53 protein-coding genes and 1 pseudogene (1 of these 54 running past the window's edge) are annotated in these 56,460 nt (G+C 74.3%); 34 read left to right on the top strand and 20 right to left on the bottom strand.

All coding sequences use genetic code 11. The features are described 5' to 3' along the window. Together LN037_RS11625 and LN037_RS11620 are read right to left on the bottom strand one after the other, a co-directional pair. Positions 1-1,077: the 5' portion of a hypothetical protein gene (locus tag LN037_RS11625; protein WP_230752484.1), read on the bottom strand. The gene continues 630 nt to the left of window position 1, outside the view; the window shows 1,077 of its 1,707 coding nt (coding positions 1-1,077); its start codon is at positions 1,075-1,077; its stop codon lies beyond the left edge, outside the window. A gap of 174 nt (positions 1,078-1,251) precedes the next feature. Further along, the gene (locus LN037_RS11620) at positions 1,252-1,842 is read right to left on the bottom strand and encodes a hypothetical protein (RefSeq protein ID WP_230752482.1); all 591 of its coding nucleotides are present in this window, start codon (positions 1,840-1,842) and stop codon (positions 1,252-1,254) included. Between the two features lie 218 nt (positions 1,843-2,060). On the opposite strand from LN037_RS11620, the gene LN037_RS11615 reads away from it, so the two are divergent. Then, positions 2,061-5,186, top strand: coding sequence for an ATP-binding protein (locus LN037_RS11615; RefSeq protein ID WP_230752479.1), 3,126 nt, complete (start codon positions 2,061-2,063; stop codon positions 5,184-5,186). Between the two features lie 55 nt (positions 5,187-5,241). On the opposite strand, the gene LN037_RS11610 is transcribed toward LN037_RS11615, so the two are convergent. Both LN037_RS11610 and LN037_RS11605 read right to left on the bottom strand, forming a co-directional pair. Beyond that, positions 5,242-5,514 (bottom strand): hypothetical protein, encoded by a 273-nt coding sequence (locus LN037_RS11610; RefSeq protein ID WP_230752477.1) that lies wholly within the window; start codon positions 5,512-5,514, stop codon positions 5,242-5,244. 179 nt (positions 5,515-5,693) lie between these two features. Beyond that, positions 5,694-6,248: a DUF4190 domain-containing protein gene (locus tag LN037_RS11605; RefSeq protein WP_230752475.1), complete on the bottom strand. Its 555-nt coding sequence runs from the start codon at positions 6,246-6,248 to the stop codon at positions 5,694-5,696. A gap of 281 nt (positions 6,249-6,529) precedes the next feature. On the opposite strand from LN037_RS11605, the gene LN037_RS11600 reads away from it, so the two are divergent. The 3 genes from LN037_RS11600 (at position 6,530) to LN037_RS11590 (ending at position 9,425) form a co-directional block, all read left to right on the top strand. Next, a complete protein-coding gene (locus LN037_RS11600; RefSeq protein ID WP_230752474.1) occupies positions 6,530-6,946 on the top strand; it encodes a DUF1801 domain-containing protein in 417 nt (138 codons plus the stop codon). Between the two features lie 226 nt (positions 6,947-7,172). After that, positions 7,173-8,522, top strand: a complete 1,350-nt coding sequence (locus tag LN037_RS11595; protein ID WP_230752471.1) for an RNA polymerase sigma factor — start codon at positions 7,173-7,175, stop codon at positions 8,520-8,522. A gap of 267 nt (positions 8,523-8,789) precedes the next feature. Beyond that, positions 8,790-9,425, top strand: a complete 636-nt coding sequence (locus tag LN037_RS11590) for a hypothetical protein (RefSeq protein ID WP_230752469.1) — start codon at positions 8,790-8,792, stop codon at positions 9,423-9,425. Positions 9,426-9,549: 124 nt separating this feature from the next. Here LN037_RS11590 and LN037_RS11585 read toward each other — a convergent pair whose 3' ends face one another. Next, complete coding sequence (locus LN037_RS11585; protein ID WP_230752467.1) at positions 9,550-10,269, bottom strand: hypothetical protein; 720 nt, start codon at positions 10,267-10,269, stop codon at positions 9,550-9,552. Positions 10,270-10,526: 257 nt separating this feature from the next. Between LN037_RS11585 and LN037_RS11580 the strand changes: the two genes are divergently transcribed. The 6 genes from LN037_RS11580 to LN037_RS11555 all read left to right on the top strand — a co-directional run bounded on the left by LN037_RS11580 (position 10,527) and on the right by LN037_RS11555 (position 16,440). Further along, positions 10,527-10,865, top strand: a complete 339-nt coding sequence (locus LN037_RS11580; RefSeq protein WP_230752465.1) for an SAV_915 family protein — start codon at positions 10,527-10,529, stop codon at positions 10,863-10,865. Further along, positions 10,862-11,158: a hypothetical protein gene (locus LN037_RS11575; RefSeq protein ID WP_230752463.1), complete on the top strand. Its 297-nt coding sequence runs from the start codon at positions 10,862-10,864 to the stop codon at positions 11,156-11,158. The genes LN037_RS11580 and LN037_RS11575 overlap by 4 nt, the downstream gene beginning before the upstream one ends. A 20-nt stretch (positions 11,159-11,178) precedes the next feature. Further along, positions 11,179-12,393, top strand: a complete 1,215-nt coding sequence (locus LN037_RS11570) for a hypothetical protein (protein WP_230752462.1) — start codon at positions 11,179-11,181, stop codon at positions 12,391-12,393. Next, positions 12,390-13,658: a hypothetical protein gene (locus LN037_RS11565; protein ID WP_230752460.1), complete on the top strand. Its 1,269-nt coding sequence runs from the start codon at positions 12,390-12,392 to the stop codon at positions 13,656-13,658. The genes LN037_RS11570 and LN037_RS11565 overlap by 4 nt, the downstream gene beginning before the upstream one ends. Positions 13,659-14,084: 426 nt before the next feature. Next, entirely contained in the window at positions 14,085-16,103 is a 2,019-nt protein-coding gene (locus LN037_RS11560; protein ID WP_230752457.1) for a DUF222 domain-containing protein, read from the top strand. 157 nt (positions 16,104-16,260) lie between these two features. After that, positions 16,261-16,440 carry a hypothetical protein gene (locus tag LN037_RS11555; protein ID WP_230752455.1) on the top strand — a complete coding sequence of 60 codons (180 nt, stop codon included), beginning with the start codon at positions 16,261-16,263 and terminating at the stop codon, positions 16,438-16,440. Positions 16,441-16,711: 271 nt separating this feature from the next. On the opposite strand, the gene LN037_RS11550 is transcribed toward LN037_RS11555, so the two are convergent. Continuing rightward, positions 16,712-16,888, bottom strand: coding sequence for a hypothetical protein (locus LN037_RS11550; protein ID WP_230752453.1), 177 nt, complete (start codon positions 16,886-16,888; stop codon positions 16,712-16,714). A gap of 986 nt (positions 16,889-17,874) precedes the next feature. Further along, positions 17,875-18,414, bottom strand: a complete 540-nt coding sequence (locus LN037_RS11545) for a hypothetical protein (RefSeq protein WP_230752451.1) — start codon at positions 18,412-18,414, stop codon at positions 17,875-17,877. A gap of 761 nt (positions 18,415-19,175) precedes the next feature. On the opposite strand from LN037_RS11545, the gene LN037_RS11540 reads away from it, so the two are divergent. From LN037_RS11540 to hchA, 5 genes are all read left to right on the top strand, one after another. Then, on the top strand, positions 19,176-19,910 hold the full coding sequence (locus LN037_RS11540) for a hypothetical protein (RefSeq protein ID WP_230752449.1): 735 nt from the start codon (positions 19,176-19,178) through the stop codon (positions 19,908-19,910). A gap of 109 nt (positions 19,911-20,019) precedes the next feature. Beyond that, entirely contained in the window at positions 20,020-20,673 is a 654-nt protein-coding gene (locus tag LN037_RS11535; protein ID WP_504755745.1) for an Rv1352/Rv1906c domain-containing protein, read from the top strand. Positions 20,674-20,795: 122 nt separating this feature from the next. Further along, a complete protein-coding gene (locus LN037_RS11530; protein ID WP_230752445.1) occupies positions 20,796-22,391 on the top strand; it encodes a hypothetical protein in 1,596 nt (531 codons plus the stop codon). Between the two features lie 115 nt (positions 22,392-22,506). After that, positions 22,507-23,868: a carotenoid oxygenase family protein gene (locus tag LN037_RS11525; protein WP_230752443.1), complete on the top strand. Its 1,362-nt coding sequence runs from the start codon at positions 22,507-22,509 to the stop codon at positions 23,866-23,868. Positions 23,869-23,948: 80 nt separating this feature from the next. Next, entirely contained in the window at positions 23,949-24,827 is an 879-nt protein-coding gene (gene hchA, locus LN037_RS11520) for a glyoxalase III HchA (RefSeq protein WP_230752442.1), read from the top strand. Here the strand turns inward: hchA and LN037_RS11515 are convergent. Further along, positions 24,824-26,710, bottom strand: a complete 1,887-nt coding sequence (locus LN037_RS11515; RefSeq protein WP_230752440.1) for a flavin-containing monooxygenase — start codon at positions 26,708-26,710, stop codon at positions 24,824-24,826. The two genes, hchA and LN037_RS11515, sit on opposite strands and share 4 nt — an antisense overlap. A gap of 130 nt (positions 26,711-26,840) precedes the next feature. Here LN037_RS11515 and LN037_RS11510 point away from each other — a divergent pair, with 130 nt between their 5' ends. Genes LN037_RS11510 through LN037_RS11500 form a run of 3 tightly spaced genes read left to right on the top strand, consistent with a single transcriptional unit; the run spans position 26,841 to position 29,666 of the window. Beyond that, positions 26,841-27,491: a nitroreductase family protein gene (locus LN037_RS11510; protein ID WP_230752438.1), complete on the top strand. Its 651-nt coding sequence runs from the start codon at positions 26,841-26,843 to the stop codon at positions 27,489-27,491. After that, positions 27,488-29,071, top strand: coding sequence for a class I adenylate-forming enzyme family protein (locus tag LN037_RS11505; protein WP_230752436.1), 1,584 nt, complete (start codon positions 27,488-27,490; stop codon positions 29,069-29,071). The genes LN037_RS11510 and LN037_RS11505 overlap by 4 nt, the downstream gene beginning before the upstream one ends. Then, on the top strand, positions 29,064-29,666 hold the full coding sequence (locus tag LN037_RS11500) for a TetR/AcrR family transcriptional regulator (protein ID WP_230752434.1): 603 nt from the start codon (positions 29,064-29,066) through the stop codon (positions 29,664-29,666). The genes LN037_RS11505 and LN037_RS11500 overlap by 8 nt, the downstream gene beginning before the upstream one ends. Positions 29,667-29,687: 21 nt before the next feature. Here the strand turns inward: LN037_RS11500 and LN037_RS11495 are convergent, their stop codons facing one another. From LN037_RS11495 to LN037_RS11480, 4 genes are all read right to left on the bottom strand, one after another. Beyond that, the gene (locus LN037_RS11495; RefSeq protein ID WP_230752432.1) at positions 29,688-29,978 is read right to left on the bottom strand and encodes a putative quinol monooxygenase; all 291 of its coding nucleotides are present in this window, start codon (positions 29,976-29,978) and stop codon (positions 29,688-29,690) included. Between the two features lie 56 nt (positions 29,979-30,034). Beyond that, positions 30,035-32,284 carry a catalase/peroxidase HPI gene (gene katG, locus LN037_RS11490; RefSeq protein WP_230752430.1) on the bottom strand — a complete coding sequence of 750 codons (2,250 nt, stop codon included), beginning with the start codon at positions 32,282-32,284 and terminating at the stop codon, positions 30,035-30,037. Positions 32,285-32,380: 96 nt separating this feature from the next. Beyond that, positions 32,381-32,749 (bottom strand): hypothetical protein, encoded by a 369-nt coding sequence (locus LN037_RS11485; RefSeq protein ID WP_230752427.1) that lies wholly within the window; start codon positions 32,747-32,749, stop codon positions 32,381-32,383. Positions 32,750-32,794: 45 nt separating this feature from the next. Then, positions 32,795-34,090 carry a cation:proton antiporter domain-containing protein gene (locus LN037_RS11480; protein WP_230752425.1) on the bottom strand — a complete coding sequence of 432 codons (1,296 nt, stop codon included), beginning with the start codon at positions 34,088-34,090 and terminating at the stop codon, positions 32,795-32,797. A gap of 180 nt (positions 34,091-34,270) precedes the next feature. Between LN037_RS11480 and LN037_RS11475 the strand changes: the two genes are divergently transcribed. Then, positions 34,271-35,155 (top strand): heparin lyase I family protein, encoded by an 885-nt coding sequence (locus LN037_RS11475; RefSeq protein ID WP_230752423.1) that lies wholly within the window; start codon positions 34,271-34,273, stop codon positions 35,153-35,155. A gap of 95 nt (positions 35,156-35,250) precedes the next feature. On the opposite strand, the gene LN037_RS11470 is transcribed toward LN037_RS11475, so the two are convergent. Both LN037_RS11470 and LN037_RS34125 read right to left on the bottom strand, forming a co-directional pair. After that, complete coding sequence (locus LN037_RS11470; protein ID WP_443611895.1) at positions 35,251-35,889, bottom strand: Rossmann-fold NAD(P)-binding domain-containing protein; 639 nt, start codon at positions 35,887-35,889, stop codon at positions 35,251-35,253. A gap of 39 nt (positions 35,890-35,928) precedes the next feature. Beyond that, entirely contained in the window at positions 35,929-36,174 is a 246-nt protein-coding gene (locus tag LN037_RS34125; protein WP_443611894.1) for an SDR family oxidoreductase, read from the bottom strand. A gap of 141 nt (positions 36,175-36,315) precedes the next feature. Between LN037_RS34125 and LN037_RS11465 the strand changes: the two genes are divergently transcribed. Together LN037_RS11465 and LN037_RS11460 are read left to right on the top strand one after the other, a co-directional pair. After that, positions 36,316-37,044, top strand: coding sequence for a DUF4383 domain-containing protein (locus LN037_RS11465; RefSeq protein ID WP_230752421.1), 729 nt, complete (start codon positions 36,316-36,318; stop codon positions 37,042-37,044). Positions 37,045-37,073: 29 nt separating this feature from the next. Continuing rightward, complete coding sequence (locus LN037_RS11460; RefSeq protein ID WP_230752419.1) at positions 37,074-37,814, top strand: Type 1 glutamine amidotransferase-like domain-containing protein; 741 nt, start codon at positions 37,074-37,076, stop codon at positions 37,812-37,814. Positions 37,815-37,822: 8 nt separating this feature from the next. Here the strand turns inward: LN037_RS11460 and LN037_RS11455 are convergent, their stop codons facing one another. Then, the gene (locus LN037_RS11455) at positions 37,823-38,635 is read right to left on the bottom strand and encodes a FadR/GntR family transcriptional regulator (RefSeq protein WP_230752417.1); all 813 of its coding nucleotides are present in this window, start codon (positions 38,633-38,635) and stop codon (positions 37,823-37,825) included. Positions 38,636-38,711: 76 nt separating this feature from the next. Between LN037_RS11455 and LN037_RS11450 the strand changes: the two genes are divergently transcribed. The 11 genes from LN037_RS11450 (at position 38,712) to LN037_RS11400 (ending at position 50,224) form a co-directional block, all read left to right on the top strand. After that, entirely contained in the window at positions 38,712-39,524 is an 813-nt protein-coding gene (locus LN037_RS11450; protein WP_230752415.1) for an HpcH/HpaI aldolase/citrate lyase family protein, read from the top strand. Between the two features lie 126 nt (positions 39,525-39,650). Further along, positions 39,651-41,066, top strand: a complete 1,416-nt coding sequence (locus LN037_RS11445) for an MFS transporter (RefSeq protein WP_230752413.1) — start codon at positions 39,651-39,653, stop codon at positions 41,064-41,066. Positions 41,067-41,094: 28 nt separating this feature from the next. After that, positions 41,095-41,622, top strand: a complete 528-nt coding sequence (locus LN037_RS11440; RefSeq protein ID WP_230752411.1) for a MaoC family dehydratase — start codon at positions 41,095-41,097, stop codon at positions 41,620-41,622. Continuing rightward, positions 41,619-42,908, top strand: a complete 1,290-nt coding sequence (locus LN037_RS11435) for a CaiB/BaiF CoA transferase family protein (RefSeq protein ID WP_230752409.1) — start codon at positions 41,619-41,621, stop codon at positions 42,906-42,908. The genes LN037_RS11440 and LN037_RS11435 overlap by 4 nt, the downstream gene beginning before the upstream one ends. Positions 42,909-42,918: 10 nt before the next feature. After that, on the top strand, positions 42,919-44,082 hold the full coding sequence (locus LN037_RS11430; protein ID WP_230752408.1) for an acyl-CoA dehydrogenase family protein: 1,164 nt from the start codon (positions 42,919-42,921) through the stop codon (positions 44,080-44,082). Next, positions 44,079-45,728: an amidase gene (locus tag LN037_RS11425; protein ID WP_230752406.1), complete on the top strand. Its 1,650-nt coding sequence runs from the start codon at positions 44,079-44,081 to the stop codon at positions 45,726-45,728. Before LN037_RS11430 ends, LN037_RS11425 begins: the two co-directional genes overlap by 4 nt. 63 nt (positions 45,729-45,791) lie before the next feature. Beyond that, entirely contained in the window at positions 45,792-46,844 is a 1,053-nt protein-coding gene (rutA, locus tag LN037_RS11420; RefSeq protein ID WP_230752404.1) for a pyrimidine utilization protein A, read from the top strand. A 77-nt stretch (positions 46,845-46,921) separates the two neighbouring features. After that, complete coding sequence (locus LN037_RS11415) at positions 46,922-48,313, top strand: MmgE/PrpD family protein (RefSeq protein WP_230752402.1); 1,392 nt, start codon at positions 46,922-46,924, stop codon at positions 48,311-48,313. After that, on the top strand, positions 48,306-49,334 hold the full coding sequence (locus LN037_RS11410; protein ID WP_230752400.1) for an LLM class flavin-dependent oxidoreductase: 1,029 nt from the start codon (positions 48,306-48,308) through the stop codon (positions 49,332-49,334). The genes LN037_RS11415 and LN037_RS11410 overlap by 8 nt, the downstream gene beginning before the upstream one ends. Before the next feature lie 11 nt (positions 49,335-49,345). Beyond that, entirely contained in the window at positions 49,346-50,023 is a 678-nt protein-coding gene (locus LN037_RS11405; RefSeq protein ID WP_230752398.1) for an alpha/beta fold hydrolase, read from the top strand. A gap of 9 nt (positions 50,024-50,032) precedes the next feature. Beyond that, positions 50,033-50,224: a hypothetical protein gene (locus LN037_RS11400; RefSeq protein ID WP_230752396.1), complete on the top strand. Its 192-nt coding sequence runs from the start codon at positions 50,033-50,035 to the stop codon at positions 50,222-50,224. A 313-nt stretch (positions 50,225-50,537) separates the two neighbouring features. Here LN037_RS11400 and mscL read toward each other — a convergent pair. Next, positions 50,538-50,924 (bottom strand): annotated as a pseudogene (mscL, locus tag LN037_RS11395) (large conductance mechanosensitive channel protein MscL); the annotation flags it as partial. Positions 50,925-51,097: 173 nt separating this feature from the next. Next, the gene (locus tag LN037_RS11390; RefSeq protein WP_230752393.1) at positions 51,098-51,574 is read right to left on the bottom strand and encodes a hypothetical protein; all 477 of its coding nucleotides are present in this window, start codon (positions 51,572-51,574) and stop codon (positions 51,098-51,100) included. A 178-nt stretch (positions 51,575-51,752) separates the two neighbouring features. Between LN037_RS11390 and LN037_RS11385 the strand changes: the two genes are divergently transcribed. Further along, the gene (locus LN037_RS11385) at positions 51,753-52,649 is read left to right on the top strand and encodes an Rv1352/Rv1906c domain-containing protein (protein WP_230752391.1); all 897 of its coding nucleotides are present in this window, start codon (positions 51,753-51,755) and stop codon (positions 52,647-52,649) included. 47 nt (positions 52,650-52,696) lie between these two features. Here LN037_RS11385 and LN037_RS11380 read toward each other — a convergent pair whose 3' ends face one another. Then, the gene (locus tag LN037_RS11380; protein WP_230752389.1) at positions 52,697-54,040 is read right to left on the bottom strand and encodes a dipeptidase; all 1,344 of its coding nucleotides are present in this window, start codon (positions 54,038-54,040) and stop codon (positions 52,697-52,699) included. 216 nt (positions 54,041-54,256) lie between these two features. Here LN037_RS11380 and LN037_RS11375 point away from each other — a divergent pair, with 216 nt between their 5' ends. Further along, positions 54,257-55,135: an MOSC domain-containing protein gene (locus LN037_RS11375; RefSeq protein ID WP_230752387.1), complete on the top strand. Its 879-nt coding sequence runs from the start codon at positions 54,257-54,259 to the stop codon at positions 55,133-55,135. A 9-nt stretch (positions 55,136-55,144) separates the two neighbouring features. Here the strand turns inward: LN037_RS11375 and LN037_RS11370 are convergent, their stop codons facing one another. Together LN037_RS11370 and LN037_RS11365 are read right to left on the bottom strand one after the other, a co-directional pair. Continuing rightward, a complete protein-coding gene (locus tag LN037_RS11370; RefSeq protein WP_230752385.1) occupies positions 55,145-55,867 on the bottom strand; it encodes a Clp protease N-terminal domain-containing protein in 723 nt (240 codons plus the stop codon). 38 nt (positions 55,868-55,905) lie between these two features. Then, the gene (locus LN037_RS11365; RefSeq protein WP_230752383.1) at positions 55,906-56,388 is read right to left on the bottom strand and encodes a nuclear transport factor 2 family protein; all 483 of its coding nucleotides are present in this window, start codon (positions 56,386-56,388) and stop codon (positions 55,906-55,908) included. Positions 56,389-56,460 lie beyond the last annotated feature (72 nt).

Genomic DNA, 56,460 nt, shown 5'->3' with positions numbered 1-56,460 from the left:
CGCCGCCCGCGCCGCGTCGGCGGCCTCGGCGTCGCCGTCGTGCTCGACGATGGCGGCGAGGCGCTCGGCACGACGTCGCAGCGGCGCCTCGTCCCGGTCGAAGTCCCGGGTCAGTCGCTCGAGCAGTGCGTCGACCCGCTTCGTCAGGGACCGGTCGGGTGGGCTCTGAGCGGCGAGCACGTCGTCGAGGAAGCGCAGTCCGCCCGCGAACACGGTCGCCTGTCGGGCCAGGTCGGCCATCCGCTCCCACCCGACGGCGTGCGCCTCGAGCGCGGGCAGGTCGGGGGCCGGGGAGTCCAGACCCCGGAGCATCACGCCCCACCGCCGGACCTGGGCCTCGGCGAGGTGCGGGCGGGTCCCCAACTGCTCGACCCACCGCCCGACCGTGTCGGCCACCGACACCTGCGGCGCCGCTCCGAGCAGACCGGTCGTCGCCGCGTCGAGCACGATGCGGAACTCGGGCGCGAGCGCCATCGGGTCCCGCTGCGCGACGTAGCGCGCGACCCACTGCGCCACCGCCGCCTCCCGCCGATGGCGCTGCAGGACGAGGATGAAGAACAGCGCCGCCTTGTCCGGGTCCCGGTCGGCGGCCTCCACCACCGCGCGCCCGACGAGCCCCCGGTCCTCGCCCAACCAGCCCCCGAGCGCCACCAGCGCGGGCGCGAGCCAGTAGCCCGGCGTGGTCAGCATCAGCTCCTCGGAGAGGTCGTGGACGGCGGCGTCGGAGACCAGCCCGGCGTCCATGGCCTGGAGCATGCCGATCGCGCTGCGCCGCACGCGGTCGTAGTGGCCGTACCCGGTGTCCAGCTCCTGCCGGACGCCGATGAGAGCGGTCTGGGCGTCCTGCTTCGCCCGCGCGAGCTCGGTCCGCCGCCGGTACTCGAGGAAGTCGGCGTGCAGGCTGCGGACCTCGTCGAGCGTCTTCTCCTGGTGCCCCTCGAGCGTCGAGAGCGCGCCGCTCACCCCGGCGACGGCCGTGTCGACCGCGCCGAGCTTCAAGCTCAGGTGGGCCACCGACGACTGCACGTCCCCGACGCCCCGCGCCACCGTGCCGACGGCGCCGTCGAGCCTCTTCACCCGCCCCTCGATGCTGTCGACCTTCCGCGCCACCGGCCTGAGATCGCCCTCGCTCACCCGTACCCCCTCGCTGCGACGGCAAGGATCCTTTCCTGACGACGGGTCACACCGGTTGGGCCGAGAGGGCGGCTCTGCTGGGCCGGAGGAGTGACGGCAGTCCCGACGGGGCCACGGTCACGTGTTCCCGGGCGGTTGTGATCCGCTGTCCTGGGCGTCTCGTCGGAACAGTGCGTCCACCCCGGCCCGCAGCCGTGCCGCCTCCTCCGACCGGTCACCGCGCAGCGCCCGTTCCACCACCTGCGGCAACGCCGTCGGGAACGGCCGCCCGCTCTCCACCACGGCGACGACCGCGTCGAACCCGCGACGCCGACGGTCCGGCTCGGCGCTGCGCAGCAACCCCGACCAGTGCACCAGCGCCCCGTGCACCAACGCGTGGTCCTCCCCGAACACCTGGTGCTCGACGCAGGCGTGCAGGCCCTCCACGAGGTCGCGGGCGGTCGCGCCGCCCTCGTCGTCGGGATGACCGTCGAAGCGCCCCTCCTCGATCCAGCGCAGCCAGGCCCGCTCGAGCACCGGGGTGGGGCCGAGGACGCGGAGGACCTCGACGAGCGCGCGGGTGCCGCCCGGTCCGGGGCCCCGGTGCGGGGAGGCGAGCCAGGCGATCACGTCCGCGCGGCGCGCGGCGAGGAGCGGCGCGGCGCGGTCGGCCAGGAGGCGGTCGAGCACGTCGAACTCGACGGCCGACCTCGGCTCCTCCACGGTCACGGCGCCCAGCCCACTCCGGGTGGCTTTCGGGTCGCTTACATCCGGAGCCGGACTGATCACACACAGTCGATCGAGGTCGCGAACCTGCTGCCCCATTCACGTGATCTGTCGCCTGTGACGTGCCTGTGAACTACTGTCGGCCAGACGGTGGGGGGCCGTTGAGCAGTTCAGGGGGGCGTATGGGTGACCTGTGGGTGCATCTCCTCGGCCGTGTAGCCGTGGACGACGGCACCGGTGAGCGGAGCCCGACGAGTGCGGCGATGCAGGCGCTGCTCGTCCTGCTCGCGTCCTCGCCCCGCACGCCGGTCATGCTCGACACCCTCGCGGCCGACCTGTGGGCCGACGGGAAGGCCCCGCGGAACCCCGGCCCGACCCTCCACACGCGCACCACCCGGCTCCGCGACTGGCTCGGCATACCGCGCGAGCAGCTCTCCTCCGCGACCGGCGCGTACACGCTGCACCTCGACCCCGAGCGCGTCGACCACTGCCGCTTCCACCGCCTCGCCGGCGTCGCCCTCGCCGCCGAGGACCCCGCGACCATGCTCGCCGCCGCCGACGGCGCCCTCGCCGAGTGGACCGGGCCGCCGTGGCCCGGCGTCTCGACCCCGCGCCTCGACCTCCTCCGCGAGCACACCCTCGCCCGCCACCAGCACGTCCTCGAGGTCCGCGTCCGCGCCCTGCTCGGCCTCGGACGAGCGCTCGAGGCCGTCGACGCCGTCGCGCCCCTCGCCCTCGAGGCCCCCGACCGCGAGGCCTGGCACGCCCTGCTCGTCACCGCTCTCCACGCCGCGGGCCGGCCCCGCGACGCCGTCGAGGCCTTCCTCGCCGCGCGCCGGCACCTGGCCGAGGAGCTCGGCGTCGGGCCGGGGGAGGAGCTGCGCGAGGCCTACCGCCGGGTGCTCCTCGACCGCGCCGCCGCCGTCCCGACGTCGGGTCGTCCCCGACGGCGGATCGTCGGGCGCGAGGCCCAGCTCGCCGCCATCGCGGCGGCCACGGGCGACGAGGACACCCAGGGGCGGCTCGTCGTCGTCGAGGGCGAGGCGGGCATCGGGAAGTCCACCCTGCTCGCCGCGGTCCGCGAGGCCGCATCCGGCCGGGTCCTGCGCGGCGCGTGGGACGAGGGCGCGACCCCGCTGACGGCGTGGGTCGAGGCCCTCGGCCCGCCGCCGGACGGTCCCGCGGGAGCACCCGTGCCGTGGGTGCGCCGCCGGCTCGCCGAGCTCGCCGCCGACGGGCCGGTGCTGGTCACCCTCGACGACGCCCACCGCGCCGACTCCGCCTCGCTCGGCGCCCTGACCGGGCTCGTGCGCCAGGGGCTGCCGCCCGAGGTCGTCGTCCTCGTCGCGGCCCGCGTGCCCGACGTCGTCGTCCGCCCCGACTGGAGCGCCTGCCGCGCCGACCTGGTGCGCGACGCGGCCGCGATCTTCCTCCCGCTCACCGAGCTCGACCCCGAGGCGGTCGTCGCGTTGGCACGGGCCCGCCTCACCGGCCTTCCCGACGGGGCCGTGGTGCGGGTGGCCGAGCTGGTCGCGAGTCGGGCCGGCGGGCACCCGCTGCACGTCGCCGCCCTGCTCGACGTCCTCGCCGGCGCCCCCGACGAGACCGCGGCGCTGGAGGCGGTCGGTCGGGTGCCTGACCGGCTGCGCGCCGTGTTCGACCACCAGCTGAACGCCCTCGCGCCCGAGGCGCGGCGCGCGATCGAGGCGCTGGCGGTCCTGCGTCCGGTCCCGACCCCGGCCCTGGCCGCCGTGCTCGGCCGGCGCGGGCTCGACGTCGTGGAGGACCTGCGGGCGGCCGCGCCCGGACTGACCGCCGTCGACGGCGAGCGGGTCGACCTGCGCCACGACCTCGTCGCGACCGCGGTCCGCGAGTCCGTGCCCACCACGCTGGCGCGCGAGCTGCACCGCGCGCGGCTCGACCACCCGCAGCCCGAGGACGACGCCTACGTCCGCCTGCGCCACGTCCTCGGCGCCGGGCTGCCGGCCGAGCAGGTCGGGCTCGCGCGCCGCGACGCGGGGGTGCTCGCCTACGAGCGCCGCGCCCTCGCCGAGGCGCTGGAGCTGTTGGACGCGTGCGGGCGCGAGGACGACCCCGTCGTCGACGTCCACCGGGGCCTCGTGCTGGCCGGACTCGGGCGGTCCGAGGAGGCGGACGACCTCCTCGACGCCGCTCTCGCGCGCGCCGACGGCGACCCGGGCCTCGTCGTGAAGGCCGCGGTGGGGGACGAGGCCCTGGGCCGGACCGTCTCCGGGGACCGGCGGCGGCTCGCCCGGCTGCACCGTGCGGAGGCGGTGGCGCTGCCGCCGCGGGAGCGGTTCGAGCTGCTCGTCGCGCTGGTCCGCGAGGAGTCGCTGGCCGGGGTCGCGCGACCCGACCTGGTCGCCGAGCTGCGCGACCGGGCCGCGACCCCCGGGGCGACGGTGGCGGTGCGGGCCCGCGCCCGCGCGCTGGAGGTCCGCCAGCTCGTCGAGGGTCCCGAGCCCGCAGCACGACGGCTGGCCCTCGCGGGCGACGCCCTCGACCTCGCGCTGCGCACCGGCGACCCCACGATCGTCCTCGACGCCACCGAGCTCCTGCTCACCGCGGCGCTGGGTGCCGGCGACGTCGCACGGGCCCTCGGCCTGCGCGAGACGCTCGCCGTCGAGGCCCGCCGCTGGCACCGGCCGCGGCTGATCTGGGCGGCGCAGGTGCTCGAGTCGGCGTTGCTGCTCGCCCGCGGGTCCTACGACGAGGCCCGCGCCGCGGCCCAGGCGTCGCTCGAACTCGGGCAGGAGCTCGGCGTCGGCGACGCGCTCCCGGCCTTCGGCGTGCACCTCATGATCTCGGCCTGGATGACCGGCACCGCCGACACCCTGGGCGACCTCGCCGTCGGCGCCGCCGCGCAGAACCCGACCATCCCGGCGTGGGCGGCGGCCGCCGCGGTCGCGCGGGCCCGCTCCGGGCATCGTCGGGAAGCCTGTGAACTGCTGGCGGCCTTCCGTGAGCGACGGGCCGCCACCGCGAGCCGACTGTTCGACCGACCCGCGCTGTGCATGGCCGCGAGCGCCGCCGTCAGCCTGCACGACCGCGAGACCGCGGCGCTGGTCCGCGCCGAGCTCCCGGCCGACCCGGACGCCGTCGTGATCCTCGGCTACGGCGCAGTGGTCACCGGTCCGGCGGCGCTCTTCGCCGGGCTCGCGGCGATGGTGCTCGGCGACCACGCCACGGCGCGGACCGACGTCGCGGCCGCGGAGAAGCTGGCCACCGGGCTGGGCTGGACGCCGTGGGCGGAGGCCGCGGCTCGGGTCGGGGCCGTGCTCGACGGGGAGGACGTCGAGCTGCCACTGGGGATGGGGCAGTGGTGAGCCCCGGACGTCGGCCACGATCCGCGCCGTGGCGACGCCGGACCGGCGCCGTCGGTCAGCTGCCGCTCTCGCGGCGCGCCAACTGGCGGCCCTCCGGCGTGATCCCGGTGGGCAGGGGGAACCGGTCCTGGTGGGTGATCTGGATGTATCCGGCGTCGTTCGCCTCGGTGATCACGCGGAAGCGCTGCTCGGGGTCGACCTCGGTGCCGTTGACGGTCCAGCCCGGCGGCGGGACGTCGGCGCCGCTCTCGACCTGGGAGTCGCCGAGGTGCTCGTCGAGGTGGCGCAGCAGGCTGATCATCACGTCGGCGTCGGGCGCAGCGTCCATCGGTGGACCTCCGGGATCGTCGGGAGCCCGGCTACGCACGAAGATCGCGCCGGGCGGATGCCTCGGGGTGGACGGCATCCGCGCTCGGCAAACGGCCGCCGGGTTCCGGTGCCCACCGAGTGCGGCGATGTGCGCCGGACCTGACGCAGATCGCCGCACTCGTCCCGGGCCGGTCGACCTCAGCTGATCTTGACGATCTGGAAGCCGACCTGGGAGCCGTCCACGGCGTTGACGGTGACGCCGAACTGGGCGGGCTCGCCGTCGACGGTGCCGGTGCACGTGGTGGTGGCGCCGACCTGACCGGGCAGCGGCTCGGGGCAGGTCACGTCCTGCGCGGCGGTCTGGGCGGCGACCTCGGGGGCGAGCTGGTCGGGGGTCACGACCGGCGTGGCCGGGGCCGACTGGGAGGCGGAGGGGGCCTGGGGCAGCTGCGAGACCTGGCTGGCCACGGAGGCGGCCATGACGCCGACGAGGACGGCGGTGGCGATGCCGATCAGCACGAACGCGATCGAGAGCCACATGCCCACGGTCGCGAGGCCGCGGCCGTTCTCGTGACGCTCCACCGCCTGCTTGCGGCCGATGATGCCGAAGACGATGCCGAGCGGGGAGAACACGAACGCGAAGACGATCGACAGGATCGCCATCGTGTTGGTCCGGATAGGCGCCGGCGGGGCGGGCGCGTAGCCCGGCGCGGGCTGCTCGGGGGAGGCGTACGGGGGGACCTGCTGCGTCATGGAACGTGTCCTCACCAGGAGCCGCCGCGCGGACGGAGCTGCCCGGGCGGTCGGTAGAGCGGTGATCGAGTGGATCTGACGAACCGTCACGCTTGACCAGGATCCCACCTCGATCTTCACACGAACAGCCCAGCCTGAAGCGCTTACCTGTGCACGAGCAGCATCCGACGATCCCTGGTCGGCTCGCCCGGGACTGACGGGAGCGCACCGGACGGGGCAGGGGTCCGGCCGGAGCAGGCAGTCGCGGTGCCACGTCGAGGCGTCGGTCCTAGGGTCGCGCCATGACGGACGAGGCGGACGGATCGGACCTCGCGTCGTTCCTGGCCGACCTGCGCGACGAGCAGGCGACCATCGCGCGGGAGGTCCACGCGACCGTCGCGGACGTCGCGCCGGAGCTCCTCCCGCCGACCCGGCGAGTCGCCCTGCTCGGGTACGGCGCCTTCCACTACCGCTACGCCTCGGGGCGGGAGGGCGACGCCGACCTGGTCTCCCTGCGCGGCGGCAGCAAGCACCTGAGCGTCTTCGTGAGCGCGGTCGACGACGGGTGGTACCTGCCCGAGATTCATGCGGCGGCGCTCGGGGCGGTCTCGGTGGGTCGGAGCTGCATCCGTGTCCGCCGCGCCGGGGACCTCGACCTGTCGGCGTTCGCCGACGTGGTGCGACGGGCCGTCGCCGTGGGCGGTGAGGGGCAGGTCTGAGTCGTGCGACCGAGTCGGTCGCGTCGGTCGTCTCGGAAAGTGTGACGACGGGTCCCCGGTCCGCCTCCGGTTCCTGACGAGCCGCGTGGCCGGCCGGGGGGACCGGCTCGCCTCGTCCGGCACCGGCTCCGTCGTCGTCCGCGGCGACGGAGCCGGTCGTCCGACGAAACAGTCACTGCGCCGTCATCGATGAGCGGCCGGGGACGCGGCGGAGAGCGGGGGTGTGGTGAGCGCGGAGACCGATTCGCAGTCGTTGCCGCTGGGCTGGATCGAGCCGCTGGTGACGGTGCCGGTCGGCATCCCGGCGCCGCGGGCGCACCGGGACGACGCCGAGCTCGTGCGGACGGCCGACCTCGCCGCCGTGTACGACCGGTACGGCGATGCGCTCTTCCGCTTCGCCCTCGGGCTGCTCCGCGACCGGGAGGCCGCGGCCGACTGCGTCCAGGAGGTGTTCCACACGGCGGCCACGCGCCTGCACCAGCTGCGCGACCCGTCGGCGTTGCGCGCCTGGCTCTACGCGATCGCCCGGCACGACGTCTCCCGACGACGCCGCGCCGACCGTCGTGAACTGGTCACCGACGACCTGCCCGACCGCCCCGGCCCCGCGCCCGACCCGTCCACCCACGCCTCGCGGCGGGAGCTCGCCGAGCTCGTGGGGGACGCGTCGCGCGGGCTGCCCGACCGCGACCGCGCCGCCCTCGCCCTGCACTACCACCAGGAGCTCGACGGCCCGGAGGTCGCGGCCGCCCTCGGCCTGTCCCTGACGAACACGACGACCCTGCTCAACCGCGCCCGCGCCACCTTCGAGCGCAGCCTCGCCGCGCTCCTGCTCGCCCGACGGGCCCGCGCCGGCCGGTCGCGCTGCCCGGAGCTCACCGCGCTCGTCGCGCGGTGGGACGGCGAGGTCACCGTCCTGTGGCGCAAGCGCACCGCCCGCCACATCGACCTCTGCCCGACCTGCACCGCCGACCGCGCCGACGCCGTGAACCCGCGGACCCTGCTGGGCGCGACGCCGGTCCTCCTCCCGACCCCGCGCTGGCTCAGGGCCGCCAGCCTCCAGCACGTCGCGGCCGCCGTGCCCGCCCGCTCGACCCGGGCCTGGTGGCCGCCGGCCGCCCGGGCCGGGGTGTTCGCCGGTCTGTCCTCGGGCAGCGCCGCTCTCGCCTTCGCCGCGGCCGTGCCGGTCGCCGGGCTGCTCGCGGCGGGAGGCGCGCCGCTGGTCACCGAGGTCGGGGGAGGGCCGGTGACCGAGCAGCCGTCCGCCCCGCGCCCCGGCGGCGGGGGAGCGGCGCCGAGCCAGCCGCCACCCCGCTTCGGCTTCGACATGCCGACCTTCGCGGTCCCGCCCCCACCCGGAGCGGCCCCGGTCCCGGCTCCGGCCCCGCTGTCCGTCGCACCCCCGGCGGCCTCGAACGGGCGGGTCTTCCCGACGACGGGTGCGCCTCCGCCACCGCGCCCCTCGTTCGTCCCGTACCCGACGATCACCCTTGCTCCGGACCCCGGCGAAGACCCACGCAGCGCCGAGCCAACGCAACCATCGATGGCACCGACGCTCGCGCCGTCCCCTGAGAACTAAGGAGCGGGTCAGGGGAATAACGGTCTGTAAGTCTCCAATCACGCTGAGAAGAACGCTTGCAGCTAGGAGAGTTCGTACGAGGAGGTTGCCACCCGCCCGGAGGAGCGCTCTACATCCATAGGGACCTGTATCTCACCGGCAGAAGGCGGTTCGCTGTAGGGGATGTAGGTGAGGTTGCAGGGTCACTTGGAATCCCAGGAAAGGGGATCCTGTCATGCGCTATCGTCGTTCCGGGCAATACGCCGTTCGTCGATGTTTTTCTGCGCGATGAGCGACGCCATCTATGCTGCTGTCGGTCTCGTCGGCGGTCTAGTTCTATCTGTGTTCTTCTGGTACTTCACTACGCACATCATGACCCCCAGTTTACGTTTTTCCGAAGCCGACGTGCGAACAGACGCAGTGGGAACCAAGGTTGCGCGCATCAAAGTGGAGAATCTTGGAAGGCGGCGGGGGGTTCTCGACCTCGCGATTGACGTCCGCATCCGCTACGAGGGCGTCAGCCTTTATGCTGACTCGGGACGGGCGAGCAGCCTGCTCCTTGAGGTGCCGCACGACACTCCGCCAATAATGCGTCTCGCGCCACGTCGTCATCGGATTGTCCGACTCCGCCTCGACCGGGAAGAGCTGATCCGTCTCAACCCCGTGATGTCGAGAAGATTCGACTTCTTCTCGCAACCAGAGATCATCGACTTAAATTGGCTCATCTCGCAGGGTGGAGGAAGTAGTAGGCCTTCGCTAACGGTTCGAGTCCTGTGCTACGACGAATGGAGTGGAAGTCGCAAGTTCTTCGAGTCCCGACAGCTCTTCCAGGACGGCCTGTCGAACGGGTCCGAAGGTGATGTCACTCCGCCTCGGAACAGGATCGCGTCGGAACGAACGATTCTCGAGTCCTCCGAGGTCTGAGCGGACCGTCTCCTACGTGGAGCCCTTCTAGGGTGCAGTTGCCCGGCCTGGAGAAACTGATCGACACGTACGAATGGGCCGTTTCTCACGATCGCTCGTGAGAAACGGCCCGTCCCGGGAAAAGTCAGCGGCGAGTCATCACCTCGGTCCGCGGCTCCTCCTCCCGGACCTGCTCGACGGCGCGGTCACCACGGCGGCCGCGGCCAATCGCGTAGGCGCCGCCGCCGATCAGCACGATCGCGCCGGCCCCGCCGAGGATCCACGGCAGCACGTCCGAGCCGGCCGGGTCGGTGACGGCGACGACGTCGGTGGTGTCGGTCGAGTCGGTGTTGTCGGTCGTCTCGGTGCCCGTCGTGGCGTGGTGCTGGGCGTGGGTCGCGGTGCCGGTGGTGCCGCCGGTGGTGTGGTGCGCGGGCGTCGGAGCCGGCGGCGGGACGGCGCCGGTGACGGTGATCCGGCTGGACACCGTGCCGGCCGAGGAGGACGCGGTGACCGTGTACGTACCGGCCTGGGCGCCGGACGCGATCGTGGCCGAGCCGGAGAACGCCTCGGGGTTCGTGCGGCTCATGGAGGCGGGGCCGGCGAAGGCCGGGGAGGTGACGGTGATCGGGCCGGTCGCGGTGGAGGCGGCGGGCTTGGCGAAGGTGCCGGAGAAGGTGATCTGCGCGCCGGGCTTGGCCGAGGACGCCGACAGGGTGAGGACGCCCGGTTCGGCGGCGGAGGCGGCGGAGCTCGACGACGAGGCAGTGACCGGGGTGACGGTGTCGGCGAGGGCGATGCCGGTGCCGGCGAAGGTGAGCGAGCCGGCGATCAGGGTGGCGGCGGCGATCCGGGTGAGGCGCATGACGTGCTCCCGTAGGTGAGGGATGCGGTGCGGGGAGGAGTCCTGGTGGGCGCTCTCCGTGCTGACACCGAGAACTCTGCCGCCGGGAGGACCTCGGTCCCGTCCCCCGAGGAGCCGGTCCCGGGGACGACACCGCTGTCCTCCGACGAGGGGACACCCACCGCCTGGCAGGCCGGGCGGGGGACATCGGCGGAACGGCCCCACCGGACGAGCGGATCTGGTTACCGTCGCGCTGTCCGGATCGGGAGGAGCGTGCCGTGGAGATCGTCGTGGCGGCGGACGACGCGCCCGCGCTGGGCCCGGAGCCGACCGTGCCCGAGCCCGCCGACCTCCTCGGCGGGCGCCACGTGTTCGTCCCGGTGCACGCGCTGCCCACCGGCGCCGAGGCCCTCGTCGAACTGCGCACGCTCGCCGACGGGCGGCTCGCGTTGCCCATCTACTCGTCGGCCACGTCGCTGGTGCGCTGCTGCGGCCCGGGGCAGCCGTACGGCGTGTTCGCGGCTGACGACGTGGAGCACCTGCTGACGGCCAGCGGCGCGCAGGTGGTCGGCGCCGACCTCCCGCTCCCGCCCGACCTGCGGCGGGAGGCGCCGTGACGGCACCGGGCTTCGACGTCGACCCGGGCCGGGTGCAGGCGGTCGGCACGTGGATGGCGAACGCGGCGGCGTCGCTGGGGGAGGCTGCGGGCGGCGGGGCCGGGGCACCCGTGGCGGGGACGGCGACCGGCGCGGTGCTGGCGTACCTCGAGGCGGTCACGCAGGTCGCGGCCCGGTTCGCGGAGGCGGCGCAGCTTGGGGGCGAGACGGTCGGGCGGGCGGCCGAGGTCTACCGGCGCTCGGACGCATCAGCCGCCGGGTCGATCGGCTCGATCCCCGGCTTCGGCGACTGAGGCGATCGGGAGGCCGGACCGTGCCGATCGACACGCACGTGGACGCCGATCCCGCGTCGTGCCGCACCACCGCGCAGTGGCTCGACGGTGTCGCACGGGCGGGCGCGACCTCGGCGGACGAGGTGGTCGGTGCCCGCAACGACTCCGCCGGCTGCTGGAGCGGCCCGGCCGGCGACGCGTTCCGCGACCAGGCGGGTCGGATCGGCGCCGCGGGTGACACCACCTCGGCGCAGGCCCGGATCGGCGCGCAGGCCCTCGACGAGTTCGCCGGCTCCGTGCAGGGCGTGCTCGACACGATGAGCCGCGCCCGGGCCGACGCCGCGGCCGCGGGCCTGCCCGTCACCGGCGAGACGATCGGCGACCCCGTCGCGCCTCCCGGCCCACTGCCGACGCCGCCGGTCGGGCAGTTCCTGCCGCCCGAGCAGGTCGCCGCCCACGAGCAGGCGACCACCGTGGCGACCACGCAGCAGGCGGCGTTCGACCGGGCCCGCCAGGTCACCGACGAGGCGCGCACCCGCTACACCGAGGCCCAGACCGACCTCGTCGCCCGGATGCGGGCGCCGACCGACGAGGCCGTGCAGGCGGTCAAGGACGTCGCGCTCGTCGTCTCGAGCGTCACCTCCACGCTCGGCGGTCTGCACGGTGCGGCGCGGACGTGGGAGGACGTCGCCGCGAAGGCGGCACTGCAGCGGCAGATCCTCACCGGACTCATGCTCGCGCCCGGCGTACCACTGGACGTCGCGGCGAGGCAGGCCGCCCGGAGCGCGGCCGAGGAGGTCCGCGCGGGCGGCGCGCGCACGGCCAACGCGAACGCGCTGCGCACGCTCACCGGTGGGGCCAGCGAGACCTCCATCGGCGGCCGGATTCTCGACGGCCTGACGTGGGCCCCCGGGCAGCGGGCCGAGACCGGCCTGCTCGCCGCCGCGAAGCCCGTGCTCGCCCGGCTGCCCGTCACCAGCCTCGTGTCCTCCGGCGTCGGGTTCACCACCGATGTGGCCGCCGGCCGGTCCGCGACCTCGGCCGCCGCGAAGCAGGGGACCGCGCTCGCCGTCGGGGCCGGGGTCTCGTGGGCGGCGACGGCGGCGGGGACCGCGGCGGTCACCGCGCTCGGCGTCGCGAGCGTCGCGGCCCTGCCGGTCACCCTCGTCGCGATCGCGGCCGGCGCGGGCGCGGCGTACCTCGTGGGCTACCACTGGGACGACATCGAGGCGGGCGTCGAGGACCTCGTGTCGTGACCGACGACCTCCCACCCCGCCCCGACCCCTGGACGGGCCTGCCGTTGCCGCCTCCCGCCCCGGGACCGCGCGCGGCGCCACCCGCGCGCCGGATGCCGCGCCGACCGAAACCGCCGCCGGCGGGACGCGGCCCGGTCCTGGTGGGGCGGTCGGGCTCGGCGAGGGTCGGGACCGGGCTGTTCGTCGGCGGGCTCGTCGTGGTCGGGGCGGTGCTGGGGGCGGCCGGACTGTTCGAGCGGCCGGCGTCGGTCCCCGTCTCCGCGTGGGTCGCGCTCGGCCTCGTCGTCGTCCTGCTCGCGGTGTGGGGCCGCGGGACGAGCCGGGACTACCTCGCCGTGGGCGCGGACTGGCTCTCCGACGGGACGCGTTGGGTCGATCTCTACGACCTGGTGGAGGTCCGCGGCTCGATCGTCGCCGCCGGCCAGGCCTCCCTGCGGTTCGTCGACGGGTCCGGACGACGGGTCGAACGCCAGGCCCGCCAGCTGCGGGAGGACCCGCTGATGTGGGACCTCGTGCACCTCGGCGTGCGCTGGTCGCGGGCGGTGCACGACGTGCGGATCAACCCGCTCGCGGCGCAGTTCGTCGGTGACGACCCCGTCGCCGGCGGCGCCTACCTGGTCGCGCGGCCCCGGCTCGACGTCGAGCGACAGCCGCGCGCCGACGCCGACACCGACGACCTCCCGCCCCGCCCCGACCCGGCGACCGGCCGGCCCCTCCCGCCGCCCGCCCCCTGGACCTCACCCGACGCGACGCCGCGGGTTCCGCGACGACCGCAGACCCCGCCGCCCGGACGGGGTCCGCTCCTGTCGGGGACCTCGGGGTTCAGCCCGGTCGGCCTCCTCGTGGTGGGTCTGGTGGTGGCTGCGGTCGCGGGGCTCGTCGGCGTGACCGTCGGCGTCGGGTGGCTGCTCGACAGTGCGACGAGCACGGTGTTCCTCGGGGCGTGCCTCGTCGCGATCGTCGGGGGGATCGGTTGGCTCGCCACCGTCACCTACGTCGGGGCCGGCGCCGACTGGGCCGCCGACGAGCGCAGCTGGGTCGACCTCTACGACCTCGTCGCCGTCCGTCGTGCCCCCGGCCGCTGGTGGACACCGGGCCTCGCGCTTGTCGACGGCGACGGCCGCCGGGTCGTGCTGCCACTGCGGGAGCTCCGCCGCGACGTCGTGGTGGGGCGCTACGTGCACCTCGGCGTCCGGTGGTCCGAGGCGACGCACCACGTCGACGTCGATCCTGGTGCGCGCTCGTTGATCGACGACAGAGAGTGACGGTCGGTGCTGCGACGGTCTAGCCACCGACGCCGGCCTGTGGGCGGACCGGACCTGTCGCAGGGGTCGGTGCTGGCGATGGGGGCTTCGGCCGGGTCGTTCGCCGCGTCATCCCGTGGTGCAGCTCGAGGGCCTACTCGGGTCCCCGGAGTAGCTGGCGTCTCTGTCTGACGGAGACGGTGTGGCCTGTCTGCGCTCGGGGTGCGGTACGACGCGCGGTTGCTGCACCCCGGGGAGGCGCTGTCGTGCCGCCCGGCGGAGCCGTGATTCGGCAACGGTCCGAAGCTCGATCTCGACCTCTGTTGCCCCGTCGCCTAACGCGGCGACGTGCGCAGGGCGATCGACCTGGTGGTACGGGACCTCGGTTGAGCAAGTTGGGCTGAATGGCCTCTAGATCTTGTCGAACTGGTGTTCGATCATAGGTGCATGGCGATCGAGGCGGACTGGGACCCCGAGGTGGGGTTGTCCGCGCTCGTCCCGCCGCCGTGGGAGCCCGAGGAGCCGCCGTGGGTGCCGCCTTCGGAGGAGGTGGTCGCAGCGTGGGCGGCTGAGGATGCCGAGGCCCTGCGCCGCGCGGTGTACCCGTGGCTGGAGTACGAGCTCGAGGACCCGCTGCCTGAACCGGCTGGGCCCGCCGAGCCCTTCGAGTCGGCTGAGTCGGCTGAGTCGGTCGAGCCCGCCGAGCCCTTCGAGTCGGCTGAGCCTGGGTGGGCGGTGCCGGGTGTCTCCGACGCTGAGCCCTCTTCTGAGGAAGGGGTGTCGGCGGAGTCGTTGGCGTTGTTGGCCGAGGGCGCGGCCGCGGTCCGGGCCCGACGGCTGGCGGGGGCCCGGTTGTACCGGGCGATCAACGCGATCCGTGACAGCGATGTGCTCGATGAGACCGGCTACCGGCGGATGTCGCGGCTGCTGGAGGACCATCTGCGCCTGGACCCCACGACGGTCCGTCTGCTGGAGCGGCAGGCGGACGCGTTGCGGGAGACCGTCACCCCCACCGGGGCGAGGACACCGGCGGATCTGCCGGCGACGGCGGCGGTGGTCGACGACGGGCTGGTCGACGAGCACCACGTCGAGGTGATCCGCAAGACGATGCAGCGCCTCGGCGCGGTCCCTGGCTTGGAGCCGGCGGTGCTGGCGACGGCGGAGGAGCAGCTCGCCGCGCTGGCCACCACCCACAGCCCGAAAGCACTGTTCTCGGCCGCCAAGGTGATCGCGGACCGGCTCGACCCCGACGGGGCGGCGCCGAAGGACGACGACGCGTCGGGCAACGAGTTGCGTTACACCAAGCGCCGCAACGGGGACCTGCACGCCAAACTCGTACTCCGCGAACGGACCGCCGCAGCCCTGTTCGACGACGCCATCCGCGCCGCCACGCCTGCTCCGGCGTCGTCGGTGGTCGCCGATCCCGACACCGGGGAAGCCCCGACCTCGCAGGACGGCAACCGCGGACACGACCCCCGCGACGAGGCCGACCGCTCCCTCCCCTCCCGGCAGGCCTCCGGGCTGCTGGACCTGATCTCCGCCAGCCACCACGCCGGCCTCAACGAACCCGACCCCGGCACTGACGAGGCTGCACCCGGGAACGACGCGGGAGCCGATGCCACCGGCAGCGGGTCCGACGCGAACCGCGCACCGGAGCCCGCCACCGGCGAGCTTGAGGCCGAGGAGCCGCCGATGTTCGGCCCCGGCGCCTCCGGGCACGACCACGGAACCGATGCGGCCGGCGCCGGTTCCGATGCGGCACCCGAGCCCGAGCCCGCCACCGACGAGCCCGCGCCCGAAGAGAACGCCGGGACCGGTGCCGCTGGCAGCGGTTTCGACGCCACCCCCGAGCCCGAGTCCGAGTCCGAGTCCCGGTCCGAGGCTGAGGCCGATCCGGGCGAGCCGCCACCACAGCGGCCGTGGACCCCACCGGACGTCGACACCATGGCGCTACCCGGCCGGGAACGCGTCACCCTGACCGTGACGCTGGACTACGAGACGCTGCGCCAACAACTGTCCGACACCAGCACCGCACTCGCGCTGCTCGGCGACTCCACCTGGATCCGCCCCGACACCGCCCGGCGGTTGGCCTGCGACGCCGACATCATCCCCATGCTGCTGGGCTCGAAGGGCGAAGTCCTCGACGTCGGCCGCAAGACCCGCTCGATCCCCACCGCCACCGCCCGCGCCGTCACCCGCCGCGACCGACACTGCGCCTTCCCCGGCTGCCGCCGACGCGCCCGGCACTCCGAAATCCACCACATCATCCACTGGGCCCACGGCGGACACACCGAACCCGACAACCTCGTCTGCCTCTGCCGGTATCACCACGACCTCGTCCACCACAGCGGCTGGGACGTCCACATGACCGACCACATGCCCTGGTTCCGACCCCCCACATGGCTCGACCCCACCCGACAACCCCGACACAACCGGCCCTGGCAGAACGCGAACCTCGCCGGGTGATCGAGGTTTCGCAGGTGCCCGTGGCTCCGGGGCGGGCCGCTTCAGGAATCGTCGTCAACGAAGCGACTGCCACGCCGATATCGAGACATGGGTCGGAGGAGAACTGCAAGGCTTCGATCTCGCAGCGCGACCTCGCCGTGCGTCGACCGTGGACGAGGTGCCCCAGAGCGTGCGGATCACGCTGGACGTCCCGCGAGAGTCCGGCCTCCTTCGGGTGCGGCACGGCGCGCTCGTCCCGACGAAGGCCGCGGTAATCGACGTCGAGATCCTGCGGCGGCTCCGGTCCTGGTTCGCTGCAGAGGACGGGTTCACGGTGATCCTCACGTCGCCGATCTGACGACGTTCGAGCAGGACGGCCCGCTCGACGGGAACGGCCTCGCGGGGCGTGTGCACCACTAGCTCAGGCCACGGTGGCAGGTCGAGGACCGGCCGATGATCGCAAGTCTTCTCAAGTGGCGTTCGCCGACCTCTCCGCCGCCCTACTGGGCCTCGATCTGATCGAGACCGACGAAAACCACGTCCGCTACGCCACTGGTCCGACGCAGCCGCGCTACCGGAGCTGGTGACCGCACACTCGCCGTCGGGAAGGGATCAACACGGGTTGGCGCCTAGCCACCGTGGGACGGGTTCTTCAGGTTGCCGGGAACGACCGCCCTGGCTGGGTCCGGCTTGCCGTTCTCGTCGAGGACGTCCGTGTCGGGGCTGCAGTACCCGTCCAGGTTGTGCTCGTAGGGACCGCACCCGTCGCCGAAGCGGCCCGTCGGGCCGTTCCCGTAGGGAAACACGGAAGGTGCTGGGGGCGGCCGTGGTCGGTCGGGAAGGGCTCGTTGTCGTAGTCGTCGCGTCCTCGGTCCATGGGCCGGTGATCGCGCCCAGGCCGGCGCCCAGCGAACCGTCGGCCTGCTGGAACTCGAGGCCGTAGCCGCCGATGCGGTAGCGGTAGGTGTGGCCCCGGTGCACGGGACGCGTTCGGAGTGCGTCCAGGAGGCGGTTCCGCGTCGTGGCGCCGGTGAGGTGCGGGAAGCTGGTGAGGCCGTCGTCGGACCCGGCCGCGCCCTCGGACCGCTCGAGCGCCTCGATGTCGTTCTGCTGCAGAGCGACGTAGACGAGACGGACCTGTGCGGCCACCGCGTCCTCCACTGGACGCCCGGCGGTATCGAGGAGCTGCGGGCCCGAGGTGACCGCCGCGCGGACCGCGGGTGTGACGACAGTGGCCGGGACAGTCGACGGGGGTGCGGCGGCAACGACCGGTGTCGGCGTCGCGTCGCGCTGGCCGAGGGCATAGGCCCCGGCTCCGACGCCCAGAAGGAGCGTTGCGGCGAGCGCACCGGCACCGATCCGACGGGCGGTCGTGAGCCGGGGCGCCGGACGCTGTTCGTCGTGCGTCAGTGCCGGGAGCGCGATCGGCATGGTGGGGGCATCCCAGAGCCACGGGGTGGACTCCGTGGTCCCACGAGCAGGGCGTGGCCTGATGATCGTGCTGGTCATGACGTTCCCCCGAAGCGCGGCTGTGACGGCGGGGAGTTCGCCGTGTCGCAGCGTTGCGTTATCGCACTGGGGCTACCAGGGCAGGCGTTCACCCCATCGAGCGACTATCTCGGTCCATCGAACGGTCGACCAGCACGTCATGGTTAGACCAGCGGCATGTGCGCAGTCTGGACGCTCACCCGTGCGAGGACCTCGAACACGCAGGCCAGGCTGGTCTGGGGGCGGATGTCGACCGCCTCGCGTGCGCGACGGGATTCGTCGACGTAGTCGTCCGTCGACATGATCAGCCCGGGCACTCCGACTTCGGGATGTAGCCCTTCTCGCAGCCGTACTCGGTCTGCAGGTCGCCGCTCGAAGGCTGCCGGCCCGCGGCACGTCCCGGGTCGAGATAGCCCTGGTACTCGGCGCAGGCCGGGTTGAACACGCCCCGTGCGACGGCTCGGCCGCCGCAGCCCGGCGCCGTGTCGGCCTTGGTCGTCGCCCTGGTCGTGGTCGGCTTCGTGACCGGCTTGGAGATCGTCCGCGACGCGCGGGCGGTCGTCGTGGTCGGCGGGGGAGTGATGGTCGTAGTCGACGGTGGGGCGGAACTCGGCGGGGCCACCGCGACGGGAGCCGGCGCGCCGACCGCGAGCCGGTCGATCACCAACCCGGCGGTGACGGCGAGACCCAGTGCGACCACCGCCAGGACGGTGACCAGCACGAACCGCCACCGCTGTGACCGCCCCGGAACGACGTGGTGAACACCGATCAGGTCGGTCGTGGCCGGGTCGTCGTCGGGAACTCCGTGGCGACCGGCTGGCGGCCGCGGGTCGTTCTCGGTCATCGCTGCTCCCCCCGAGCGAGCTGCCGCGTCCACTGTCATCCCGTTCAACGCGACGGCTCAATGGGCGTCAATCGTCGGGGGAGCCCGACGAAGCCGGCGGCAGCGAGCCGTCTCGGGTTCCGCACCCGAGGACCGGCGTGGTGCGCTCGCTGTCGGATCGGACCGGTGCTGGTGGCCGGCGGGACGGTGGGCGGAGGCGGACTGGAGCCACCCCGAGGAGTTCGTGCGCCGGATCGCCGCGGTACTCGACGGGGCGGGTGCCCGAACTGGTCGTGCTTTGCTGCCACCGACCGCACCGACCGCACCGACCGCACCGACCGCACCGACCGCACCGACCGCACCGACCGCACCGAGCGCCCGTGGCGGCGGGACGGGCGCGGGCTGATGGGGCCACGGAAAGGGCGGTCGAGGTCGTCGGCACAGCGTCCTGGGCGCACGCGTGAGCGCGGCGGTACCTCGAGGGGTCGACGCTCGTCGCGCTCGGCCCGGCGACCGACGGCGCCGCATGGCTCACCGACACGGAGATCGCCGACAGCGTCCTGACGGCCCGCGACGCCGTCGAGGCGGGATGGGCGGCCGTCCACGTCGTCGGTTTCCTGCCCGACGAGGCGCGCCGCGCTCCGGCGGCCGCGAGCGACGCATGACCAGCACCGACGTGGGCCACCGCTCTCGAGCTAATCTCGGCCGTCGCGGTGAGTCCCGGTCACACCCGTCGTCGGGAAGGGGTGTGCGCGGGCACCGATTCCGGTGGAATCGGTCCCGTGGTGCTGTCCCCGGTCTCCCTCGTGGCGCTGGTCCTCGGGGTCGCGTGCCTCGGGGTGGGCGCGGTGGCGTGGAGCGGGGCGTGGCGCGGGTGGGCGTCGCCGGAGCCGACCCGCTCGGCGCCGATCACGCTCGTGCCGGGGGTGGGGCTGTTCCTGGTCACGCTGGGCGCGTTACCGCTGATCGTCCCGCCGCTCGGGGGGTTCGTGACGTTGGCCGGGCTGCTCGCGGCGGTCGGGTCCTGGCTGGTGCTGCTCTCGGAACCGCCCTGGTGGGGGCCGCGGTGGTGGCGGGAGCGGGGTCGCGGTGGCGGGCCGTCCGACGTCCAGGACGTCCTCTGGGTCGGCCGCGTCCCGCCCGAGCGCGACAGCGAGTACCTCGTGCTCAGCGAACGGGCGCCGGAGACGCCGCGGTGGCGGCGCGAGGTCGTGCTCCTCGACCCCGAGCTGGGTCGCCCCACCCTCGTCCACGACGACGGGGCCTGCCGCGGCTCCCTGCTGGCGTTCCACGACGACCTCGTGTTCGCCGCGGACCGGCGCGACGACGCGACCCGTCCGGGACCGACGATCCGTGTGCTGCCGGCCGACGGTCTCGCGGTGCGCCGGGGGAGGAGTCCGCGGAATGCGCGGATGCCGGTCGTGATCGTCTCGTCGGCCGACGGGACGTGGTGGCAGTTCGAGGTGGCGCGGCCCGGATCGGCGGTCGCGGCGGTGCGGCGGTTGTACCCGTCGTGACGTGTTAGCCCGGATGGGCGATGTTCGACGCCCGTCGATAACGGGTTCTCGACGTCACCCGACACGTGCCGTGTCAGCACTGGTTCGGTCGGGGGAGTCCATCGTGACGATGCAGCAGGGCGGTCCGCAGCAGGGGCAGTACGGCCACCCGTCGCAGTACGGGTGGGTCCAGATGCCCGCAGGGGGCGTGCCCGTGCCGCCGCCCGAGCCACGCAACGGGGTCGCGACGGCCGGCTTCGTCGTCGCCCTGATCGGCGCCGTGCTCGCGCTGATCCCGATCATCGGGATCGTGTCCTGGGTGCTCTCGCCCGTCGGCCTGGTCCTCTCGATCGCCGGTCTCGTCGCCGCCACGAGGCACGGCGTCGGACGCGGCCTCGCGATCGCCGGCGCCGTGCTCGGGGCGGTCGGCCTGCTGATCTGCCTGATCTGGGTCGCCGCGATCGGCTCGGCCGCCTCGACGGCGCCGAGCTACAGCTCCGGGACCTACTCGGCGTCGTCGGGCTCGTCGGGGTCGTCCTCCGCCGCGAGCCTGCCCGCCGGCACCTACGGCGCGGGCACCTACGCCGTCGGCTCGGAGATCCAGGCCGGCACCTACCGGACCTCGGGCGCGAACTGGTGCTACTGGGCGCGCCTCTCCAGCGCCGACGGCGAGCTCAGCTCGATCAACGCGAACGACAACGTCGACGGCAGCTCGACGATGGTCGTCAAGGCGTCGGACAAGTACATCGAGTTCAGCGGCGACTGCACCTGGACCAAGAAGTAGCACCAGCGCGACCCCGGTCGGCCACCCGATCGCTGGGCCGACCGGGCTAACCATACGGCTCGGACGAGTGAGCAGCTGCCGTTCGGTGCAACACCCGGCGACGTCCGGCGGACATACCGAGCATGACGCGGAACGATGACGACGCGGTCACGCAGCTGGAGATCGACGAGGCGCTCGCCGAGCACGGTCTGGTGCTCGTGACCGGCCCGTCGGTGGTCGCGGTGCGGGCAGTGCTGGTGGCGGCGGGGGAGCGGTACGGCGAGGAGCTCGCGGTCGTCCTCGACGCCACGCCCGCCGAGCTCGAGCGGCTCCCGGCCCGTGGACTGGTCGGGGCACGTCCCGCGGTCCTCGACGCGGTCCTCGGCCCGGTGCCCGACCTCCCCTTCGTCCTCGTCGACGGGCTTCCCGACGACGGGTGCGAGGTCCCGGACGCGGTGCGTGCGGTGGTGACCGCCGTGACCGACCGGCACCGGCTCGCCGTCGGGAACGCCCTCGACGAGACCGAGCTGGCGCGGCTGACCGGGCACGCCGACGGGCTCGACGCGGCGCTCGAGGCCGGGCTGGTGCACCGGGTGCAGCGCGACGGGGAGCCCCACCTCGCGCCGGACCCCGCGGTCGTCGACCTCGCCGAGAGCCACGCCGGGTGGCCGGTGAGCACCGCCTTCGCGCGGCGGCTGCGCGACGCCGGCGACCCCGCCCGGCTGCTCATCCCCGGCCGGGTGGCCGTGGCGCGGGGCGACGCGGGGGTCGGGGCGGTGCTGCTGGGGCGGCTCGATCCCGACGAGGTGCCGGTCGAGACCGCGTGGGCCGTCGCGGCGGCCGCCGAACAGCACGGGCACGACGAGGTCGCGGCCCGCTGGCACCGCTCGGTCGCGGAGCGCGGCGACGCCGAGGACGCGCGGGCGTCCCGTCGCGCGGCGGGACTGGCGGAACTGCGGTGCGGCCGCCGCCGCGCCGCCCACGACCTGCTCGCCGGGATCGACGGCGCCGACCGCGCCACGCAGGACGTGCTCGCGCGCCTCGCCCTGGTCGACGCCGACACCCACGCCGACGGACGGATCGAGGCGCGGCGTCGGTTCGAGCTCGCCGCCGACGGCGACGACGAGCTCGCCGCCGGGGCCGCGCTCGCCCTGGCCACGATGGCGCGGGAGGACGGTGACGACGAGGCGGCCGTCCGGTGGCTGCGCACGGCCGCCGAGCTGACCGCCGACCGCGAGCGCGGGACCCGGGCCCGCATCGTCGTGATCCCGGTGCTCGCCCGCCTCGGGCGGCTGCAGGAGGCGCAGGCCGCCGCCGACGACCTCGACGACCACCTCGTCGACTCCGACCCCCGCCCCTGGCGCGAGGCCCTCGTGCTGGCGCGCGCCGCGCTGGCGCGGTCGTCGGGCGACCTCGGCCTCACCCGGATCGTCCTCGACGGCGCGGCCCGCGACCTCCGGGGCGCCGCGTGGGCCGCGGCCTCGGTGGAGCTCGACGTCGAGCGCGGGCTCGTCGACGAGGTGCTCGACGCCGGGCGGCCGGAGTGGGTGCACCTGCGAGCGGTCCGGTCGGACCGACCGGGGCAGTCGTGGGCGCTCGACCCGCAGCGTCGGCTCCGCGCCGCACGCCAGGCGGCCCTGCGGACCCGCGACGCGCAGTGGGCGGCCGTGCCGACGCCGCGCCGGGCGGGGGAGTCCGCGGTCGCCACCCCGGCGACACCCGTGCCGGCGCCCCGCTAGGCAACACCGCGCGGCCGCGACGGTGCCGGATTCCCCGGCACCGGGTGCATGCCGTGACGCACTGCCGGCATCCGGAACCGGCGCCCGTCGTCGGGAAGCCGCACACTCGGAGGTGATGACCGCCCAAGCGCCCCCGACGCGCGACCGCTACACCCCGGTCCCCGACGAGATCGACGCCGTCGACCTCCCGGTCGAGGGGGCGATCCCGCCGGAGCTCGACGGGCGGTACATCCGCAACGGCCCCAACCCGCTGCCCGGCGACGACCCCGGGCACTGGTTCCGTGGTCACGGGATGCTGCACGGGCTGCGGCTGCGGGGCGGGCGCGCCGAGTGGTACCGCAACCGGTGGGTCCGCACCCGGGCGCTGGAGGGGAAACCGTTCCTCGGGCTCCGCGGGCCCGACCTCACCGCCGTCCCCGCCAACACCCACATCGTGCCGCAGGCCGGGAAGTTGCTCGCGCTCGTCGAGCAGGGGTTCCCGTACGAGATCGACGAGGACCTGGACACGGTCGGCCCGCAGGACTTCGGCGGTCGCCTGACGACCGCCATGTGCGCGCACCCGAAGACCGACCCGGTCACCGGCGAGATGCACTTCCACGGCTACTCGCCGTTCCCGCCGTACCTGACCTACCACCGGCTCTCGGCGACGGGCGAGCTCGTCGAGAGTCGTCCGGTCCGCGTCGACCGGCCGACGATGATGCACGACCTCGCGATCACCGACCGGCACGCGATCTTCCTCGACCTGCCCATGACCTTCGCCTGGCGCCGCATGGTCGTCTCCGGCATGCCGTTCGGCTGGGAGGAGCGCTACGGCGCCCGCCTCGGCGTCATGTCGCTGACCGACCCGGACGCGCCGGTCCGCTGGTTCGAGATCGACCCCTGCTACGTCTTCCACGTCGGCACGGCCCGCTTCGTTCCCGACGACGGGTCGGGGCGGATCGAGCTCGACGCCGCCCGCTACTCGGCCGCGGACGCCGCCGCCCTGTTCCCCGCGAAGCGCCGAAAGCGGCCGCGGCGCGACCCGGCGTCGGAGGCCGTCGCGCTCGGCGTCGCCCGCTACCACCGCTGGACGCTCGACCTGACCACCGGCGCCGTCACCGAGACCCCGCTCGACGACCGCCCGCTCGAGATGCCCACCCTCGACGACGACCGCGTGGGCCGGACCGCGCGCTACCGCTACGCCGTCGCCTCGGGACGACGCAGCGACTCCGTGGTCAAGCTCGACCTCGACACCGGCGTCACCACCACCCACGACCCGGGCGACGACGTCTCCGCCGGCGAGGCCGTCTTCGTCCCCTCCGCCGCCCCCGACCGGGCCGAGGACGACGGCTGGCTCCTCACGATCACGACGCGCCGCGACGGCTCGGCGTCCCGCCTGCTCGTCCTCGACGCCGGAGACGTCACCCGCACCGTCGCCGCGGTCACCCTGCCCCGCGGTGTCCCGGCCGGGTTCCACGGGAGCTGGATCCCGGCCTGACCGCACCGGACCGCCGGATTGCGTGCCGACCCGAGCGGGCACGGTCCGGGGGAACGCACCCGGACGACAGGAGCGACCGCATGAGCGACCTCACCGTGCCCCGGGGAGGCGACTCGACGCAGCCGACCCCCGACCCCGCCGAACGCGACGCCTACTTCCCGTCCCCGTACTCCCTCGGCCAGTACGTCCCGCCGCGCACCGACTTCGACGGCGTGCAGCACGAGGGCGCGTACACGGGTGGACGCTGGCGCATCCTCGTGATCGGCACCGACGAGCGGTACCTGCCGATGGCGAACGGTCGGCTGTTCTCCACCGGCAACCACCCCGTGGAGACGCTGCTCCCGCTGATGCACCTGCAGGCGGCCGGCTTCGCCGTCGACGTCGCCACGGTGTCGGGCAACCCGGTCAAGCTCGAGCACTGGGCGACACCGTCCGACGACGAGGCGGTCCACCGGGCCCTCGACGCCCTCCTGCCGCAGTTCCGGGCGCCGCGCCGACTCGCGGACGTCATCGCCGAGGGGCTCGACGACCACCTCGCCGTCTTCATCCCCGGGGGCCACGGCGCCATGCAGGGGCTGCACGACGCCCCCGACGTGCGGGCCGTCCTCGACCACGCCCTGGCCCACGACAGATTCGTCGTCACCCTGTGCCACGGGCCGGCGGCGCTCGTCGCCGCGGGGCTGCAGCGAGACCCGTCACCGCTGGCGGGCTACGAGGTCTGCGCGTTCCCCGACGCCCTGGACACCGGGGCGAACGTCGACATCGGCTACATCCCCGGCGAGATGCCCTGGCTGCTCGCGGAGGGACTCCGGGCGCAGGGCCTCGTCGTGGTGAACGACGACATGGCGGGCCACGTCCACCACGACCGCCACCTCATCACCGGCGACAGCCCGCTCGCGGCGGACGCGCTCGGCCGGCTCGCGGCCGACGTGCTCGTCGAGCGGGTCGCGACGGGCTAGCGGACCTCGAAGTCACCCGGCCCCGACGCCTCGAGCCGCGCCCGGTAGTCCACGATCCGCCACGGCAACGTGTTCACCACGCGGCCCGCGGCGTTGCGGTACCAGTTCGTCATGCCGGGATGGGTCCAGATCATCCCGGCGTGCGCGGCGTCGACCTCGGCGTCGTAGGCCGCGGCGACGTCCGCGCGCACCTCCAGCGCCGAGGACCCGCCGTCGAGCATGCCCGCGACCAGCCGCGCGACATAGCGCATCTGCAGCTCGATGATCGTGATCTGCGAGCCGCCGTGCCCGAGCGCCGTGTTCGGGCCCGACAGCAGGAAGAGGTTCGGGAAGCCCGGGACGGTGACGCCGAGGTGGGCGCGCGCGTCGTCGGAGCCCCACACCTCGGCCAGGGAACCGGCCCGCCCCTGCACGTCGACGCCCGCCAGGAACTCGTGCGCCGCGAACCCGGTCGCCATGATGACGACGTCCGCGTCGTGCTCGGCGCCCGAGGTCGTCCGCAGCCCGTGCGGCAGCACCTCGGCCACGGCCTCCGTCACGAGCTCGACGTCGTCGCGGCGCAGCGCGGCGAACCAGCCGTTGTCGAGCAGCATCCGCTTCCCGAACGGCGGGTAGTGGGGGAGGGCCTTCGCGACGAGGTCGGGCCGGCCCTCGAGCTCGGCCTCCAGGTAGCGGGTGAAGTGCCGGCGGTGCCCGTCGTTGGCGGCGTTGACCGAGCGCTCGGGGTGCTCCCAGTCGGGGTCGACGACGAGGGCCGGGTGCACCTTGTCGTTGAACGTCCACGCGAGGCGCGTGCGGTACCAGCCGGCGTAGAACGGCACCTCGGCGAGCACCTGCTGCCGTTCCGCGCCGATCTCGTCGAAGTAGCCCGCGTGCGGGGCGATCCACTGCGGGGAACGCTGGAAGATCGTCACGGCGTCCGCGACCCCGGCGATGCGCGGCACGATCTGCATGGCGCTCGCGCCCGTGCCGACCACCGCCACCCGGCGTCCCGCGAGGTCGAGGTCGTCGGGCCAGCGGGCGGAGTGGAAGAGCGGACCGGCGAACGCGTCGAGGCCCGGCAGGTCCGGCATCGTCGGGCGGTTGAGCTGGCCGACCGCCGAGATCAGCAGGGACGCCGTCCGGGTCTCCCGGGTCCCGTCCCGACGACGGATCACCAGCTCCCAGCGTGAGGTCGCCTCGTCCCACGTCGCCGCCTCGACCTCGACGCCGAACTCGATCGACCGGCGCAGGTCGGCCTCGTCGGCGTAGTCGCGCAGGTAGTCGAACACCTCGTCGCGGCGGCCGAACGCGGTCGACCACGGGTGCGGGCGGAACGAGTACGAGTACAGGTGGCTCGGGGTGTCGACGCCCGCGCCGGGGTAGCGGTTCTCCCGCCACGTGCCCGCGACCTCGGTGTTCCGCTCGAGGGCGGTCACCGGGATGCCCATCCCGCGCAGGGTCGCGACGGCGAGCAGCCCACCGACGCCCGCGCCGATCACCAGGGCATCGGTGCCGGGTGGGACCGTGGGCCGCGGGGTCGGCTCCGGCGCGGCCGCCCCGAGCGTCTCGGCCATCATCGGCTCGAACTCGTCGCCGACCGGCTCGCCCGTGAACGTCCGCAGCATCCGCAGCAGCAGGTCGCCCCGCGGGGTCGGGACGGCCGCCGGCGTCCCCGCGCGGAACGCCTCCACCGCCGCGGCGGCCGCGTCCCGGATCTCGTCCTGCACGGCGTCGGGCAGGCCGCCGGTGTCGTGGTCGTCCAGGCCGCGGGCCCGGGTCGGCGCGTACGGCTCCTCCAGCCACCGGAGGTCGCCGGTCAGCTGCACCAGGCACATCGTCAGGCAGGGCACGTTCGCCGCCTCGAGCGCGCGGCGCAGGTCGGTGGGCGCGGCGGTGGTCACGGGTCGACCTTACGGCGGGTAGGGCGCCGGCACGCAAGTCCGAGGTCCGGCCAGGTCAGTGCTTGACGTGTGCCCGGCGCCACAGCACAGTGACGGTCCTCTGGCCTACCCGCTGATAGGAGAACCGGCGATGGAGCTGGACGAGGCGATGCGCACCACCGGGACGTGCCGGTACTTCCGCGAGGACCCCGTGCCCGACGACGTGCTGCACGCGGCGATCGACGCCGCCCGCTTCGGGCCGCAGGGCGGCAACCGCCAGCCGGTGAAGTGGATCGTCGTGCGCGACGCCGCCCGCAAGCAGGCCCTCGCCGACCTCTACCTGCCCATGTGGGAGGCGTACTTCGCGGGCATCGGGGAGGGCACCGTCCAGGCGAACGCGCTGCCGAAGACCGTCCGCGACGCCGACCACTTCGCCCGCCACCTCGCGCAGGTCCCGGCGATCCTCGTGCTCTGCGCCGAGACCTCCGGCCTGCACCCGACCGACACCGAGCTCGGGCGCCTCTCCGTCGTCGGCGGTGCGTCGATCTACCCGACGATGCAGAACCTCTGCCTCGCGCTGCGCGGCCGGGGCGTCGCCACCGCGGTCACCACGCTGCTCTGCGCGGTCGAACCGCAGGTCCGCGAGCTGCTCGCGGTCCCCGACGACCACATCACCGCCGCGCACGTCGCCGTCGGCTACCCGGCGCGGTCCTTCCCGACGAAGCTCTCCCGCACCCCGGTCGAGCAGATCACCTTCGACGGGACCTTCGGCCGCCCGCTGTTCGCCGGGGCGCCGGCGTGAGCGCAGCGGCCGACGTCCGCGCGCTCCCGGACGTCCACCGCCGGCCGGTCGGCCGGGCCACGATCGGCGACCAGCTCCGCCGCCACGCCCGCACCCGGGGCGCCCGGGTCGCGCTCGTCTCGTACGACGGCGGGTCGCGGCGCGAGACCACCTACGGCGAGCTCGACCGGCGCGCGAACGCCGTCGCGCAGCACCTGCTGGCGCTCGGCGTGCGGCGCGGCGACCGGGTCGCGGTCATGGCGCGCAACGGCGCCGACGTCGTCGCGGTGTACTACGGCGCCCTCAAGGCGGGCGCGGCGTTCACCGGGATCAACGTGCTGCACGGCCGCGACGAGGTCGCGGCGCAGCTCGACCACGCCGCACCCGCCGTCGTGGTCGCGGGCGCGGAGTACGTCGACCTGCTCACGCCCCTCACGGCCGCCCTGCCGGGGCGGGTCACCCTCGGGGAGGCGACCGCGGGCTGGACCCCGCTCGCCGAGATCCTGGCCGGCCCGGACCACGAGCCGGACGTCGACGTCGACGAGCACGACCTCGCGATGCTCGTCTACACCTCGGGCACCGAGTCCACGCCGAAGGGCGTGATGATCCCGCACCGCAACTACCTCATCTCCACCGCGCCGGCGTGGAGCTGGGGCCTGCGCACCGGCCCGGACGACACGTGGCTGTTCGCCATGCCGTTCTTCACGATCGCGGGGCTCGGGTCGATGACCACCCTGACGATGATGGGCGCGACGCTCGTGCTGCCCGACTCGCTCGACCCGGCGCGGGCGCTGGAGCTCATCGCGTCCGAGCGGGTCACCGTCGTCGCGCAGACCCCGACGTTCTACCTCGCGCTGGCCCGCCACGCCGACTTCGGGCCGGCGACCGTCGGCACGGTGCGCCGCGCGATGACCTACGGCGGGCAGGTCTCGCCGGCCGCAGTCGATGCGTGGGCCGACGCCGCCGACGGCGTGGTCTGGGGGACCTACTGGGGCCAGTCGGAGCTCTCGCAGCTCGGCTCCGTGGGTTGGTTCTCCCGGCTCGAGGACATCCCCGACACCGACCCGTCCTGGATCGGCACGCCCGTCACGCACCTGGAGACCCGCATCGTCCGGCCCGACGGCGCCGACGCCGCGCCGGGGGAGACCGGCGAGCTCTGGTGCCGGTCGCCGTCGGTGATGCTGGGCTACTTCCGCGAGCCGGAGCGGACCGCCGAGGTGTTCACCGACGACGGGTGGCTGCGCACCGGCGACATCGTGCGCGGCGACGCCGCCGGCAACCTGTTCTTCGCCGACCGCGCCCGCGACATGATCAAGTCGGGCGGCTTCAACGTGTCGTCGCAGGAGGTCGAACGGGTGCTGCACTCCCACCCCGAGGTGCTGCGCGCCGCGGTCGTGGGGCGGCCCGACGACTACTGGTCGGAGGCCGTGACCGCCTTCGTCATCGTGCGGTCGCCCGTCGAACCGGCGGACCTCGTCGCGTACTGCCGGGAGCGCCTGGCGTCGTACAAGACGCCGAAGGCGGTGCACCTCGTCGAGGAGTTCCCGGTCGACGGCCAGGGCAAGGTGCTCAAGCGCGAGCTCCGGCACGTGCATGTCTGAGCCGGTCCCGTTGGCGGGGCGCCGCCGCGTCACCCCCGAGCAGATCGTCGACGCGGCCGCGGCCCTGTTCGCCCGCGAGGGCTACCACGCCGTCGGCACCCGGCACATCGCCGACGAGCTGGGCATCCGGGGCGCGAGCCTCTACCACCACTACCGGTCCAAGGAGGAGATCCTGGCGGCGATCTGCCGCCGGGTCACCGCCGAGCCGGTGGCCGAGACGCTGCCCCTGCTCGACGACGCCGGCACGCCCGGCACCCGCCTCGCGGCGCTCGTCCGCGCGCACCTGCACCACCTGGTGCGACGGCGGGTGGAGTTCCTCGTCGGGCTCCAGGAGCTGGCGGCGCTCACGCCCGAGCACCGCGCCGAGGTCGAGGGGCACCGCCGGCACTACCAGCGGCGGGTCCGGGACACCGTCGCCGCGGGCGTGCGCTCGGGGGAGTTCACGGTCGACGACCCGGGCCTGGCCGCCCTGGCCCTGCTCGACGCGCTCAACGGGACGGCGCGGTGGCTGGACCGGACCGGCCCGCGCTCGCCGGACGCGATCGCCGAGCTGTACGTGGCGATGCTGGTAGACGGGCTCCTCGGCCGACGCTAGGTCGACGTCAGGTCCGTCGACCTACGCGACCGGCACCAGCGGGTGGATCGCCGGCGGCGCCGCCAGGTGCTCACCCGCCGTCGCGAACGCCTGCGCGACGTGCGGGGTCTGCATGTGCGCGTCGAGGTCGGCCTGGTCGCGCCACTGCTCGACGGTGACGAACACCGTCGGTTCGGCCGCGGAACGGGTCAGCTCGTAGGACAGGCAGCCCTCCTCGCCGCGGGTCGCGGTGACGAGCTCGGCGAGGGCCCGCCCGACGAGCTCCTCGGAGCCCGGCTTGGCGGTGATCAGGGCGACGACCTGCAGCGACATGGCGTCACCGTAGCGGTGGCGCGCAATTCTCGTGCGCGCCACCGCCGGTCACCGGCTCAGCCGGCCACGACGTCGTACCGGTCGGACATCATCACCTTGTCCCACACGGCCACGAAGTCGCGCACGAACCGCTCCTGCCCGTCGCTGCCGGCGTAGACCTCCGCCACGGCCCGCAGCTGGGAGTTGGAGCCGAACACGAGGTCGTTGCGCCCGGCCTCGTACACCGGCCGCCCGCTGCCGCGCTCGTCGACGGTGAACGACCAGCCGGCCTCGTCGGTCCTCGTCCACGCGTAGTCCATGCTCGTCACGACGTCGAAGAAGTCCGTGGTGAGCACCCCGACGCGGTCGGTGAAGATCCCGCGGCCCGACCCGTCGTGGTTGCAGCCCAGCGCCCGCAGGCCACCGGTGAGCACGACCCACTCGGGGGCGGACAGGCCCAGCTGCGCCGCCTTGTCGAGGAACACCTGCTCCGGGGCGATCGTCGCGACCTGCGTGTAGGCCTCGAGCTGGTAGTTGCGGAACCCGTCGACCACCGGGGCCAGCCACGCGAACTGCGACACGTCGGTCTGCTCCTGGGTCGCGTCGACCCGGCCCGGCGTGAACGGCACCGAGGTCTCCACCCCGGCCGCCCGCGCCGCCTGCTCCACCGCGACGCAGCCGCCCAGCACGATGACGTCGGCGAGGCTCGCCCCGTGCGCCGTCGCGAGCTCCCGGAGCTTCTCGACGACGGGGACGGTGCGGGCGTTGACCGCCCAGTCCTTCTGCGGGGCCAGGGCGATCCGCGCGCCGTTGGCGCCGCCGCGCTTGTCGGTGTCGCGGTAGGTCACGGCCGCGGAGAACGCGGTGTAGGCGAGGTCGGAGACCGCGAGCCCGGAGTCGAGCACCGCCTGCTTCAGCGTCGCCACGTCCGCGTCGGACAGCGGCGCGCCCTCGGCGGCGGGCAGCGGGTCCTGCCAGATGAAGTCCTCGGCGGCGACCTCGGGGCCCAGGTAGCGCGACTTCGGCCCCATGTCGCGGTGGGTCAGCTTGTACCAGGCCTTCGAGAACTCGCGGGTGAAGTAGTCGAAGTCGGCGAGGAAGCTCTGGCAGATCTCCCGGTAGACCGGGTCGACCTTCAGCGCGATGTCGCTGGTCATCATCATCAGCGGGTGCTCGACGCCGTCGAGGTGGGCGTCCGGGGTCGTCGGCGCGTTCGCGTCGACCGGCTTCCACTGCGACGCGCCCGCGGGACTCTGCGTCTGCTCCCACTCGAGGCCGAACAGGTTCTCGAGGTAGGAGTTGTCCCACTGCGTGGGGTTCTGGGTCCAGGAGCCCTCGATGCCGTTGGTCATCGTGTACTCGGCGTTGCCGGTGCCCTCGGGGTTGTCCCAGCCGAGGCCCATCTGCTCCATCGGCGAGATCTCGGGCGGGGCGCCGATCCGGTCCGCCGCGACGGCGCCGTGGCTCTTGCCGAAGGCGTGGCCCCCGGCGATGAGCGCCACCGTCTCGACGTCGTTCATCGCCATCCGGCCGAACGTGATGCGGATGTCGACCGCGGAGGCGGCGGGGTCGCCGTTGGCCTCCGGGCCCTCCGGGTTGACGTAGATCAGGGACTGGTGCGACGCGGCGAGCGGCTGCTCGAGCTCGTAGCCGTCGTCCCCGGGCCGCCCGGTCCAGCGGCCGCCGCGGATGACCATGTCGTCGTAGGACGCCACGTCGGTCATGTCGATGTACTCGGGGCCCCAGTAGGTGCCGTCGTCGGCCTCCCACGCGTCGCGGCGCCCGCCGCCGAAACCCGTCGTCGGGAAGCCCATGACCTCGAGGGCGACGTTCCCGGTGAGGATCATCAGGTCGGCCCAGGACAGGGCCGAGCCGTACTTCTTCTTGATCGGCCAGAGCAGGCGGCGGGACTTGTCGGTGTTGCCGTTGTCCCACCAGCTCGAGATCGGCGCGAAGCGCTGCATGGCCTGGCCGGCGCCGCCGCGGCCGTCGGCGATGCGGTAGGTGCCCGCGGCGTGCCACGCCATGCGGATCATCTGCGGCGCGTAGTTGCCGTAGTCCGAGGGCCACCAGTCCACCGACGTCGTCATGAAGTGGCGGATGTCGGCCTTGAGCTCGGCCAGGTCGATCGTCGCGAAGGCGGCGGAGTAGTCCTCGTCGGACAGCGGGTTCGCGGCGGCGCCGTTGCGGTGGAGCTGCTCCACCCGCAGGCGGTCCGGGTACCAGTCGGCGAGCGTGGGCGCGGAGGTGTAGACACCCCCGATCCGGTTGCCCCCGAAGGGACAGGCGCCCTCGAGGACGTCGGAGTACTCGGCGTAGTCGGTCATGACGCGGGCCCCTTCGCTGGAGGACGGTCGGGCCCCGGGAGGGCCCGAGATCGTTTACCCGCGCCCGCCGCGCCGAACCGGAGCCCGCGCCCGCCCTCAGCGCCCCGCGGGCGCGACCACCGTCCGTCCCGCCCAGCGCCGCGTCGGCGGCAGCAGCAGGACGACGATCGTCACCACGGAGAGGGCGGCCTCGACGAGGCCGAGGGTCCGGACCAGCGGCACCGGCTCGGTGGCCGTCAGCACCGCCTGCACGCCGGCGAGCACGAGCACCACGATCGCGATGTCCGCCGTGCCCCGCAGGCCGCGGAAGAGCGCCACGGCGATCATGATCGACACGACCAGCGCCACCAGGCCCATGATCGGCAGCAGGCCGAGCCCGCCGAGGGCGAACAGGCCGACCACGCGCAGCACGGCGGTCACCGCGACGAGCACGACGGCGACCCACACCGTGAGGGGACGGGACACGGGTCCTCCGGAGGTGATCACGAACGCCGACCGCCGGAGTCTAGGTCACCCGTCCGGAGCACCCCGGCGGAGCCGACGGGTGCGGACGGCGAGCGCCCGCGCCAGGAGCGGTGCCCCGGTGCCGTGGACGAGCGCACTGACGAGGACCACCAGCACCGTGACGGTGAGGGCGAGGTCGGCCACGGGACCCGTCGGCAACGTGTTGAACGCGAGCAGCCCGAACACGATCGACGTGGTCCCACGCGGACCGAGCAGCCCGACGAGGAGGCGTTCGCGGCGGTCGAACCGCGAGCCGGTGAAGGCGAGGAGCACCGGCCCGAGGCGCAGGACGGTCAGGGCGAGCAGCGTGTAGACCACGGCCTGCCAGGTCACGCCCTCGGACAGCGTGGCCACGGCCGCGAGCCCGACGACGAACCACATCAGCATCGTCGCGAGCGAGGTGACCTCGGTGAGCAGGTGGTAGTCGGCGCCCGCGAGCCGGTAGGCGGTGGTCGGCGCCGCGTCCGGCTGCTCGCGCGCCCGTCGGGCCCGGCGCGCGGCGAGCACCCCGTGCAGGTAGCAGAACGCGACCCCCGCGACGAACGACGCGACGAAGCCGGTGCCGCCGAGCGCCACCGCCACCGCGTAGGTCACCACCGGGGTGCACAGCACGAACACCCGCCGCGACGCCTCGGTGGTCGCGTGGAGGCGGCTCGCGCGGTCGAGCAGCCAGCCGAGGAGCAGGCCCGTCACGAGGCCGACGCCGACGCCGATCAGCGCGAACGGGACCGCGGTGGTCAGCGCCTCGGTGGGGGAGTCCTGCCGCGTCCGGTCGGACGCGAGGATCAGCGCGAACAGGAAGATCGGCGAGACGATGCCGTCGTTGTAGCCGCTCTCCACGTTGAGGGCCGTGCGCACGCGGTGGGGGAGGGCGCGGTCGCGCACCACGCCCTCGGCCGGCGCGAAGTCGATCGGCACCACCACGCAGGCGAGCACCAGCAGTGCCGCCCACCCCAGCTCGGGCAGGAGCACCAGGCCCGTGCCCACGGCGGCCGCGAGGCTCAGCGGCATCGCGAGGAACAGCAGGCGCAGCACCGGCCCCGGCGCGGGCCCCCACAGCCGGCCGCCCCGCACCGCCGTCGCGCCGACGAACAGCAGCACCGCGAGCAGGAGCTCCGCCACACGCTGCGCGACCTGCGTGTTCAGCGTCAGCGCGAGGGCGTCGCCGGGCAGCGCGAACGCCGCCGCCACGCCCGCGAGCACCATGACCACCGGCGCGCCCAGCAGCACGCGGTCGAACCACCCCGCGAGCAGCGACCGCAGCGCGACCGCCACCCCCGCGAGGATCAGCGCCGGGATCATGGGGGAGTCTGCCAAGCGGGCCGCGCGCCCGGTTCGGGGTCGTCCGTCCCCCGTGTCCGGAACATAGCGCCGGTCATCACCTCTTCGGCGTACGACGCGGTCGGTCGGTCTCCCTACGGTGACTCCTCGTCATCGACAGGGCGAGTGCGGGGACTGCCCACGATCCTCTGGGGAGAGTCCGTGCACAGACAGTGGCGTCTGCGGTGCCTGGTCGCCGTGATCGCGGTGCTGACGCTGGGAACCGGTCAGGCGTGGGCCGCGGCCGGGACGCTGTGGCAGTCCGACTTCACGAACGCCGGGTTCGCGACCTTCAGGTCCACGCCGTGGAACAACGTGGGGGCCTCTGCGCCCGTGCTCGTCACGAGCACGGTGGCCGCGCCGGAGAAGGCCGCCCGCTTCACGGTGCCGGGCGGCGGGACGCGCTCGGAGATCGAGCCGGACGTCGCGAACTTCGTCGAGGGCGACGAGTTCTGGTTCGCCAGCACGTTCACGCTGCCCGCGTCGTTCCCGGCCGCCGAGACCAGCTGGCAGGTGCTCGGCCAGTGGAAGAACGCGGACACCGGGTCGCCGCCGCTGGAGATCAAGGTCGGCCGTGGCAGCGTCATCCTCGACGGCGGGTACGGCTACCCCGGCGGGCCCGCGGGCAGCAAGTACTGGACCACGACGCTCGGCCCGGCGGTCACCACCACCGCGACGACCCTGGTGCTGCACGTGAAGTTCTCGAGCAACCCCTCGGTCGGGTACGTCGACGCGTGGCTGAACGGCACGCCGGTGCTCACCGGCTACCACCCGGTCGCGGGCACGCTCTACCCGTCGTCGAAGAAGACGAAGGCCAGCGCCTCGCAGGCCAAGGCCCAGAAGGAGGCCCTGGACCGGACGCCGCAGCCGAAGGACACGCCGAAGGAACCGGCCGCGTCGACGGACACGCTGGTCAAGCCGTCCACGACGAGTTCGCAGTACAGCTACTGGAAGATGGGGATGTACCGCGACCCGGCGATCACCTCGACGGCGGTCTACGACCTCGAGAGCGCCCGGATGGGCACGTCCTACGCCGCGGTGCAGTGACCCCGGTGGTGTGAGGGGAGGAGGCCCGCGCTGCTGGAGCCTCCACCCGGCGCGGGACCATAACCGGTCTTACCCGGTTGTGTAAAACCTTTCCCTCACGCGGCCGCCGCGCGGTCCCCGGACACGGGGGCCGTGTCGGCGGCGCGGTCGTCGAGGGCGCGGCGTACCGCGTCGTCGTAGGGCATCGGCTCGAAGGGGACGAGGCGGCGGATCGCGTCGTCGCGCACCACCACCTCGTTGGACATCGAGTCGATCAGCGACCGCCCCGTGGCGGTGTCGACGTCGGTGACCAGCGAGAGCCACCGCGACGACAGCGACGGGGTGAGCAGGGGGACGGGCACGATCACGAGGCGCCGCCGGCCCATCACGGCCGCGGCCCGCTGCATCATGTCGGCGTAGACGAGGACGTCGGGGCCGCCGACGTCGAAGGCCCGCCCCGTCGTCGCGTCGGTGTCGAGCACCGCCGTGAGGTAGCGGACGACGTCGTCGATCGCGATCGGCTGGGTGCGCGTGTAGACCCACTGCGGACAGACCATGGCGGGCAGGTGCGACACCAGCTGGCGCGTCATCTCCCACGAGATTCCGCCGTGCCCGACGATGATCCCGGCCCGGATCGTGGTGACCGGGACGCCGCCCTCCGCGAGGTGGGTCTCCACCTCGCGACGGCTGCGCAGGTGGTCGGAGAGGTCGTCGCGGTCGTCGCCCAGACCGCCGAGGTAGACGATGCGGCGCACGCCTGCCGTGGCGGCGGCCCGCCCGAAGGCCCGCGCGCCCTAGGCGTCGGCGCGCACGAAGTCGGCCCGGTCGAGCGAGTGCACCAGGTAGTAGGCCACGTCGTGGCCGGCGAGCGCACCGGGCAGGGACGCCGGGTCGTGCACGTCGCCGCGCACCGGCTCGCCGCACCCCACGAAGCGCTCCGGGCGACGGGTCATGGCGGACACGGCGTGGCCGGCGTCGGTGAGGGCCTCGCACAGGCGTTGCCCGACGAACCCCGACGCGCCCGCGATCAACAGTCGCATGGGGGTGGGCTACCCGGTGGTCAAACCTGGCGGTACGGATCACGGGATCGGGGAGGGGTGAGGCCCGTGGATCGCGGTCATGCCCGGACGTCCGTTCCTGTTGCCCACGACTGCACGACGCGCTTCACCGAGGAGGCCGTCATGACCCTCGCCCGTTCGCACCCCACCACCCCCGAGACCGCGGACGCCCCCGGCCCGTCCGCCCGCCGCGTCCTGGTCGTGCACCGGGTCGGCGCCCTGTTCGTCGCCGCGGTGATCGCGGTGTTCGGGATCCTCGGGTACGTCGGAGGCCTGACCGCCTTCGAGACCCGCGGCATGCCGCTGCTGGGCCTGTCCACCAACGGTCTGCTCTCGACGGTCTCGGTGGTCACCGCCGCTGTCCTCGTCCTCGCGGCGCTCCGGGGCGGACGCCCCGCCTCGACGGTGATGATCGTCGTCGGCGCCGCCTTCCTCGTCGCGGCCTTCGTCGGGCTCGCCGTCCTCGCGACCCCGTACAACCTGCTCGCGTTCCGGCTGCCCAACGTCTTCTTCTCGATCGGCGCCGGCCTGGTGCTGCTCGTCGTCGGCAGCTACGGCCGCGTGACGACGCACCTGCCGCCGGACAACCCGTACCTCGCCGGGTCCGACCGGCTGGCCCGCGGCGTCGTCGAGCGCTTCGCCAGCGAGTCGACGCTCTCGACGCTGCCGGACGACCACCAGCCGCGCCCGCTCACGGTCGCGGAGGCCCGCGCCGACCGCGAGCTCGCCGAGGCCTACCGGGCGCAGGCGGCGGGGTCGCTCGACGCCGTCACCGCCGAACGCCTCGTGGGTCTCGAGGGCGTCGCCACGCACGAGGAGCGCCGCGCCGCCTGGATGGCCTCCGCACGCTGACCCCTCGGCCCGGGACTACCGTCCGGCCCATGCCCGCCGACGGCCCGACCATCCTCGCGACCTCGGGCGGCCTGCGCCGCGCCGACCGGATCGACTGGCGGCCCGCCCCGCTGACCCACCACGCCGTGGAGCTGGCCGGCGTGACGGGCCGCGCCCCGCGGGTGTGCCTGGTGCCGACCGCGGTGGGCGACGACCCGCGCCTGGTCATGACCTTCTACGACAACGCTTGGCGGCTGGGCTGGGACGCGAGCCACGTCGCCCTGCTGCCGATGCCCAACGTCGACGACCTGCGCGCGCACCTGCTCGCCCAGGACGTCGTCTGGGTCTGGGGCGGCAGTGTCGCGGGCCTGCTCGCGCTGTGGCGGCTGCACGGGCTCGACACGGTCCTGCGCGAGGCGTGGGAGGCCGGTGTGGTGCTGACCGGCGTCTCCGCGGGCTCGATCTGCTGGCACACGGGCGGCACCACCGACTCGTTCGGCCCGACGCTGCAGCCGGTGATCAACGGGCTCGGCCTGCTGCCCTACGCCAACGGCGTCCACCACGACTCCGAGCCCGAGCGGCGCCCGACCCTGCGCCGGCTCGTCGCCGAGGGCATCCTGCCCACCGCGCACGCCACCGACGACGGCGCCGGCCTGCTCTACCGCGGCACCGAGCTCGCCGAGGTGCTCACCGAACGCGACGGCGCCCGGGCCTACCGCGTCGAGGCCGACGGCGACGGCGGGGCCACGGAGACCGAGCTGCCGTTCCGGCGGCTTCCCGACCGGAGCTGACCGGCCCGTCAGTGGCAGGCGGGCTCGTCGGTCCAGAGACCGTCGCGCTCGTAGAGCGATCGCAGGGCGACGAGGTGGTCGCGCATCGCCTCCTCGGCGGCGGCACCGTCGCCCGCGGCGATGTGGTCGGCGATGACGCGGTGCCACTCGTCGACGCGGTCCCACTCGGCGGTCTCCACGCCGACGCGCCGCAGGCGGGTGCGCAGCACGTCGTTCACCGGCTGGCCCATCATCGTGATCATCAGGTTGCCGGTGGCCATGAGCACGGTGGTGTGGAAGTCGAGGTGACCGACGAAGCCGCTGGGGTCGCGCCCGTCCCGGGGCGCCCCGGCCGCGGTACGGATGGCCTCGACCGTGTCGGCGTCGGCCCGCTGCGCCGCGAGCCGGGCGGCCGACGGCTCGAGCAGGAGCCGGGCCTCCAGCAGGTCGTGCAGGCGCAGCTGCGGCGTCATCACCAGCACGCCGAGCGCGCCGCCGACGTCCTCCACCACCCGCGCCGGGTCGGGCGCCGCGACGAACGAGCCGCCCTGCACGCCCCGGGTGGTCTCGATGAGGTGCTGGCTCGCGAGCACCCGCAGGGCCTCGCGCACCGTGCTGCGGCTGACCCCGAACGCCTGGCCCAGCTCCGCCTCGCTCGGCAGCCGCTCGCCCGACCCGAGCGTCCCGCCGACGATCTGCGCGCGCAGCTCGTCGGCGACCTGGCGGTACGCGGGCCGGACGCGCTGCACCCGCAGCCGGGCCGGGGGCACCGCCCGGGAGGTCCCGCCGTCGCCCGCAGCGCCGGCGGCGCGGGAGGTCGAGGACGGGCGCGTCGGTGGCACGGACGAGAGCCTACGCGCCGCCCGATCGGTCAGGACCGGCTTGACACTCAAATGTCCGACGATCGAGCCTGCCGCCATGTCGGTCGCCGCTGCCACCACGTTCCTCTTCGTCCCGGGCTCGCGCCCCGACCGGTTCGACAAGGCCGCGGCCGCGGGCGCCGACGCCGTGGTGCTGGACCTCGAGGACGCGGTCGCCCCCGACGGCAAGGACGAGGCGCGCCGGGCGGTGGCGCAGTGGCTGGACGGCGGGTCCGCCACCGGCACCGTGGTGGTGCGGATCAACGGGGCGGACACCCCGTGGTTCGCCGACGACGTCGCCATGGTGACCGGCCGGGACGTCGTCGTGATGCTCCCCAAGGCGAGCGTGCCGTGGCCGGCGGCGCTGGCCGACGCGGGGGTCGAGGTCCTCGCGCTCGTGGAGACCGCGGCCGGACTGCTGGCCGCCGCCGAGGTCGCGAGCAGCCCGGACGTGGTGCGCCTGGCCTTCGGCAGCGTCGACCTCGCGAGCGAGCTCGGCACCGACCACGCCGATCGCGACGCGATGGCCCACGCGCGGGCGGTGCTGACGCTCGCCTCGCGGGCGGCCGGCCTGCCCGGCCCGGTCGACGGCGTCACCACGGCGGTGCGCGACGAGGAGCTGCTCCTCGCCGACTGCCGCCACGCCCTCTCCCGCGGATTCACCGGCAAGCTCTGCATCCACCCCGCGCAGGTCGCCCCGGCCGACCGGGCGCTGCGTCCCGACGCGGACACGGTGCGGTGGGCCCGGTCCGTGGTCGAGGCCGCCGCGGGCGGCGCGGTGGCGGTGGTCGACGGCGCGATGGTCGACAGGCCGGTGGTGGACCGCGCCCGGGCGATCCTGGCCCGGGCCGGCGAGCCCGACCCGCACTGAGCCTTGTGCGCCCATACATCGGACATTTACGGTCGGTGTGACCCGGGCGACAGTCGGTGACCGTGGGCCGCCGCTGCCGGGTCGGGACGGGCCGCCGTCGGGGAGGCCCGCCAGAGGGGAGCGCCGATGACCGCCACCGACCCGCCGGACACCCGCTCGGCCGGGACCCGCACCGGCCCGGGGCCGGACCTCGCCGCCCGGATCGACCGCCTGCCCGTCGTCACCCGCACCCACCGTCGGTGGGTGGTGGTGCTCGGCGCGCTGTTCGTCTTCGACCTCGTCGACCTCAACTCCTTCGCCTACGCCGCGCCGGCGCTGCGCGCCGAGTGGGGCCTGTCGATCGGCACGGTCGGGCTGGTGACCTCGGCGGGCTTCGTCGGGATGTTCGTCGGCGCGATCGTCGGCGGCCGGCTCTCCGACCGGTTCGGGCGGCGGCCGGTGCTCATCGGCTCGGTCTTCTTCTACTCCACGTTCTCGCTGCTCTCGGCAGCCGCGTGGGACGCGACGAGCCTCGGGGTGCTGCGCGTGCTCACCGGCTTCGGGCTGCAGGCGATGACCGGCGTGCTGCTGGTCTACGTCAGCGAGATGTTCCCTCGCGCGCTGCGCGGGCGGTACCAGGCGATCCTGCTCGCCGTCGGGCTGGCGGGGGTGCCGATCGCGGCCTGGCTGGCGCGCCTCGTCGTCCCGCTCGGGCCGGACGCGTGGCGCTGGATCTTCGTGTTCGGCGCGCTCGGCGCGGTGTTCGGCGTCGTCGCCCTCCGCGTGCTGCCCGAGTCCGCGCGGTGGCAGGCGGCGCACGGGCGCACCACGCCGGACACCGAGACGCTGATCGCGCGCATGGAGGACGAGGCGCGCGCCGCGACCGGCCGGGAGCTGCCGACGCCGACGCCCGTCCCGCCGGTGCCCGCGGCGACCGTCGGGGACCTGCTGCGCGGGGCGCGCCGCCGGGTGGTGGTCGCCGCCGCGGCCTGCGTGTTCCTCATCCTGAGCTTCTACGGGTTCACCGCCTGGGTGCCGACCCTGCTCGTGGAGCGCGGCTACACCACGGCGCAGTCGCTCACCTTCGCCTCGATCCTCGCCATCGCCGCCGTGCCCGGCGCCCTGCTCGCCTTCCCGGTCATCGACCGGGTGGAGCGCAAGACGCTCGTGTTCGGGCTGCAGTGCGTCGTGGCGGTGCTGCTGCTCGTCTTCGGCCTCGTCACCGACCCGGTGTGGATCGTCGTCAGCGGGTTCGCGGCCTCGATGCTCATGCAGACCGGCGTCGCCGTGCTCTACACCTACATCGCCGAGGTCTTCCCGCTCGAGCTGCGCGGCCTCGGCTCCGGGATCGCCAACGGCTCCGGCCGCCTCGCGGGCGTGGTCGGCGGGGTGCTCGTGGCGGCGATCTACACCGGCGCGGGCACGGTCGCGGTGTACGTCTACCTCGCCGTCGCCGCCCTGCTCATGGGCGTGGTCCTGCTGGTGTTCGGCGAGCGCACGAGCAACCGTGCGCTGGAGGACATCAGCGCGGACGCTCTTGCCCGCAAAACATCAGACGTTTAGCGTCAACGGGGTCGACGGAAGGGGCAGGATGACGGTCAAGGACGGCTGGCGCGGGCGGTTCCTCGAGGACTTCGAGGTCGGGGACGTCTACCAGCACCCGCTGGGGCGCACGATCAACGAGACCGACAACACCTGGTTCACGCTCCTGACGATGAACACCAACCAGGCGCACTTCAACGCGCAGGTGGGGGAGTCCTCGGAGTTCGGCCGCATGCTCGTCGCCTCGCCGCTGACCATCGCCATCGCCATGGGCCAGTCGGTCACCGACACGACGCAGAACGCCTTCGCCAACCTCGGCCTCGACGACCTCAGGCTCACCGCGCCGGTGTTCGTCGGCGACACCATCTGGTCGGAGTCGATCGTCCTGGAGAAGCGGGAGTCGAAGAGCCGGCCGCACGCCGGCATCGTCACGATCCGCACCCGCACGCTGAACCAGGACGCCGTCGAGGTGCTCTCCTTCCGGCGCACCTTCTACGTGCACCGCCGTGACTCCGCGGGCTCGGCCTCGCTCTTCCCGCAGGCGGCCACCCCGCTCACGGTGGAGGGCAGGTCGTGAGGCCGCTCGAGGACATCCGGATCGTCTCACTCGAGCAGTACGGGGCCGGGCCGTTCGGCTCGATGCACCTGGCCGACCTCGGCGCCGAGATCATCAAGATCGAGGACCCGAGCTCGGGCGGGGACATCGGCCGCTACGTCCCGCCCTACGCCGGCGGCGAGGACTCGCTGTTCTTCGAGTCGTTCAACAAGAACAAGTCCTCGATGCTGCTCGACATCCGCAACGACGCCGGGCGCGAGGTCTTCCACGACCTGGTCCGCTCCGCCGACGCGGTGTACTCGAACCTGCGGGGGGACGTCCCGGCCAAGCTCGGGATCCGCTACGAGGACCTCAAGCACGTCAACCCGCGGATCGTCTGCTGCTCCCTGACCGGGTTCGGGATGACCGGTCCGCGCGCCGAGGAGCCCGGCTACGACTACGTGCTGCAGGCCCTCGCCGGGTGGATGTCGGTGACCGGCGAGCCCGGCGGCGCCCCGCAGAAGACCGGCCTGTCGCTGGTGGACTACTCGGGCGGGTTCGTGGCCGCGATCGGCCTGCTCGCGGGCATCCACGCCGCCCGCCGCGACGGCGTGGGCACCGACTGCGACCTCTCGCTCTACGACACCGCGGTCAGCCTCCTGACCTATCCCGCCACCTGGCACCTGACCGAGGGCTTCACCCCGGCCCGCACCCACCACTCCGCGCACCCCTCGCTCGTGCCGTTCCAGGCGTTCGAGGCCGCGGACGGCTGGCTCGTCGTCGGGTGCGCGAAGGAGAAGTTCTGGGTGCGGCTCACCGAGGTGATGGGCCGCCCGGAGCTGGCCTCCGACCCGCGGTTCGCCACGTTCGCCGACCGCGACCGGAACCGCGACCTCATCGTCCCGATCCTCGAGGACGCCTTCCGGGAGCGGACCGTGGCCGAGTGGCTCGAGCCGCTGCACGCCGCGCGCATCCCGTCCGCGCCGATCCAGGAGGTCGCGGGCGCGCTCGACGACCCGCACACCCTGGCCCGCGCGCTCGTCGTCGAGACCGAGCACCCGCGGTTCGGCACCGTGCGCTCGCTGCGCTCGCCGGTGCGCGTCGGCCCGCCCGGGGACGACGTCGTCCCCGCCCGCGGCGGACCCGCGATGGGCCAGGACACCGACGCCGTGCTCGCCGGGCTCGGCTACGACGCCGAGCGCATCGCCGCGCTGCGCGCCGCCGCCGCCTTCGGCCCGCCGCCCGACCCGGAGACCGCGGCCGTGCCGCTCTCCGAGGTGGCCACCGCGCACCCCGTTCCCGAGGCGCCCTCGGCGCCCGCCCGCTGAAGGAGGCACCGTGGACTTCACCCTGTCCGACGAGCAGCGGCTCTACCGCGAGACACTGCGGGACTTCGTCGACCGCGAGATCGTGCCGGTCGCCCGCGACTGGGAACACTCCGGCCGGTACCCCACCGAGATCGTCGAGAGCATGAAGAAGCTGGGCCTGTTCGGCCTGTCGATCCCCGAGGAGTACGGCGGGATCGCCGCCGACACCGTCTCCTTCGCGCTGACCTTCGAGGAGATCGCCCGGGGCTGGATGGGCATCGCCGGCATCCTCGGCAGCCACTCGGTGTCGAGCTGGATGATCGCCCGCCACGGCACGCAGGAGCAGCGGGACGCCTACCTGCCCGAGCTCGCGACCGGCGAGCGCCGCACCGGGATCGCGCTCACCGAGCCCGGTGCGGGCACCGACCTGCAGGGCATCACCACCACGGCCCGCCGCGACGGGGACGACTACGTCATCACCGGCACGAAGACGTGGATCACCAACGCCCGCCACGCCGACCCGTTGCCGGTGCTGGTCAAGACCGACCCGAGGGCGGAGCCGGCGCACAAGGGCATGAGCATCCTGCTCGTCCCCGCCGACGCCGAGGGCTTCACGGTCTCCAAGGACATCGGCAAGCTCGGCTACAAGGGCACCGAGTCCTGCGAGGTCGTCCTCGACGAGGTCCGGGTCCCGTCGTCGCAGCTGCTCGGCGGCGTCGAGGGCAAGGGCCTGCAGCAGGCGCTGTCCTCGCTGGAGACCGGCCGGATCAACATCGCGGCCCGCTCGGTCGGCATCGCGCAGCGCGCCTACGACGAGGCCCTCGCCTACGCCCGCGACCGCACCGCGTTCAAGCAGCCGATCGGCGACTTCCAGGCCGTCCAGCTGCGGCTCGCCGAGATCGCCGTGCAGCTGCAGGCCGCGCGGCTGATGACCTACTGGGCCGCCTCGCGGATGGACGACGGCGTGCGGATGGACACCGAGTCCGGCATGGCCAAGGTCTTCGCGTCGGAGACCGCGCTGCAGTGCGCCACCGACGCCATGCGCATCCACGGCGGCTACGGCTACTCCACCGAGTTCGAGATCGAGCGGCTCTACCGCGACGCCCCGCTCATGTCGATCGGCGAGGGCACCAACGACGTGCTGCGCACCGGGATCGCGAAGTCGCTGCTGGCGGGCAAGGCGACGGTGGGATGAGCGGCCCGACGCCCGGCGCGCTGCGCGACCAGGCGGCCCGGCTCGGCTTCACCCTCGACGACGACCTCGTCGAGGCCATGCACACCGCCGTCGCCGCCGCCGAGCCCGCGATCACGGCGCTGCGCGACCGTCCCCGCGCGATGGACCTCGAGGCGGACCCGGCCGACGGGGACCGGTGGGTCCGGCGCGACCGGGCCGCACCCGGCGTCGGGACCGTTCCCGACGACGGCCCGGACGGCCCGGACGGCCCGGACGGCATCGCCGGCCTGCTCGCCGCCTACGCGGCGGGGGAGCGGACGCCGGAGGACGAGATCGCGCGGGCGCTGCGCGACCTGCGGGCCGCACACGAGGAGCTGAACTGCACGATCCGGTTCCTCGACGAGCGGGCCGCCGCGGCCGCCGCGGAGTCCGCCCGGCGCTGGCGCGACGGCACGGCGCGCGCCCTGGAGGGCGTGCCGTTCGGGGTCAAGGACGTCATCGACGTCGCCGGGGTCCCGACGACGGCGGGGTCCTGGTGCCACGGCAACGCGCCGGCGGCGACGTCCGCGGAGGTCGTCGCGCGGCTCGAGGCGGCCGGGGCGATCCCGGTGAGCAAGGACGCGACGACCGAGTTCGCCGTCGGCGGGCCGAACCCGCCGCGCTTCGGGCCGACGCGCAACCCGTGGGACCGCGAGCGCTGGGCCGGTGGGTCGTCGACCGGGTCGGCGGCCGCGGTCGCGGCGGGCGCGGTGCCGTTCGCGCTCGGGACCGACGTCGGCGGGTCGGTGCGCCTTCCCTCGGCCTGGACCGGGCTGACCGGCCTCAAGCCGACGGCCGGGGCGATCTCGCGGGTCGGGGTGGTGCCGCTGTCGTGGACCGCGGAGACCGTCGGACCGATCGCGCACAGCGCCGCCGACGTCGCGCGCGTGTTCGACGTGCTGGCCGGCACCGACGACCGCGACCCGCGCTCCTGGCGCCCGGGACCCGCCGTCGGGACCGTGCCCGACGACGTCCGCGGGCTCCGGATCGCGGTGCCCGGGGGAGCGCTGACCGAGCTGTGCGACGCCGAGGTGCGGGCCGGGGTGGACGCGCTGGTCGCCGAGCTGGTCGAGGCGGGCGCGGAGGTGGTGCCGGGGGAGATCCCGGGGGCCGCCGCGGCGCTCGCGATCGGCTACCTCATCGTGTTCACCGAGGCCGCGACGCTGCACCGCGTCGACCGGGACCGCTGGGGCGACTACGACCCGGTGGTGGTCCGGCGGATCAGCCAGGGCATCACCACGCCCGCGCAGGACTACCTGCGGGCGCAGCAGTTCCGGGTCGAGCTCCAGCGCGAGCTGGACGCGGTCCTCGCGGACGCGGACCTGATCGTGGTGCCGACCTGCCCGTCCACGGCGCCGCGTCTGGACGGCACCGTGGTCGTCGACGGCGTCGAGTACCCGCTCTACGCCGCGCAGTCGCGCTCGACGATGCTCGGCAACCTCACCGGCGTGCCCGGGCTCGCCGTGCCCACCGGGCTCGCCTCCGACGGGTGCCCGACCTCCGCGCAGCTGATCGCGGCGCCGCACGCCGAGGGGACCGCGCTGCGGGCCGCCCGCGTCTTCCAGTCACGGACCGCACACCATCGGCGACGACCCGCGGTCGTCACACGGAAGACTTCCTCGCGATAAACGTCTGATGTATTTTCGTGGTCCGGCTCACAGTAGGACGCTCCCACGGAAGGTGTGGTCACGATGGACTTCGGGGTCTTCATCCCGATCGGCAACAACGGCTGGCTGATCTCGGAGAACGCTCCGCAGTACCAGCCCTCCTTCGACCTGAACCGGCGCGTCGTGCAGGAGGCCGAGGCGCAGGGCTTCGCGTTCGCGCTCTCGATGATCAAGCTGCGGGGGTTCGGCGGCAAGACCGAGTTCTGGGACCACAACCTCGAGTCGTTCACGCTCATGGCGGGCCTCGCCGCCGTCACCGAGCGGATCAAGCTCTACGCCTCCACCGCCGTGCTCACGCTGCCCCCGGCGCTCGTGGCCCGCATGGCCTCGACGATCGACTCGATCGCCCCCGGCCGCTTCGGCGTCAACATCGTCTCCGGCTGGGCCAAGGGCGAGTACGAGCAGATGGGGCTCTGGCCCGGGGACGACTACTTCGGCTACCGCTACGACTACTCGACCGAGTACGTGAAGGTGCTGCGCGACCTCTGGGAGACCGGGCGCTGCGACCTCGACGGCCAGTACTTCCAGATGAAGGACTGCGTGCTGTCCCCGCGGCCCACCGGCAAGGTCGACATCGTGTGCGCCGGGCAGTCCGACCGCGGCATGCAGTTCTGCGCCGAGTACGGCGACTACAACTTCATCCTCGCGCCCGGCGTCAACGACCCGCAGGTCTACCGCGAGCCCACCGAGCGCCTCGCCAAGGCCGCCTCGGCGAGCGGGCGCGACGTCCGGTCCCTGCCGCTGTTCATGGCCATCATGGCCGAGACCGACGAGGAGGCCCGCGCGAAGTGGGACTCCTACCAGGCCGGCGCCGACCTGGCCGCGCTCGGCTACATGTCCGACGAGGGCAGCAACGACACGACCGCCGACTCCTCCGGCACCGCGCGCACGATCAACCTCCCCGAGGGCGCGGTCAACTTCAACATGGCGACGCTCGTGGGCTCCTACGAGACCGTCGCCCGCCAGATCGACCAGGTCGCGGACATGCCCGGGGTCGAGGGGATGATGTTCACCTTCGACGACTTCGAGCAGGGCGTCCACGACTTCGGGACCAAGGTCAAGCCCCTGCTGGGGTGACTTCGTCCTGTGAGTACTTGTCACGGCGATAGCCGTGACTAGTACTCACAGGCCTCGGCACCAAAGGAGAGTCATCGATGACGATCGACAGCCCGCCGCGGACCTCGCTCGCCGCCGCCGTCGGGGACTTCGCGGCCGGCCTCCGGCCCGCCGACGTCCCCGCCGAGGTCCTCGAGCGCGCCCGGTACCTCGTGCTCGACGCGGTCGGGCTGGCGTTCGCCTCCACCGTCTACGACTTCCCGACGAGGGCCCGCGACGCGCTCGGGCGGCTCGGCGCCGGGGAGCACCCCGTGCTCGGGATGCCCGACCGGCTCGCCCCGCGCGACGCGGCCACCCTCAACGGGGTGCTCGTGCACGGCATGGACTTCGACGACACGCACATCCCGGCGGTCACCCACGTCTCCGCCGCCGCCCTGCCCGCGGCGATCTCGGCCGCGACGACGGCGGGGGCGACCACCCGGGACCTCCTGCTCGCCTACGTGCTCGGCGTCGAGGTGTCGGCGCGGGTCGGGCTCGGCGGCGCGGGCGGCTTCCACGACGTCGGGTTCCACCCGACCGCCGTCGCCGGGGCGTTCGGCGCCGCGGTGACCGCGGCGAAGCTGTGGGGTCTCGACGCCGCGGGCATCACGGCGGCCCAGGGCATCGTCGGGTCGATGTCGGCGGGCCTGCTCGAGTTCCTCGAGGACGGGTCGTGGACCAAGCGGCTGCACCCGGGGTGGGCCGCGAGCTCCGGCATGACGGCGGCCGCGTTCGCCGAGCAGGACTGGCGCGGTCCGGCCGCGGTGTACGAGGGCCGCTTCGGGCTCTACGCCACCCACCTGCAGGGCCGCGAGTCCGACCCGTCGGCGGTCGCGGACGGGCTGGGGGAGCGGTGGGAGCTGATGCGCACCGCCGTGAAGCCGTATCCGATCTGCCACTTCATCCACGCCTTCGCCGACGCGACGCTCGCGCTGCGCGCCGAGCACGGCGTGCGCCCGGAGGACGTGCGCTCGATCCGGTGCGCGATCCACCCGGTGCCGGGGAAGGTGGTCTGCGAGCCGCCGGCCAACAAGTGGGCGCCCCGCGACGAGTACGACGCCAAGTTCTCCCTCCCGTACGTGGTGGCCACGGCCCTCCGCCGCGGCCGGTTCGGTCTCGCCGAGCTCGACGACGACGCGCTGGCCGACCCGGCGACCCTCGAGCTCACCCGCCGCGTCGAGGTCGTCGAGGACCGCGAGGGCGCCTTCCCGCGGGCCTACTCCGGGTACGTCGAGCTCGAGCTCGCCGACGGCACGCGGCTGACCCGTCGGGAGCAGGTCAACCGCGGGCACGACGAGCGCCCGCTCACCAACGCCGACATCGACGCCAAGTTCGCCGAGACCATCGGGACGGCGGCCGACCGCGCCACCGCCGACCGGGTCCGGGCCGCCGTGCTCGGCCTGGGCGACGACACCCCGGCGATCGACTTCGCCGAGGCCTGCCGTGGGTGAGGCCCGGGTCGGCGTCTTCCTCACCCACCAGCGGCGTCCCGAGCAGGACCCGCGGGTCACCCTCGCCGAGCAGCTGGAGCTCGTCCGGACCGCCCGCGACGAGGGCCTCGACTCGGTGTTCGCGGGGCAGCACCACCTCGCTGCGTCCTTCGCGCACATCCAGCCGCTGCCGTGGCTCGCGCGGGTCGCGGCCGAGGCGGGGGAGATGACGGTCGGCACCGGTATCCACCTGCTCGCGCTGCACCACCCGGTGGACACCGCCGAGGCGTACGCGAGCCTCGACGTCGTCACCGGCGGGCGCTCGGTGTTCGGCGTCGGCCTCGGCTACCGGGCCGAGGAGTACGCCGCGTTCGGGGTGCCGCCGGAGGAGAAGGTCCGGCGGTTCACTGAGAACCTGGAGATCGTCCGGGCCCTGTGGCGCGGCGAGTCGGTGACCCGCGACCTGCCGTGGACCCGCCTCGACGGGGCGCAGGCGCTGATGCGGCCGGTCGGGGAGCCGCCGGTGTGGATGGCCGCGAACTCCGACAACGCCGTCCGCAGGGCGGCCCGCCTCGCCGACGCGTGGATGGTCAACCCGCACGCGACGGCGGCGACGGTGCGCCGACAGCTCGAGCTGTACGACGCCGAGCGCGCGGCGCACGGCCGCGGGCCCGGCTCGTCGCGGCCGCTGATGCGCGAGGTGTTCTGCGCCGACACCCGCGCGGAGGCGCTGGAGCGGGCCCGCCCGTTCCTCGAGGGCAAGTACCAGGTCTACGCGGACTGGGGCCAGGACCGGGTGATGCCCGACCGCGAGTCGTTCCGGATGGAGTTCGACGCACTCGCCGACGACCGCTTCGTCATCGGCGATCCCGACGACTGCCGCCGGGCCCTGCTCGCCTGGCGCGGGCTCGGCATCGACCACTTCGTCCTGCGCACCGACTGGGCGGGCATGCCCGTGGAGTCCAGCCGCCGCTCGGTCGAGCTCCTCGCCCGCGAGGTGGCCCCGGCCCTGCGGGAGTCCGCGGTGGTCACGGTCGGGTGAGGCGGGGCGCGATGACGGAGGTCGTGGGCGTACCGGGGACGGTCTGCTCGCCCGCCGTGTTCGCCCCGCTGGCGGCGCTCGTGCCCGGGGTGCGCCCGGTGTCGTGGATGACCGCGCCCGGCCCGTGGACGGTGCCCGCCGTCGCGGACCGGATCGCGGACGACCTGACGGCGCCGGTGGTGCTGGTCGGGCACTCCACGGGCGGCGCGATCGCCACGACGCTCGCCGCGACGCACCCCGAGCTCGTGGTGGGGCTCGTCCTCGTCGACACCGGCGCGCACATGCGGCGCCACGGCGACGTCGACGGGATCATCGACCGGTTCGCCGCGCAGTGGGGGCGGGAGGCCCTCTCCGCCGTGCTCGACCGGTCGTTCGCGACGGCCCCGCCCGCCGACGTGCGCGCCGAACTGCTCGCGTACGCCGAGGCGGTGCCGCGGGAGGCCGCCGTCGAGGTGCTGCGCAGCCAGCGGGACCTCGACCTGACCGAGGTGCTCCCGACGATCACCTGCCCCGCCGCCGTCGTCCACGGCGTGCACGACCGCGCGCGGTCGACCGCGGAGGCGGAGGAACTCGCCGCCCTCCTGCCCGACGCCGACCTGTCGTGGGCCGACTGCGGTCACACGCCGGTGTTCGAGGCGCCCGAGGTGGTCGCGGCGGCGGTCCGCTCGGTGCTCGACCGGGCCCCCTAGGCTCCGCGGGTGCCTCGTCGGCGGATCACCGCGCTCGTCCTCGTCGGGCTCGCTCTCCTCTGGCTCCCGCTGAACCAGTCCGTCGAGGGGCCGAAGCTGCTCGTGCTCTCCGAGACCCACGCCGTCACCACGGCCGACCTGCTCTCGGTCGCCCTCGTGCTGGTGGCGGCATGGCTGTGGTGGTCGGCGCGCGGTCGTTGACGGGTCAGCGCACGCCGGCCCGGTGCCGGGGCGGCGCCTCGGCCTCGACCGGGCGCGGCGGGGTCGGGCGCCCGGATGGCGGTGCGTACCCGGCGTGGGCGGGTGCCATCGCGTGGGCGGGTGCGGTCTCGACGTCGTGGCCGCGTCGCGGCACGGCCGTCGGCGGGAGCGGCGCGGCCGTCGGCGGGAGCGGCGCGGGGGGCGCGGGGGGCGTGGCCGGTGCGGGCGGCACCGACGGGCGGGACGGCGGCGCGACCGGACCGTACCCGTCGTCGGGGGATCGCTGGTCGGCCTGCCCGGCCTGGATCTCCGCCTGCAGTTCGGCCTGCGTCTCGAGGAGGTCGCGGATCTGGGTGAGGAGCTCGACGTCGGTGGGCTGCGCCGGCCCGGCCTCCTCGCCGCGCAGACGGCGGTTCTGCAGGGCCTTCATCGGGGCGACGACGAGGAAGTACACGACGCCCGCGGTGATGAGGAACGTGATCGCCTGGTTGATGAAGTCGGCGTAGTCGAAGGCGACGCCGCTGACGCGGACGGTGCCGCGGAACTGGTCGCCGCCGGGGGAGAGCAGCTGGATCAGCGGCTTGAGGAACGACTCGGTGAAGGCGTTGACGACCGCCGTGAAGGCGGCACCGATGACGACCGCCACCGAGAGGTCGATGACGTTCCCGCGCAGCAGGAAGTCCTTGAATCCCTTGAGCATGGTGGTCCTCGGGCCGGGAGCTGGGGAGCTGAACGGCGAGGCTAGGGACCGTGTCCCGGGCTCGTCGCGGCCCGGACGGAGGGTCGCGGTGGGCCGGACGTGCAGTGCGGTGAGCGTGTCGCCGTCCCGCGGGCGCGCTCCGGACACCGCGCGACACGCGCCGCCGACCGCACTCAGCCGGGGAGGGTCGTCGTCGTGGTGGTGCGGGTGGTCGTCGAGCGGCGGCTCGTGGTGGAGGCGGCCGGTGACGCCGTGCGGGTGCCGGCGCGGCTCGAGGGGACGACGGGCGGGGCCGCGACCGGCGGGGTGACGGCCGTGGCCGTCGTCGGCTCCGGGGCGGGTGCCTCGGCGACGGGAGGCGCCTCGGCGTCCTCCGCGCTCAGGGCCACGGCGACCCCGGCGACGGTCGCGAGCCCCAGGGCCGCCGCGCCGCCGCTGAGCAGGAGGGCGAGCCGCGTCCGTGGTCGCGGCCGGCGGTGGTGGGTGCGGACCGGGGCGGCCTCGAACGGCCGGGTCGGCGGGCGCGCGGGGACGTCGTTGCCGGTGGGGGTCTCGTCGGCCTCCGGCGCGGCGTGGCGGCCCGTGGTCGGCGGCGTGTCGGTGGGTTCCGGCCGTGCGTGTCGACCGGTCACCGTGCTGGGTTCGGACATCGATGCCTCCCGCCCTCACCGGGTGCAACGCGCGACACGCCGGAAGGTCACTCGTCCGGACGATGTGGATCACCCGTGTAATCCGAGCGGGCGAAGTTCCACTGCTCCGGTTAACCCCTTCCTGATCGTCTGCGACTCGCCCGGTGACATCGCACGACCGGTCGGGGGAGCAACAGGGATGACGACGACGAACACCTGGGGACGCTGGAGCGCCGAGGACGAGGCCGCCGACGCGGTGACCGTCGAGCTGGCGATCCCGGCCCCGCGGCGGGCGGCGCCGTTCGCCCACCGCCCGGTGCCGATGAGCGTCCGGCCGGCGGCCGTCCCCCTGCTCCCCGCCGGGGGCGTGGCCGTGCCGCCCGGTCCGCCCGTCCCGCCCGTTCCGCCCGCGAACCCGCTCGCGACGGCGGGCTTCACGGTCGCCCTCGTCGGGGCGGTCCTGGCGCTCCTGCCGGTGGTCGGTGTCGTGTCGTGGCTGCTCTGCCCGGTCGGGCTCGGGCTGTCCGTCGCGGGGGTCGTCGCCGCGCGGAGCCGGTCCGACGTCGGCCGCGGCCTCGGGATCGCCGGGGTGGTGCTGGGCGTGGTGGGACTGCTGGTCTGCACGCTGTACGCGCTGTTCTTCGTCGCGATGGCGTCGACGCCGGTCGCCGCGCCGGTGGTACCGACGGCGCCGAGCCCCGTCGTCGTGACCTCACCGGTGCCCGGGGACGCGGTGGACGTGGTGGACGAGGTGCCGACGTTCTCCGCGCCGGTCCCCACCGTGCCGTCGGTGCGCTCGACGTCGTCCGCCGCGGTGCCGTCGACGTCCGTCCGGGTCCCCACCACGACCGCCCGCGCCGCCGTTCCGGCCGGCAGCCTCGGCGCCGGCACCTACGCGGTCGGCGGGCGTATCGCGCCGGGGACGTGGTCCACCGAGGGCGGCGAGTTCTGCACCTGGTCCCGGTTGACGGAGGCCGACGGCGAGTTCGACTCCTTCATCGCAGGGGGTGCGGCGCCGGGCCCGACGACGATGGTCGTGAAGGCCTCCGACGCCTACGTGCAGTTCTCCGGGTCCTGCACCTGGTCGCGGAACTGAGCCGACGCCACGATCCCGACCCGCCCCGACCCGCCGTCGGGAACGGGCTACCGCGCCAACGAGCGCAGCAGCAGCGTCTCCGCGAGGACGCAGCGGCGGAACATCCCGAGGTGCAGGCTCTCGTCGATGCCATGCCAGCGCGACGCCGGGTCGCCGACGCCGGTGACGAGGACGGTCGCGCCCGGGAAGGTGCGGGCGAACTCGGCGATGAACGGGATCGTGCCGCCCATGCCCATCTCGACGGTCTCGGAGCCGAACGCGGTCGACAGCGCCTCGCGGGCGAGGTCGTAGACCGACCCGGTGGGCGAGAGCGCGAACGGCTCGCCCGACGCGGCCAGGGACACCTCGAGCCCGACGCCCCACGGCGCGTTCCGCGCCAGGTGCTCGCGGACCGCCTCGAAGGCCGAGGACGTGGAGTCGCCCGGGGCCAGGCGGACGCTGATCATCGCCCGCGCCCGGTGCACGAGGATGTTCGCCGCGCCCTCGACGGCGGGCGCGTCGATGCCGAGCACCGCGATCGCCGGCTGCTGGGCGATGCGCTCCTCGATCGTCCCGGTGCCGAGCAGGTCGACGCCGTCGAGCACGCCCGCGTCGCCGCGGAACTGCTCCTCGGACATGCCGGGGACGTCGGACGACCCGCGCACGAGCCCGGCGACGGCCACCGAGCCCTTGTCGTCGTGGAGCGTCGCGAGCAGGCGGCACAGGGCCGTGAGCGCGTCGCCGGCCGGCCCGCCGAAGACGCCCGAGTGCACGGCGCGCTCGAGCATCGACACCTCGACGACGATGTTGGTGAGGCCGCGCAGCGAGGTCGTCAGCGCCGGCACGTCGACCGCCGGGTTGCCGGCGTCGGCGATGACGATGACGTCGGCCGCGAGGTCGGCGTGGTGCTCGGCGAGCAGGGCGGAGAGGGTCGGCGATCCCGACTCCTCCTCGCCCTCCACGAACAGCGTCACCCCGACCGGCGGGCGGCCCCCGTAGGCGCGCAGCGTCGCGAGGTGGGTCATCACGCCGGCCTTGTCGTCGGCGGCGCCGCGGCCGTAGAGCCGACCGGCGCGCTCGGTGGGCTCGAACGGCGCGCTCGTCCACAGGTCGTCGCCGCCGGTGGGCTGCACGTCGTGGTGGGCGTAGAGCATGACGGTCGGCTGCCCCTCCGGCGCCGGCCAGTGCGCGACGACGGCCGGTGCCCCGCCCTCGGCCGCCAGCACCCGGACCGACGCCGCCCCGGCCTCCCGGGCGAGCGTGGCCACGGCGTCGGCCGAGCGCCGCGTGTCCTCGCGGTGCGCCGGGTCCGCCCAGATGCTCGGGATGCGGACGAGGCCCTCGAGGTCACGCCGGGCGTCGGGGAGCACCGCGTCGACGGCGGCCTGCAGGTCCGCGGGTACGTCAGCCATGCCCCGACCCTAGGCGGGGACGCGCCGGATACCGAACGGACGAACTTCGCCCGACCCGCCGTCGGGACCGTTCCGCACCTACGGCCCCACGGCCCCGCCCGGCCCGCCTTCTCGGTCTCCTCGAGGTCCTCCCGTACGCCGTTCGGGCGCCCACCACCCGGCCCCATCCGGTCGGCCCGGTTCGTCCGGGAGATCCCACCGGGTACGACGTCGCCCATGACGATCGCCGCGATCCACCGCTATCCGGTCAAATCGATGCAGGGCGAGGCGCTGCAGCGCGCCACGCTCGACGAGCGCGGCGTGGTCGGCGACCGCGCGTACGCGCTGCTCGACGTCGAGACGGGCATCGTCGCGAGCGCCAAGGTCCCGAAGCGGTGGGACCAGCTGCTGCGGTTCTCCGCCGCCTTCACCGCGGAGCCGACGGCGGGGGAGCCGGCCCCGCCCGTCGTCATCACCTTCCCGGACGGCTCGACGCGCCGCAGCGACGACCCGGACATCAACAAGGCCCTCTCGAGCGTCCTCGGCCGGGACGTCACGCTGATCACGACCCCGCCGGAGGGCGCCGGCTTCGAGGAGATCTGGCCGGAGATCGACGACCTCGCGCCGCAGCACATCATCGACGCGACCACCGCACGCCAGGAGGACACCGGCGAGGCGATCAGCCGCTTCGACGTCGCCGCCTTCGCCCCGCCCGGCCGCTTCTACGACCTCGCGGCGCTGCACGTGATCACCACGTCGACGCTCGCGCGCCTCGGTGAGCTCGCGCCGGACAGCCGCTTCGACCCGCGCCGCTACCGGCCCAACGTGGTGCTCGACGAGACCGAGCCGGGCTTCGTCGAGAACGACTGGGTCGGGCGCGAGATGTCGTTCGGGGACGCGGTCCGGGTGTCCTACACCTTCCAGACGATGCGCTGCGTCATGACCACGCTCGCCCAGGAGGACCTGCCCGAGGACCGGGACACGCTGCGCACGGTGGCGAAGCACAACCGCGTGGACATCGAGAAGCCCGAGGTCGCGGGCCGCTGGGCGTGCGCCGGGGTCTACGCCGACGTCACCGCCGGCGGCGAGCTCGCCGTGGGGGACCGGCATTCCTGACGCCGGGTCCTACCGCTCCTGCTGCCCGGTCGCCTCCGCGAGGAGCCGGGTCACCTCGGTCTCGGCCGCGGCCTTGTCGAGGCCGAGACCGGTGAGCACGCCCGCGCCGTCCTCGGCCTCGAGCAGGGCGAGCAGGAGGTGCTCGGTGCCGACGTAGTTGTGCCCGAGGCGCAACGCCTGCCGGAAGGTCAGCTCGAGGACCTTCTTCGCGGCCGCGTCGAACGGGATGAGGGCGGGCGGCTCCTCGACGGGGGCCGGCAGCTCCTCGGCGACCCTGCGCCGCAGCGCCTCGGCGCTGACGCCCTGCGCGACGACCGCCCGCGCGCCCAGGCCCTCCGGCTGGGAGAGCAGCCCGAGGGCCAGGTGCCCGGGGGTGATCTCGGGGCTGCGGGCGGCGCGCGCCTCCTCCTGCGCGGCCACGACCACCGACCGCGCCCGCGGCGTGAAGCGACGGAACCCCTCCTCGGGGTCGAGGTCGCTCGTCCCGCCCTTCGGGACGAACCGCTTCTGGGCGGCCTGCTTCGTGACGCCCATGCTCGCGCCGATCTCGGTCCACGACGCGCCCGAGCGGCGGGCCTGGTCGACGAAGTGGCCGATGAGGTGGTCGGCCACCTCACCCAGGTGCTCGGCCGCGAGGACGGCGTCGGAGAGCTGGTCGAGCGGCTGGTCGTGCACGGTGGTGATGGCACGGATGAGGTCGTCGAGGCGGACGGGCGACGGTGGTGAGGTCATGCGTCCACCGTAGGTTGACGCTTGGCTGAGCGTCAACTTCAGGTGGACGATGTTCTCTGCGTGGCGTGTGGGCGCGGCACCGGGCAGGTGAGCGGATAGCCGCGGCCCGCGTAGTCGTAGCCGTCGAGGGCGAGTTCGGCGCGGGTCGGGTCGACGGGGGAGGCGTAGTAGGCGCGGATCTCCGCGATCAGGCCGGACGCCTCGTCGAACACGTACCACTCGTCGCCGCGCAGGACCGTGCCCTCCGCGGTCTTGAAGTGGCTCCACTCGATCACGGCCTGCGCGCTCGCCGGGTCGGCGAGGAGGCGGTCGATCGTCCAGGCCGAGCCCAGCGTCGCGACCCGGTGCGCCCAGTTCTCCGCGATCGTGCGCGCCCCGCGCCAGGCCCCGCCGTACATCCCCGGCGGGAAGTAGTGCACGGCGTCCGGGGTGAAGCAGGCGATCATGCCCTCGACGTCGGCGTCGTTGCAGCCGTCGAAGTAGCGCCGGATCAGGGCTGACATGTGCTCCGCGGTGAGCATGGGGCGGAGCCTGGCGCGTTCCCGACTGTCCGACCAGGGCCGGGTTCGCCGGTGCGGGACGATCGGTCGGGT

The sequence above is a fragment of the Actinomycetospora soli genome, from assembly GCF_021026295.1.
GTDB classification, from domain to species: Bacteria; Actinomycetota; Actinomycetes; order Mycobacteriales; family Pseudonocardiaceae; genus Actinomycetospora; species Actinomycetospora soli.
This window is presented reverse-complemented; position numbering and strand designations above follow the sequence as displayed.

What these genes read in the sequence shown, in the direction of transcription:
- LN037_RS11460 (WP_230752419.1), top strand. Translation starts at nt 37,074, where the DNA reads ATGCCCGCCGACGGCCCGACCATCCTCGCGACCTCGGGCGGCCTGCGC.
- rutA (WP_230752404.1), top strand. Translation starts at nt 45,792, where the DNA reads ATGGACTTCGGGGTCTTCATCCCGATCGGCAACAACGGCTGGCTGATC.
- LN037_RS11545 (WP_230752451.1), bottom strand. Translation starts at nt 18,414, where the DNA reads ATGACCGAGAACGACCCGCGGCCGCCAGCCGGTCGCCACGGAGTTCCC.
- hchA (WP_230752442.1), top strand. Translation starts at nt 23,949, where the DNA reads ATGAGCGACCTCACCGTGCCCCGGGGAGGCGACTCGACGCAGCCGACC.
- LN037_RS11500 (WP_230752434.1), top strand. Translation starts at nt 29,064, where the DNA reads ATGTCTGAGCCGGTCCCGTTGGCGGGGCGCCGCCGCGTCACCCCCGAG.
- LN037_RS11510 (WP_230752438.1), top strand. Translation starts at nt 26,841, where the DNA reads ATGGAGCTGGACGAGGCGATGCGCACCACCGGGACGTGCCGGTACTTC.
- LN037_RS11590 (WP_230752469.1), top strand. Translation starts at nt 8,790, where the DNA reads ATGAGCGACGCCATCTATGCTGCTGTCGGTCTCGTCGGCGGTCTAGTT.
- LN037_RS11525 (WP_230752443.1), top strand. Translation starts at nt 22,507, where the DNA reads ATGACCGCCCAAGCGCCCCCGACGCGCGACCGCTACACCCCGGTCCCC.
- LN037_RS11375 (WP_230752387.1), top strand. Translation starts at nt 54,257, where the DNA reads ATGACGATCGCCGCGATCCACCGCTATCCGGTCAAATCGATGCAGGGC.
- LN037_RS11560 (WP_230752457.1), top strand. Translation starts at nt 14,085, where the DNA reads ATGGCGATCGAGGCGGACTGGGACCCCGAGGTGGGGTTGTCCGCGCTC.
- LN037_RS11440 (WP_230752411.1), top strand. Translation starts at nt 41,095, where the DNA reads ATGACGGTCAAGGACGGCTGGCGCGGGCGGTTCCTCGAGGACTTCGAG.
- LN037_RS11465 (WP_230752421.1), top strand. Translation starts at nt 36,316, where the DNA reads ATGACCCTCGCCCGTTCGCACCCCACCACCCCCGAGACCGCGGACGCC.
- LN037_RS11415 (WP_230752402.1), top strand. Translation starts at nt 46,922, where the DNA reads ATGACGATCGACAGCCCGCCGCGGACCTCGCTCGCCGCCGCCGTCGGG.
- LN037_RS34125 (WP_443611894.1), bottom strand. Translation starts at nt 36,174, where the DNA reads ATGCGACTGTTGATCGCGGGCGCGTCGGGGTTCGTCGGGCAACGCCTG.
- katG (WP_230752430.1), bottom strand. Translation starts at nt 32,284, where the DNA reads ATGACCGACTACGCCGAGTACTCCGACGTCCTCGAGGGCGCCTGTCCC.
- LN037_RS11530 (WP_230752445.1), top strand. Translation starts at nt 20,796, where the DNA reads ATGACGCGGAACGATGACGACGCGGTCACGCAGCTGGAGATCGACGAG.
- LN037_RS11385 (WP_230752391.1), top strand. Translation starts at nt 51,753, where the DNA reads ATGACGACGACGAACACCTGGGGACGCTGGAGCGCCGAGGACGAGGCC.
- LN037_RS11380 (WP_230752389.1), bottom strand. Translation starts at nt 54,040, where the DNA reads ATGGCTGACGTACCCGCGGACCTGCAGGCCGCCGTCGACGCGGTGCTC.
- LN037_RS11495 (WP_230752432.1), bottom strand. Translation starts at nt 29,978, where the DNA reads ATGTCGCTGCAGGTCGTCGCCCTGATCACCGCCAAGCCGGGCTCCGAG.
- LN037_RS11365 (WP_230752383.1), bottom strand. Translation starts at nt 56,388, where the DNA reads ATGCTCACCGCGGAGCACATGTCAGCCCTGATCCGGCGCTACTTCGAC.
- LN037_RS11610 (WP_230752477.1), bottom strand. Translation starts at nt 5,514, where the DNA reads ATGGACGCTGCGCCCGACGCCGACGTGATGATCAGCCTGCTGCGCCAC.
- LN037_RS11535 (WP_504755745.1), top strand. Translation starts at nt 20,020, where the DNA reads ATGCAGCAGGGCGGTCCGCAGCAGGGGCAGTACGGCCACCCGTCGCAG.
- LN037_RS11450 (WP_230752415.1), top strand. Translation starts at nt 38,712, where the DNA reads ATGTCGGTCGCCGCTGCCACCACGTTCCTCTTCGTCCCGGGCTCGCGC.
- LN037_RS11605 (WP_230752475.1), bottom strand. Translation starts at nt 6,248, where the DNA reads ATGACGCAGCAGGTCCCCCCGTACGCCTCCCCCGAGCAGCCCGCGCCG.
- LN037_RS11480 (WP_230752425.1), bottom strand. Translation starts at nt 34,090, where the DNA reads ATGATCCCGGCGCTGATCCTCGCGGGGGTGGCGGTCGCGCTGCGGTCG.
- LN037_RS11585 (WP_230752467.1), bottom strand. Translation starts at nt 10,269, where the DNA reads ATGCGCCTCACCCGGATCGCCGCCGCCACCCTGATCGCCGGCTCGCTC.
- LN037_RS11370 (WP_230752385.1), bottom strand. Translation starts at nt 55,867, where the DNA reads ATGACCTCACCACCGTCGCCCGTCCGCCTCGACGACCTCATCCGTGCC.
- LN037_RS11425 (WP_230752406.1), top strand. Translation starts at nt 44,079, where the DNA reads ATGAGCGGCCCGACGCCCGGCGCGCTGCGCGACCAGGCGGCCCGGCTC.
- LN037_RS11405 (WP_230752398.1), top strand. Translation starts at nt 49,346, where the DNA reads ATGACGGAGGTCGTGGGCGTACCGGGGACGGTCTGCTCGCCCGCCGTG.
- LN037_RS11445 (WP_230752413.1), top strand. Translation starts at nt 39,651, where the DNA reads ATGACCGCCACCGACCCGCCGGACACCCGCTCGGCCGGGACCCGCACC.
- LN037_RS11600 (WP_230752474.1), top strand. Translation starts at nt 6,530, where the DNA reads ATGACGGACGAGGCGGACGGATCGGACCTCGCGTCGTTCCTGGCCGAC.
- LN037_RS11390 (WP_230752393.1), bottom strand. Translation starts at nt 51,574, where the DNA reads ATGTCCGAACCCAGCACGGTGACCGGTCGACACGCACGGCCGGAACCC.